42 protein-coding genes (2 of these 42 cut by a window edge) are annotated in these 57,671 nt (G+C 67.7%); 24 read left to right on the plus strand and 18 right to left on the minus strand.

Annotated features, from left to right (window positions below):
* The 9 genes from AC07U0_RS12445 to AC07U0_RS12485 form a co-directional block, all read right to left on the minus strand.
* Positions 1-793, minus strand: partial view of a tryptophan halogenase family protein gene (locus AC07U0_RS12445; RefSeq protein WP_494720331.1) — the 5' portion only. The gene continues 746 nt to the left of window position 1, outside the view; the window shows 793 of its 1,539 coding nt (coding positions 1-793); the start codon lies at positions 791-793; the stop codon falls past the left edge of the window.
* A 107-nt stretch (positions 794-900) separates the two neighbouring features.
* Positions 901-3,993, minus strand: coding sequence for a TonB-dependent receptor (locus tag AC07U0_RS12450; RefSeq protein WP_494720332.1), 3,093 nt, complete (start codon positions 3,991-3,993; stop codon positions 901-903).
* Between the two features lie 62 nt (positions 3,994-4,055).
* Positions 4,056-6,275 carry a beta-glucosidase family protein gene (locus AC07U0_RS12455; RefSeq protein ID WP_494720583.1) on the minus strand — a complete coding sequence of 740 codons (2,220 nt, stop codon included), beginning with the start codon at positions 6,273-6,275 and terminating at the stop codon, positions 4,056-4,058.
* A gap of 497 nt (positions 6,276-6,772) precedes the next feature.
* A complete protein-coding gene (locus tag AC07U0_RS12460; protein WP_494720333.1) occupies positions 6,773-8,002 on the minus strand; it encodes an MFS transporter in 1,230 nt (409 codons plus the stop codon).
* Between the two features lie 79 nt (positions 8,003-8,081).
* Positions 8,082-9,359, minus strand: a complete 1,278-nt coding sequence (locus AC07U0_RS12465) for a cation:proton antiporter (protein WP_494720334.1) — start codon at positions 9,357-9,359, stop codon at positions 8,082-8,084.
* A gap of 70 nt (positions 9,360-9,429) precedes the next feature.
* Complete coding sequence (locus AC07U0_RS12470) at positions 9,430-11,964, minus strand: glycoside hydrolase family 3 N-terminal domain-containing protein (RefSeq protein WP_494720335.1); 2,535 nt, start codon at positions 11,962-11,964, stop codon at positions 9,430-9,432.
* 126 nt (positions 11,965-12,090) lie between these two features.
* A complete protein-coding gene (locus AC07U0_RS12475) occupies positions 12,091-13,095 on the minus strand; it encodes a cupin-like domain-containing protein (RefSeq protein ID WP_494720336.1) in 1,005 nt (334 codons plus the stop codon).
* On the minus strand, positions 13,092-14,606 hold the full coding sequence (locus AC07U0_RS12480; protein WP_494720337.1) for a tryptophan halogenase family protein: 1,515 nt from the start codon (positions 14,604-14,606) through the stop codon (positions 13,092-13,094). The genes AC07U0_RS12475 and AC07U0_RS12480 overlap by 4 nt, the downstream gene beginning before the upstream one ends.
* Positions 14,607-14,736: 130 nt before the next feature.
* On the minus strand, positions 14,737-17,526 hold the full coding sequence (locus tag AC07U0_RS12485) for a TonB-dependent receptor (protein WP_494720338.1): 2,790 nt from the start codon (positions 17,524-17,526) through the stop codon (positions 14,737-14,739).
* 348 nt (positions 17,527-17,874) lie between these two features.
* On the opposite strand from AC07U0_RS12485, the gene AC07U0_RS12490 reads away from it, so the two are divergent.
* Both AC07U0_RS12490 and AC07U0_RS12495 read left to right on the plus strand, forming a co-directional pair.
* The gene (locus AC07U0_RS12490; protein ID WP_494720339.1) at positions 17,875-19,674 is read left to right on the plus strand and encodes an alpha-amylase family glycosyl hydrolase; all 1,800 of its coding nucleotides are present in this window, start codon (positions 17,875-17,877) and stop codon (positions 19,672-19,674) included.
* Positions 19,671-21,302 (plus strand): alpha-glucosidase, encoded by a 1,632-nt coding sequence (locus AC07U0_RS12495; protein WP_494720340.1) that lies wholly within the window; start codon positions 19,671-19,673, stop codon positions 21,300-21,302. The genes AC07U0_RS12490 and AC07U0_RS12495 overlap by 4 nt, the downstream gene beginning before the upstream one ends.
* A 5-nt stretch (positions 21,303-21,307) precedes the next feature.
* Here AC07U0_RS12495 and AC07U0_RS12500 read toward each other — a convergent pair whose 3' ends face one another.
* Positions 21,308-22,321: a LacI family DNA-binding transcriptional regulator gene (locus tag AC07U0_RS12500; RefSeq protein ID WP_494720341.1), complete on the minus strand. Its 1,014-nt coding sequence runs from the start codon at positions 22,319-22,321 to the stop codon at positions 21,308-21,310.
* A gap of 107 nt (positions 22,322-22,428) precedes the next feature.
* Here AC07U0_RS12500 and AC07U0_RS12505 point away from each other — a divergent pair, with 107 nt between their 5' ends.
* The 5 genes from AC07U0_RS12505 (at position 22,429) to AC07U0_RS12525 (ending at position 31,162) form a co-directional block, all read left to right on the plus strand.
* On the plus strand, positions 22,429-24,504 hold the full coding sequence (locus tag AC07U0_RS12505; RefSeq protein ID WP_494720342.1) for a glycoside hydrolase family 97 protein: 2,076 nt from the start codon (positions 22,429-22,431) through the stop codon (positions 24,502-24,504).
* Entirely contained in the window at positions 24,501-26,021 is a 1,521-nt protein-coding gene (locus tag AC07U0_RS12510) for an MFS transporter (RefSeq protein WP_494720343.1), read from the plus strand. The genes AC07U0_RS12505 and AC07U0_RS12510 overlap by 4 nt, the downstream gene beginning before the upstream one ends.
* Entirely contained in the window at positions 26,021-26,965 is a 945-nt protein-coding gene (locus AC07U0_RS12515; protein ID WP_494720344.1) for an alpha/beta hydrolase, read from the plus strand. The genes AC07U0_RS12510 and AC07U0_RS12515 overlap by 1 nt, the downstream gene beginning before the upstream one ends.
* A gap of 11 nt (positions 26,966-26,976) precedes the next feature.
* Positions 26,977-29,400, plus strand: a complete 2,424-nt coding sequence (locus AC07U0_RS12520) for a glucan 1,4-alpha-glucosidase (RefSeq protein WP_494720584.1) — start codon at positions 26,977-26,979, stop codon at positions 29,398-29,400.
* Positions 29,401-29,512: 112 nt separating this feature from the next.
* The gene (locus AC07U0_RS12525) at positions 29,513-31,162 is read left to right on the plus strand and encodes an MFS transporter (RefSeq protein WP_494720345.1); all 1,650 of its coding nucleotides are present in this window, start codon (positions 29,513-29,515) and stop codon (positions 31,160-31,162) included.
* On the opposite strand, the gene AC07U0_RS12530 is transcribed toward AC07U0_RS12525, so the two are convergent.
* From AC07U0_RS12530 to AC07U0_RS12540, 3 genes are all read right to left on the minus strand, one after another.
* Entirely contained in the window at positions 31,159-31,746 is a 588-nt protein-coding gene (locus AC07U0_RS12530; protein ID WP_494720346.1) for a class I SAM-dependent methyltransferase, read from the minus strand. The genes AC07U0_RS12525 and AC07U0_RS12530 overlap by 4 nt on opposite strands.
* 107 nt (positions 31,747-31,853) lie before the next feature.
* Positions 31,854-33,026 carry a glycosyltransferase family 4 protein gene (locus tag AC07U0_RS12535; protein WP_494720347.1) on the minus strand — a complete coding sequence of 391 codons (1,173 nt, stop codon included), beginning with the start codon at positions 33,024-33,026 and terminating at the stop codon, positions 31,854-31,856.
* 2 nt (positions 33,027-33,028) lie between these two features.
* The gene (locus AC07U0_RS12540) at positions 33,029-33,949 is read right to left on the minus strand and encodes a glucosamine inositolphosphorylceramide transferase family protein (protein ID WP_494720348.1); all 921 of its coding nucleotides are present in this window, start codon (positions 33,947-33,949) and stop codon (positions 33,029-33,031) included.
* A 307-nt stretch (positions 33,950-34,256) separates the two neighbouring features.
* On the opposite strand from AC07U0_RS12540, the gene AC07U0_RS12545 reads away from it, so the two are divergent.
* The 6 genes from AC07U0_RS12545 to AC07U0_RS12570 all read left to right on the plus strand — a co-directional run bounded on the left by AC07U0_RS12545 (position 34,257) and on the right by AC07U0_RS12570 (position 42,165).
* Entirely contained in the window at positions 34,257-34,781 is a 525-nt protein-coding gene (locus AC07U0_RS12545; protein ID WP_494720349.1) for an RNA polymerase sigma factor, read from the plus strand.
* Positions 34,782-34,890: 109 nt separating this feature from the next.
* Positions 34,891-35,907 carry a FecR family protein gene (locus AC07U0_RS12550; protein ID WP_494720350.1) on the plus strand — a complete coding sequence of 339 codons (1,017 nt, stop codon included), beginning with the start codon at positions 34,891-34,893 and terminating at the stop codon, positions 35,905-35,907.
* Positions 35,908-35,953: 46 nt separating this feature from the next.
* Positions 35,954-38,359 (plus strand): TonB-dependent receptor, encoded by a 2,406-nt coding sequence (locus AC07U0_RS12555; RefSeq protein ID WP_494720351.1) that lies wholly within the window; start codon positions 35,954-35,956, stop codon positions 38,357-38,359.
* A gap of 65 nt (positions 38,360-38,424) precedes the next feature.
* On the plus strand, positions 38,425-41,526 hold the full coding sequence (locus tag AC07U0_RS12560) for an intermembrane phospholipid transport protein YdbH family protein (protein ID WP_494720352.1): 3,102 nt from the start codon (positions 38,425-38,427) through the stop codon (positions 41,524-41,526).
* Between the two features lie 70 nt (positions 41,527-41,596).
* Positions 41,597-41,788 carry a YnbE family lipoprotein gene (locus AC07U0_RS12565; protein ID WP_492949282.1) on the plus strand — a complete coding sequence of 64 codons (192 nt, stop codon included), beginning with the start codon at positions 41,597-41,599 and terminating at the stop codon, positions 41,786-41,788.
* A 17-nt stretch (positions 41,789-41,805) separates the two neighbouring features.
* On the plus strand, positions 41,806-42,165 hold the full coding sequence (locus tag AC07U0_RS12570; protein ID WP_494720353.1) for a YdbL family probable chaperone protein: 360 nt from the start codon (positions 41,806-41,808) through the stop codon (positions 42,163-42,165).
* 21 nt (positions 42,166-42,186) lie between these two features.
* On the opposite strand, the gene AC07U0_RS12575 is transcribed toward AC07U0_RS12570, so the two are convergent.
* Positions 42,187-45,471 (minus strand): S41 family peptidase, encoded by a 3,285-nt coding sequence (locus AC07U0_RS12575; RefSeq protein WP_494720354.1) that lies wholly within the window; start codon positions 45,469-45,471, stop codon positions 42,187-42,189.
* A gap of 136 nt (positions 45,472-45,607) precedes the next feature.
* Here AC07U0_RS12575 and AC07U0_RS12580 point away from each other — a divergent pair, with 136 nt between their 5' ends.
* Genes AC07U0_RS12580 through AC07U0_RS12590 form a run of 3 tightly spaced genes read left to right on the plus strand, consistent with a single transcriptional unit; the run spans position 45,608 to position 46,566 of the window.
* Complete coding sequence (locus tag AC07U0_RS12580; protein WP_492033210.1) at positions 45,608-45,934, plus strand: ArsR/SmtB family transcription factor; 327 nt, start codon at positions 45,608-45,610, stop codon at positions 45,932-45,934.
* Complete coding sequence (locus AC07U0_RS12585; RefSeq protein ID WP_494720355.1) at positions 45,931-46,356, plus strand: SRPBCC family protein; 426 nt, start codon at positions 45,931-45,933, stop codon at positions 46,354-46,356. Before AC07U0_RS12580 ends, AC07U0_RS12585 begins: the two co-directional genes overlap by 4 nt.
* A gap of 3 nt (positions 46,357-46,359) precedes the next feature.
* Complete coding sequence (locus tag AC07U0_RS12590; RefSeq protein WP_494720356.1) at positions 46,360-46,566, plus strand: hypothetical protein; 207 nt, start codon at positions 46,360-46,362, stop codon at positions 46,564-46,566.
* Between the two features lie 292 nt (positions 46,567-46,858).
* On the opposite strand, the gene AC07U0_RS12595 is transcribed toward AC07U0_RS12590, so the two are convergent.
* Positions 46,859-47,806 carry a formylglycine-generating enzyme family protein gene (locus tag AC07U0_RS12595; protein WP_494720357.1) on the minus strand — a complete coding sequence of 316 codons (948 nt, stop codon included), beginning with the start codon at positions 47,804-47,806 and terminating at the stop codon, positions 46,859-46,861.
* A 165-nt stretch (positions 47,807-47,971) separates the two neighbouring features.
* On the minus strand, positions 47,972-48,607 hold the full coding sequence (locus AC07U0_RS12600) for a response regulator (RefSeq protein ID WP_492949275.1): 636 nt from the start codon (positions 48,605-48,607) through the stop codon (positions 47,972-47,974).
* A 236-nt stretch (positions 48,608-48,843) separates the two neighbouring features.
* On the opposite strand from AC07U0_RS12600, the gene AC07U0_RS12605 reads away from it, so the two are divergent.
* Both AC07U0_RS12605 and AC07U0_RS12610 read left to right on the plus strand, forming a co-directional pair.
* Positions 48,844-49,830 (plus strand): sensor histidine kinase, encoded by a 987-nt coding sequence (locus AC07U0_RS12605; protein ID WP_494720358.1) that lies wholly within the window; start codon positions 48,844-48,846, stop codon positions 49,828-49,830.
* Positions 49,831-49,940: 110 nt separating this feature from the next.
* The gene (locus tag AC07U0_RS12610) at positions 49,941-50,858 is read left to right on the plus strand and encodes an HAD family hydrolase (protein WP_494720359.1); all 918 of its coding nucleotides are present in this window, start codon (positions 49,941-49,943) and stop codon (positions 50,856-50,858) included.
* 20 nt (positions 50,859-50,878) lie between these two features.
* On the opposite strand, the gene AC07U0_RS12615 is transcribed toward AC07U0_RS12610, so the two are convergent.
* Positions 50,879-51,742 carry a bestrophin-like domain gene (locus AC07U0_RS12615; protein ID WP_494720360.1) on the minus strand — a complete coding sequence of 288 codons (864 nt, stop codon included), beginning with the start codon at positions 51,740-51,742 and terminating at the stop codon, positions 50,879-50,881.
* A gap of 197 nt (positions 51,743-51,939) precedes the next feature.
* On the opposite strand from AC07U0_RS12615, the gene AC07U0_RS12620 reads away from it, so the two are divergent.
* Entirely contained in the window at positions 51,940-52,167 is a 228-nt protein-coding gene (locus tag AC07U0_RS12620; RefSeq protein WP_494720361.1) for an SHOCT domain-containing protein, read from the plus strand.
* Positions 52,168-52,315: 148 nt separating this feature from the next.
* Here the strand turns inward: AC07U0_RS12620 and AC07U0_RS12625 are convergent, their stop codons facing one another.
* Positions 52,316-52,825, minus strand: coding sequence for a DUF202 domain-containing protein (locus AC07U0_RS12625; protein WP_494720362.1), 510 nt, complete (start codon positions 52,823-52,825; stop codon positions 52,316-52,318).
* 135 nt (positions 52,826-52,960) lie between these two features.
* Here AC07U0_RS12625 and AC07U0_RS12630 point away from each other — a divergent pair, with 135 nt between their 5' ends.
* The 5 genes from AC07U0_RS12630 to AC07U0_RS12650 all read left to right on the plus strand — a co-directional run.
* On the plus strand, positions 52,961-53,323 hold the full coding sequence (locus AC07U0_RS12630) for a DUF1622 domain-containing protein (RefSeq protein ID WP_494720363.1): 363 nt from the start codon (positions 52,961-52,963) through the stop codon (positions 53,321-53,323).
* A gap of 408 nt (positions 53,324-53,731) precedes the next feature.
* Entirely contained in the window at positions 53,732-54,205 is a 474-nt protein-coding gene (locus AC07U0_RS12635) for a Csu type fimbrial protein (protein ID WP_494720364.1), read from the plus strand.
* An 8-nt stretch (positions 54,206-54,213) separates the two neighbouring features.
* Positions 54,214-54,915: a fimbrial biogenesis chaperone gene (locus AC07U0_RS12640; protein WP_494720365.1), complete on the plus strand. Its 702-nt coding sequence runs from the start codon at positions 54,214-54,216 to the stop codon at positions 54,913-54,915.
* A complete protein-coding gene (locus AC07U0_RS12645) occupies positions 54,896-57,250 on the plus strand; it encodes a fimbria/pilus outer membrane usher protein (protein WP_494720366.1) in 2,355 nt (784 codons plus the stop codon). The genes AC07U0_RS12640 and AC07U0_RS12645 overlap by 20 nt, the downstream gene beginning before the upstream one ends.
* A protein-coding gene (locus tag AC07U0_RS12650) for a spore coat protein U domain-containing protein (protein WP_494720367.1) crosses the window boundary here: on the plus strand, positions 57,238-57,671 show its 5' portion. Its footprint extends 28 nt past the window's final position; 434 of the gene's 462 nt are visible here — the first part of the coding sequence; it begins with the start codon at positions 57,238-57,240; the stop codon falls past the right edge of the window. The genes AC07U0_RS12645 and AC07U0_RS12650 overlap by 13 nt, the downstream gene beginning before the upstream one ends.

The following is a 57,671-nucleotide window of genomic DNA, read 5'->3' on the forward strand; positions in this document are numbered from 1 at the left end:
TTCCCGGGGCGTTCTCGCTCTGCACCGCGAAGGCGGCGTCGCAGGCCAGCCACTGACCCCAGTCCTCATAGGCCGAGCCCATGGCCTCGCCGATCAGCAGGCCGCGGAAGCCCGAGCAGTCGACGAACAGATCGCCCTGGACCTCACGCCCGTCGCCCAGGGTGAGCGCCCGGACAAAGCCGTCCTCAGGCCGCAGCTGGACGTCGGTGATGCGGGCGTCGATGCGCTGGACGCCCGACGCCTCGGCGTAGCGCCGCAGATGCTGGGCGAACAGGGAGGCGTCCAGATGCAGAGCCCAGTCGAACACCGACAGAGAAGACGGCGGCGTCGGCGACGGCTCGATGAACTTGCCGCCGAACGCCAGGGACGCGCCGAGCGAATAGGCCGCCAACGGCGTCTGGTCGCCGGTCTGGCGCTGCTTTGCCCAATAATTATGGAAGCCCACCCCGCGCAGGTCCTGTCCGTACAGGCCGAAGGGGTGGATGAAGTCGGAACCCTGCCCGCTCCAGCCGGTGAAGCGGATGCCCAGTTTGCAGCTGGCCTGGGTCGCCGTCATCACGTCCGCGTCGGTCATGCCGAGCTGGGCATAGAAGCGGCGGATGGTCGGGATGGTCGCCTCGCCGACGCCGATCGTGCCGATCTCGGACGACTCCACCACGGTGATGCGCACGCCTGTGTGGCGCAGGTGCTGGATCAGGGCCGCAGCCGTCATCCAGCCCGCGGTTCCGCCGCCGACGATCACCACCTGACGGATGGCGTTCGGGGGAAGTCTGTCGCCGGACGCTGTGTCCATGGCCGTTTCCTCGCCTGTCTGACGCAAGCTGATCCTGGAGGATTACGCGAAAAAATCGGCCGACGACAACGCGAACGTCATCGTCGGCCAGGGTCCAGGGGTGGTGGTTAGAACTTGGCGCGCGCGCCGATCGACCAGCGAGGTTCGAACTCGTTACGGGAGTGGAACTGCTCCGCCCCCTTCTCGAACTCGAGATAGTATTCCTCGATCTCGCCGAAGACGTTGGATCCGTTGGCGTAGATCGTGACGTTGTCCGTCAGGTTGTAGGTGACGTTGACGTCCACATACTGGGCCGTGTCCTGGTAGATCGGGATCTGGCCGAAGGTGCTGGCCAGACGCGGCGTACGGTAGTTGTAGGCCACCCGCGCTTGCAGCTTGTCGCCCTGGTACCAGACCGCGGCGTTGAGCTGCTGCTCGGAGTTGTCCGGGAACGGCAGCTTTTCACCCGACAGGTTGGTGTTGGTCTGCTCGCTGTTGGAGAAGGTGTAGCTCCCGTCGAAACCGAAGTCGCGGAAGAAGCTGTTGTCGTCCAGGAAGTCGCTGAGCGCGAACTTGGCTCCCAGTTCGACACCCTGCAGCGAACCGCCGTCGCCCTGGACCGGCATGTTGACCGGCACGGTGCGGCGGACGATGCCGTCGCCGTCGGGGAAGGAGCCCGCGCCCGGCACGGTGGCCCGGGTCACGAAGCTTTCGATGTCCAGCTTGAACAGGGCGATGCTGAACAGGGTGGCCCGGCCCATATAGTACTCGAGGGTCAGGTCGTAGTTGTTCGAACGCCAGGGGTTCAGGGTCGGGCTGCCGGCGAAGGTCGCCCCGGTCACCCGGCGGATGCCCACCGGCGGCGCCGTCGGGTCGGACGGGGTCGGACCGGCCGAGTCCGCCGTCGAGATGGTGACCCCACCGCCGTAGTTGCCCAGATCCAGCGGGATCATCGTCTTGTTGTAGGCGGCGTGCAGCTTCAGCTTGTCGCTGAAATCATAGACCAGGTTCACCGACGGCAGGTAGTCGGTGTAGCTGCGGGTCGAGAGGGTGTCGCCCACATCCAGGTTGGTGTCGCCGTAGTTGCGGGTATCACCCGTCTGGTTCTGGCGGACGCGCAGCTGGGTGCGGATGGCGCGGACGCCGACGTCGCCGTGCAGGTTCCCGAAGCCGATGTTGGCGTTCACATAGCCGCTGTCTTCATAGAGGTCGACGTCATAGGTGTTGCCCGGGATGATGACCTCATAGGCGCTGCCGAACACCCGCTGCTGGAAGCCGACCACGTCGTCGAAGTCCCGCGGATCCACGACCCAGACGCCCGGCAGACCACTGGTGATCGAGCCATAGTTCTCCAGGAAGTAGGTGTTGTTGTTCGTATTGAGCTTGGTCGGCCGGTTGACCGTATAGCCCTGGAACACCGTCGTCGGGTTGGTGGCGCTGACCGGCTGGCTCGGGTCAAACGCCGAGTTGGGCACCTGTTCGCCGGCCGAGCACTGGTTCTGGTTCATGACGACGTCGATCGCCTTCCACTGAACCGAACAGCCGTTGACGTCCGAGAACAGGTGGAAGTTCTCGATCTGCACCTGGCGGTCCGAGTGGCGCAGGCCGGCGTCGATCTTGTTGATGAAGCCGAGCAGCGGTTCGGCCTCGAACTCATAGCTGCCGTCCATGCGGACGACGCTGAGTTCGGACTGGTTGCGCTGGTTGCCTTCCGACGAATAGGCCGCGACGGCGTAGCTGTCCCGGTTGGCCATGTACTGGGCCAGCGGAACGTTGCCCAGACCGCCGACGATCGGGTTGTTGAAGTTGCTCCAGACCGTCTGCCCGCCACCGATGTTCAGGTGAATCTGCGGATCGTTGCCGATGCCCAGCGGGTTCGGGTTGATGTAGCGGCCGCCCGCCGAACCGACGATGCCGTTGGAGTACTGCGAAGCCGGATAACCGGCCGCGATGGCCGCCGAGTAGAACGGCCCGCGGGTCCGGTCGGCCGCATCACGGAACAGGGTGAAGGACCGGTCCGGCGCATACTGCCAGTTCGACAGATCGCCCTGCACCTGGCCGTTCATGCTGAGCAGCGACGCCTCGGCGTGCAGGGCGCGCGCCTCGAAGCGGAACGGGCCGCCCTTGTCGTACTTCAGTTCCAGATTGTAGTTCTTGGACTCGTCGTTCTTGGTCCGGTTGACCGAGAAGGAGTTCATCCACCAGACGTCGAGGTCATACTCGGTCACGTCCAGCCACGGGTTGCCGTTCGAGCCGTTGACGCCGGTCGTCGTAAAGGCCGTCGGCGTCGTCCAGGTCAGGCCGTTCCAGCGGTTGGAGATGTTCAGACCGGCGGCGCGGTCATGCTCTTCCAGCTTGGTGTAGAAGAACTCGCCGGTCAGCTCGAAGCCGTCGTCGATCTGCCAGGTGAAGGCGGCGTTGACGCCGGTGCGCTTGCGCTCGACCTCACGGTGGAAGGTGTCGTAGCCGTGCGGCGAGATCCAGTTGTTGGCCGTGCCGCCCCAGTCGTTGTTGCCGAAGACGCCCTGGGAAATACCGGAGTAGTTGTTGCCCAGATTGGCCTCGGACTGGACCCCCGCGATCATCACGCCGAAGCGGTCGTTGCGCCAGTTCAGCAGGGCGTTGAACAGATAGTCGTCCTGACGCGTGTCCTCGCCCGTGGCGTATTCCGTCGCCAGGGCGGTGGTCAGGCCTTCCTTGAAGTTGAACGGCCGCTGGGTGCGCAGGTCGATCGTGCCCGAGATGCCCGACAGGGCATTGTGCACATCCATCGACTTGAACACGACGATGGAGTTCATCAGCTGGGCGGGCACGTCGTTCAGGTTCGGCTGGGCGCTGCCCAGGTTGCCGGGCGCCAGGAACTGCTCGCCGTTCATCAGGGTCACGACCTGGGGCAGGCCGCGGATGTTGACGGTGGCGCCTTCACCGGCGCTGCGCTGGATCTGGACGCCACCGATGCGTTGCAGGGCGTCGGCGACGGTGACGTCCGGCAGCTTGCCGATGTCTTCCGCCGAGATCGCATCGACCACGGCGGTGGTGTTGCGCTTGATGTTGATCGCCTGCTCCTGCGAGCCACGGATACCCGTGACGACGATTTCGTCGACGGTCGTGGTTTCGGGATCGCCCGCGTCCCGCGTGGGCGCCGTCTGGGCGAAGGCCGGCGAGGCCAAGGCCGTACTGGCCAGCAAGGCCGTCAGAATGGATCGTTTGTGCAGTCTCATGGTCGTCTCCTCCTCCGTGTGCGCCGCCTCTCTGTGCGGCTTGGTCCGTAGTGTTTCCGGTGTCAGGGCTTCAGTGTCTGTGAAGACAGCGTCGCCTCGCCTCCGAGTTCGTTATCCAGGGCGTCGTGTCCGATGTGGACGCGATAGGGTCCCGCCGCGATCCGCCAGCCCGGCGTCGAGGTGTCGTACTCGGCCAGGATGCGGGGTTCGGCGGTGATGGTGACGCGGTGGCTCTCGCCCGGCTTCAGGGTCACCCGCGACCAGCCGGCCAGACGGCGCGCATGTCCGGACGCATCCGCCGCCACATAGAGCTGGGGCACGTCCGTACCCTCGCGGTCGCCGGTATTGGTCACGTCGAAACTGACGGTCAGACCGGCTCCGCCCTCTATGCGAAGATCGCCGTACTGGAAGCGGGTGTAGCTGAGGCCATGGCCGAACGGGAACAGGGGCGCCCTGCCCTCACGCTCGTACCAGCGATAGCCGACGTCGGAGCCCTCGGGGTACTCAACCGGGAAGGGCGCGAAGACGACCGAGGAACCCGAACCGGCGTTCGAGGCCTCGTCGTGAGCCTTCATGGCCTCCAGACCCGGCACGGCCGGGCGCGGCGGCTGGTCGGCGCTTCGCGGGAAGGTGATGGGCAGGCGGCCGGACGGATTGACCTGACCGAACAGGATGCGGGCGATGGCCTCGCCGCCGCGCTGGCCCGGATACCAGGCCTGGACCACGGCTGGAACCGCATCGATCCAGGGCATCAGCACCGGACCGCCCGTTTCCAGCACCACGGTGGTGTGCGGGTTGGCGGCGGCGACGGCCGCGATCAGGGCGTCCTGATCGTCGGGGAGAGACAGGGTTTCGACATCCTGGGCCTCGGTCGTCCACTGGGTGGCGAAGACCACGACCGCGTCAGCCCCACGCGCGGCCCGGGCGGCGGCGGCATGATCGGTTCCGGAGACGAAGACGACCTCGGCGTCCGGCGCCGTGGCCTTGATGGCGTTCAGCGGCGAGGAGGCGTGCCAGGTGACCCGGGCGAACGAGGACGCCGCCCCCGAGGTCAGGGGGATCTCGACCGGCGCGCCGCCGACCGAGCGCACCTGGGACGAGCCGCCGCCCGACAGGACGCCGACATCGGCATGGCCGCCGATCAACACGATCTTCTTCGCCGTCGCCATCAGAGGCAGGGCGCCGGCGTCATTCTTGAGCAGGACGATCCCGGCCTCGGCCGCGCGCTGGGCGACGTCAGCATGGGCGGCGTAATCGGGCGTCTGGGCCGTCGTCGACACCGGATGATCCATGGCGCCGGTCTCGATCATCCCGACCAGGATGCGCGTGACCATGTCGTCGAGGCGCGCCTCGGACACCCGCCCGGCGGCGACCGCCTCGGTCAGGGGCGCGCCGAAATAGATCTGGCGGTCCAGCTCCTGGCCGGATTCCTGATCCAGACCGTTGATCGCGGCCTTCTCGGTCGAATGGACCGCGCCCCAGTCGGACATGACCCAACCCGGATAGCCCCAGTCGCGCTTGAGCACCTGATTGAGCAGGAAGTCGTTCTCGCAGGCGTAGTCGCCGTTGATACGGTTGTAGGCGCACATCACCGAGCCCGGATGGCCGCGCTCGATGGCGATCTGGAAGGCCAGCAGGTCGCTTTCACGCAGGGATGCCTCGTCGAGACGGGCGTCCATGATCATCCGGCCGGTTTCCTGGCTGTTGAAGGCGTAGTGTTTGATCGTCGAGACGATGTTGTTCGACTGGACGCCCTGGATGTGCGCCCCCGCCAGCGTCCCGGCCAGCAGCGGATCCTCGCCCAGATATTCAAAATTGCGGCCGTTCCACGGGTCGCGGGTCAGGTTGACCCCGCCGGCCAGCAGGACGTTGAAGGTCTTGGACCGGGCTTCCGAGCCGATCATGACGCCGCCGGCGTGGGCGATCTCCGGGTCGAAGGTGGCGGCGGTGGCCAGGCTGGACGGCAGGGCCGTGGCCACGTCGCCCTTGCGCTGCTCGACCTGGTTGGCGACGCCCAGACTGGCGTCGCTTTCACGCAGGGCGGGAATGCCCAGACGCGCAATGCCGGGCACATAGCCGGCGGAAGGGATCATTTCAGCGACGGGAGCGCCCGGCGTGCGGTCGGCCCAGGGCGGGAAATAGCCGTGCACCAGCGACAGCTTCTCCTCGCGGGTCATCTGCGCGACCAGACCTGCGGCGCGTGCTTGCGCGGGCGTCTGGGCGGCCGCCGTCGACGCGGCTTTGGCAGGCACAGGAGCGCCCTCGGCCGCCCACGCAGGCATGCCGAATGTCTGGGCGGCGACCAGCGCGATAACGCTGATCGACACACTGTGACGCAAACGACGCTGACCGATACTCTGCATTCGCCCTCCAGATTCATTGGAGACTGGATGGCAGGAAGTTCAGATCAGACACAGTTGATCGAAGACCGCACAGCAGCCCGTGAGCCGTTGCTCACCTCATCCGAACCGATTTGACCCCTTCGGGGCCGATCTGGCGGCTGACGATCCTCGAAACCCGACTTTCCTGCAGCCCCGAAACCTTTCGGCGACCTGCACGTCCGGAAAGACGTCTTTCGATTCCGTGTGTCTGCTGCTCCTCTGTTTCCGTCCCTGGAGGGTCTTCGCCCCCTCATGCTCAAGGTAGAACACGGGTTGAGAGCGTTCACAACCCCAAAGAAGCCACAAATGGTTACAGCCTCGCCAACCGGCGGTACTCCGTTGATTTCAGGCGCGAAACAATCGACGAACCGTCGAGTTCCCGGTCCGCCGAAACCCTTTCAGCTCTCATCGCGAACCTGAAGACAGAGGATCAGGGCGAGGCCCGTGAGTCCCGCCAGCACCAGAAGCAGCAGGGTGAAATCCCCCTCCCCGGCCATCAGATAGGCCATCGACGGCGCGATCAGGGCCGGGATGGTGTTGGTCAGATTGAGCACCCCCATATCCCGCCCGCGGTGCTCGGGCGTGATCAGGAGTTGCATGGCGTAGGCGCTCTGCAGCGCCAGAAACAGGCCGCACCCCGAGGCGAACAATACATAGCCGAGCGCCGCCGGCGCCCATTGCGGCAACAGAGCCAGGGTCAGGAGTCCGACGGTGACCATGGCGGCGGTGACCACGAGGAAGGGCTTCCTCGACCGCACCGCATCGGACAGTCGTCCCGTCGCGATCGACAGGGGCGCCAGCACCAGGGTCACCGACCCCGCCAGCCAGGCGACCTGGCTGGTGATGTCGCCGCCGGCGAACGACAGGCCCGCCCGGTCGACCGTCTCGAAATAGAAAAGCAGGTAGGCGAAAAAGATACTGCCAGCGATCTGGACCAGCAGCCGGGCGATCCAGATGCGGATCAGGTTGCGCTTGCGGCGGCTCCCCGCCCGGATCATCGGCGCCGAGGCCGGGACGATGGGGCCTCGCTTACGGCTGAGCAGCAGGAGCGGCAGGATGCAGGCCGAGACCAGCACCCCGGCGATGGTCAACTGCATCCGCTCCGAGAACCAGGGCGAGGCGGTGACCACCATCCCGGCCAGGGCGCCGAAGGTATAGACCGCCCCCATCAGCCCGCCGACCAGGCCCTTCTGGGCGTCGGGAATCTCGTCCGCCGGCACGGCGCTGAGCGGGGCCAGCATCAGGTTGAGCGCGGCCTGGAACAGCATCACCCCGATCACCAGGGCCACGGGCGTCGTCGCGGCGTAGAGCACGGCATAGGAGACCAGCGTCAGGATCAGCCCCATGGCGACCCAGGGCCGGCGTCCCCGCTCGCGCATCACCGTATGGTCGCTGACCATGCCGATCAGGACATTCATGGCGCTGGCCACGACGGCGCCCAGCAGTGTCGTCAAACTGAGCAGCGCGACCTTGTCGTCCGGAGCGATGGCCTCGATCTTGACCGGCAGGATCAGGGTCAGCAGCGGCACATACGCGATGACGCCCCCGCCCCAGGCCAGGGCGTAGAGCAGCAGGAAGCCGAGACCGCGCGGCGGGACAGCGCCCTCTGCCGGAGCAGGATCGGGCATCAGGCTATGGCTCCGGCGATCCGCTGCATTCGCCAATGTGTCAGGCAGTCGCGCGTCTTTCGCAAGCGGTTCGACGCCCTCAGGCCTCAACCTGTCTGGGTGCGACGTGGCCGGTCTTCGGCAGCAGCCATTTGAGCAGAGGCCCGGTCATGACGGTCGTCACCACGGCCATGATGACCAGCATGGTGAAGACCTTCTGCGGCAGGAAGCCCATGTCGTAGCCGATGTTGAGCACGATCAGCTCCATCAGGGCCCGGGTGTTCATCAGCGTGCCCAGCACCATCGAGCGCGGATGGTCGAAGCCCGCGATCCGGGCGCCGAAATAGACCGGGATGATCTTGCCGAGGATCGCCGCCGCCAGGATCACGCCCAGCCAGCCCAGATCACCGAGCCCGAGGCCCAGCAGATTGGTCCGCAGGCCCGTGAAGGTGAAGAAGATCGGCAGGAAGAAGACCAGCACGAACTGGCCCACCTGCTGACGCCAGGCGACGACGAAATCCTCATGCTTGTGGAACAGCAGCCCGGCGGCGAAGCCTCCGAAAATCGCGAATATGTTCAGCTTGTAGGTCGTGATCCCCAGCGCGAAGGTCAGGGCGATGACGATGGCCATCAGGGTCGGCGGCACCTGGCCGTCCACGATGGGGAACCGCTTAAGCAGCCAGTCGACGGCGGGGCGCAGCAGGAACCACAGCACAAGTCCCAGCACGACCAGCCCGCCCAGCTGGATCCCCACATGGGAGGCCGAAAGCTGGGACGCCGCATAGGCGGAAATCACCGCCAGCAGGATCCAGCCGACCACGTCATTGACCGCCGCCGAGGAGATGGCGACGACGCCCATCTCGTCGCGGGTCAGGCCGAACTCCCGCAGGATCCGGCCCAGGATCGGCACCGCCGTGATGGCCAGCGCCACGCCGCAGAACAGGCTGTAGACTAGGGCGTCGATTCCCGGCGCCAGCACCGGCTGGGACAGCTGGCCGATGGCGAAGCCGAGGCCGAAGGGCACGGTGATCGACAGGAAGGACACCCAGACCATGGCGCGCCGGTTCTTCGGCGTTTTCAGGTGGCCGAACTCGAACTCCGAACCGATCTGGAACATCAGCAGGATCAGGCCGATCTGGCTCAGGATCACGATCGGTTGGGCCGCCTTGGCCCCGAACAGGCTGACCGAAAGCTCGGGGAAGAAATGCCCGAACAGCGATGGGCCCAGCAGCAGGCCGGCGACGATCTCGCCGATCACCCCCGGCTGGCCCATCTTGCGGAAGGCCAGATTCAACAGCCGGGCCGCGCCGATCATGATGATCAGCTGAACCAGAATCGAGAACAGCAGCAGCTCTGTCGCGTGGACGGATGCGGTCATGGTTTTCTCCCCCCAACGGCGGCCCGTCTGATGCGGGATTCGCCGGTATTCAGCCTACAGTCGCAACGCCCTATTGTCTCGTGGGACAGACGGTGTCGTTGGCGTTCGGCGCCAGTTCGATTTCCGACACCGAGACGGTGAAAGCTGCATCGGTGTCCAGTCGGAACGGCACGTCGACATGGGCGATGTCGGCGCCCGCATCGCGCAGGCACGACAGCCGCACCTTCAGCGTGCGCCACTCGCGAACCGGAGCCGAACGGAACAGTTCGGTGACATCCACCCTCCCCTGCCCGACCGACAAACCGACCGAACCCTGCGGCGCCGCATCGATGCGGTAGCGGAAGCTCAGCGCCAGCTCGCCATTGGCCTGACGGGTCAGGTCGACAGGCGTGCCCTCGATGAAGGCCTGGGCCGGGCCATTGCCGGAGAAGGCGAACTGCTGGCCGCTTTCCTGGGCCAGATCGTCGATGGGCCGCACCGAAACGCCGCCGCGCGGGCTGGAGGCGTCCTTGACCGTGCCGGGCTTGTTCTGCCCGCCCGCGTCGCGGAGCATCAGGCCCCAGGGCGCGACATAGCGGCCATCGACGAAATAGTGGTCCACGTTCGAGGTCACGGCCTCGACGCCGCTGTCCTCGGACAAGGTCCCGACCGCGGCGCCGTGCGCATAGGTCAGGCCGTAGCCATAGGCGAACTGCGGATCATAGCCGGGCTGGCCGTGGTTCAGGGGTTCGCCCTTCGCATTCTTGGGCCAGCTGAACGACAGGGTCCCGTGGAAGTCGTGGCGCGGCTTGCCCGCCGCATCGCCGATCAGGACATCGGCGACGCCGCCGCCCTCGGTGCCCGGCAGCCAGGCGGCGACGAAGGCGTCCGAGGCGTTGATCTCCGGATTGGTCCACATGGGTCGACCGGACAGGAAGACGGAGACGGTCGGAATGCCCGCCGCTTTCAGCTTCCTCAGCGTCTCCAGCGGACCCGTCGGGATGAAGTCGAGGGTGTCGACGTCGCCCTGGAATTCCGCATAGGGGGTCTCGCCGAAGACGACGATGGCCACGTCGGGCTTGTCGGTGAAGGCGCCGTCAGCCGACAGGGTCGCGGTCCCGCCCGAGGCCTTCACGGCTTCGTCGATGCCGCCCCAGATCGACTGGCCCTGCGGGAAGTCGGCGTTGGTGTTGCCCGTGCCCTGCCAGGCCAGGGTCCAGCCGCCCGCCGCCTGACCGATGTCGTCGGCGGCGCTTCCCGCCACCAGCACCCGCGCCCCCGCCCGGATGGGCAGGACCGAGCCTTCGTTCTTGAGCAGGACCAGCGACTCGCGCACCGCCTCGCGGGCCAGGGCCCGGTGCGCGGGCGAGGCCAGCTGCGACAGATCACCCTCGACCGGACGATCCGGACGGAAGACCCCCGCCTTGACCTTGGCGCGCAGGATGCGGCGTACAGCCTCGTCCAGACGCGCCGCCGGGATCACGCCCGTCCGCGCGGCTTCCAGCGTGCTGGCATAGAGCGGCTTCCAGGTGTCGGGCGCCATCAGCATGTCGATGCCGGCGTTGATGGCCAGGGGGCAGCTGTCGTTGGTGCAGCCCGGCAGCTGGCCGTGGGCGTTCCAGTCGGACACCACGAAACCGTTGAAGCCCAGCGGACCGCGCAGGACGTCGGTCAGCAGGCTGTGGTTGCCCGAATGCTTGACCCCGTTCCAGCCCGAGAAGCTGGCCATGACCGACAGGACGCCCGCGTCGATCGCCGCCGGATAGCCGCCCAGATGGACGTCGATCAGCTCCTGCTCGGAGCCCCGGAAATCGCCCTGGTCCTCGCCTTCGAAGGTGCCGCCGTCAGCGAGGAAATGCTTGGCCGAGCCGGCGATATGGCCGGGCGCCAGCGGATGGTCGGCGGACAGTTCGCCCTGCAGGCCCAGGGTCATGGGCCCGGCGTAGGACCGCTGGACCTCCGGATCCTCGGAATAGCCTTCATAGGAGCGGCCCCAGCGGTCGTCGCGGGGCACGGCCAGGGTCGGGCCGAAGGTCCAGTCGGCGCCGGTCACCGCCACCTCCATCGCCGTCGCCTCGCCGATGCGGCGGATAAGGTCGGGATCACGCGCGGCGCCCAGGCCGATGTTGTGCGGGAAGATGGTCGCGCCTGGCACGTTGTTGTGCCCGTGGACGGCGTCGATGCCATAGATCAGCGGCACCTTGGCGCCCGGCCGGGCGGCCGCGGCGGCGCGGAAGGCGCGCGACAGGTCGACCCATTTCTGCGCCGGCGCCTTGTCGTCGCCCCAGGGACCGGAGCTGCCGCCCGCAAGGATCGAGCCCAGCGGATACGTCGCCAGATCTTCGGGCGTGATGGTGCTGATGTCGGCCTGGATAGTCTGGCCGACCTTCTCCTCCAGCGTCATCCGGCTCATCAGCTCAGTGACGAAGGCCTCGGTCTCGGCGTCGCTCATCGCTGCCGGAGAGGCCGCGTGAGGCCACAGGGCCGGGTGGGCCGTCGAGTCGGGCCGGGCACTGGAGATCTGCGCCGGGGTCGGTCCGGTCTGCGCGAAGGCGGCGCTCAGCGGCGCGAGGCCCAGGAACGGAATCGCGGCCGCGAGGGCCAGTCTGGAGACGGCGGACTTCATGGATTTTTCCTCGACCAACGCCCCCTGCCCCGGTCGCTCATTGAGCGGCGACCGTCCCGGCGAGAGAGCCTTGAGCGCACTGATGGCCCATTCAGAGACCCTTGTCATCAAAAATTGAGAACGCTCTCAACGTTGCAGGCTGCGACCGATCAGCGCCCTGATCCGGCCCAGCAGATCGCCGGTCATCGGGGCCAGAACCCCCCTCGCCGCCACCGGAATATGGGCCACAGGGTCGTCGCCGGTCTGGAAGACATAGTGGTCGAAGAAGGCCCGCCACCGCATCCGCTCGTCCGCCGGCAGGTCGCGGATCGTGGTCAGACCGTGGAACAGGGTCAGCAGGGGCGTGGTCATATAGGCCGGGCCGGCCCGCCACCACAGATTGACCATGGCCCCGAAATCCTCCGGCGTTTCAACATGGTGCCACCAGAGGCTGGGCAGGTAGAGAGCGTCGCCGGGCTCCAGCTCCGCGACCTCGGCATGCGCCAACGCGTCACGGAATTTCGGGTGCGCCTCGAAGTCGGGATCGACGACATCCACCAGACTGATCGGCTGGCCGGCCAAAGTGAAGTCCAGCGGCCCGACGTAGAGGTTGCCGATCTGCTCGGGCGGAAACAGGGTGAAGCGCCGCTTGCCTCGCACCACACAGGCCAGATTCTGGGGCAGGTCCCAGTGGGCCGCGGTGCGCGACCGGTTGCCGATCCACAGCGAGGTCAGCCGCTCCATGGCGGGATCCAGCAGCGGCATGGGATTGGCCTCAGGCAAACCCGGCAGCACGTCCGGGGCAGGCACGCCCCCGGCATAGACATGCGGCATACGCGGGTCGCCGCGCCCGGCCAATAGCCGCCGCACCAGCTCGGCCAGCGGAGCCATCATCTGTTCGTGGTTGAAGCCTTTCAGATCCGGCGAATAGCCGAACCGCCCGCCCATCTCCGGCGCTCCGACGAAGGTCCTGACCGGCCTGCCGTTGTCGAAGCCTCCGATGTAGGCCGCCAGGGCCTCGTCCGAGGTCGCCGCCTTGACGATCGGCCAGTCGGCGACCAACCCCTTCAGCACAGCCGGACGGCCCGCCGGGACGATCTCGGCCTCGAACCGGGCGCGGTCGATGTCGTGGAAGACCGGGACCGTCTTCATTCAGTGCCCGCCCACATGCCCTTGGCTTTCAGGAAATCATCGTGCATCGGCATGCGCGCCACGACCTCCCGCCAGCGTTCGGCGATCTGACCGAAGCCGGCCTGGACCTGATCGAGGTTCTGGAAGCCGTAGAGCGGATTGAAGCCCGTCGGCTTTATGCCTTGGCCGTACATCACCGCCATCCACGAGCCTTGGCTGAAATACTCGTCTGCGCCCGACTGATAGAGCAGCCCCCGGTCGCGGAAGGCCTCGACCCGCTGGCTCAACGTATCCGGCACCGGCATGGCCGCGACGTGCCGCCAGAACGGCGTGTCGTCCCTCTGGGTCGCATGATAGTGCAGGATGACGAAGTCGCGGATCAGCTCGACCTCGGCGCCGATGCGGCGGTTGTAGGTGTCGATGTTCACCGGGCTGAAGCGGCTGTCCGGGAAGTGCTGCAGCAGCCGGTAGATGCCCGACTGGACCATATGGATGCTGGTCGATTCCAGCGGTTCGATGAAGCCGCTCGACAGGCCCAGGGCCACCACATTCTTCTCCCAGAACCGCTTGCGACGCCCCGTGGTGAACCGCAGCGGACGCGGCTCGGCCTGGGCCGGACCATCAAGGTTGTCGAGCAGCACCTGCCGCGCCTCGTCATCGCCCATGAAGTCGTTGCAGTAGACGTGGCCGTTGCCGGTCCGGTGCTGCAGGGCGATGCGCCACTGCCAGCCGGCGTCGCGGGCGGTGGAGCGGGTGAAGGGGGTGGTCGGCGCCACCCTGTCGCACGGCACGGCCCAGGCCCGGTTCATCGGCAGCCAGTGGGACCAGTCCTCGAACCCGGCCTTGAGCGCGCCTTCGATCAGCAGCCCGCGGAAGCCGGTGCAATCGATGAACAGGTCGGCGGTCAGTTCGCGCCCGTCCTTCAGCCTCACCCGCTCAACGAAGCCGTCCTCGGGCCGCAGGGTCACATCGACGATCTCGCCCTCGATCCGGGTCACGCCCCGGCCTTCGCAGACCTTGCGCAGGTAGCGGGCGTAGAGGCCGGCGTCGAAGTGGTAGGCGGTGTAAAGAGCGTTCAGCGGCGAGCGCGGATCCGGGTCGCGGAAGGCCGCCTTGCCCGCCTTGATGGCCTGGCTGCACAGCGAATACGCCTCGACGTCGTCGGCGATCCGGCCTTGCGCCCTCAGCGCCAGAAACGATTGCTGGAACTCGCCCAGCGTCGGCCCCGGGCCGAAGGTGCCGAAGGGATGGAGGTAGGTGTTGCCCTTCGTGCCCCAGTCCACGAACTCGATGCCCAGCTTCAGCGTCGCCTGGGTCTCGCGCATGAACTCGGCCTCGTCGAGGTCGATCAGGGCGTTGAAGTCGCGGATGGGCGGCACGGTCGCCTCCCCCACCCCGACGATGCCGATGTCGTCGCTTTCGACCAGCGACACCTGACAGTTGGGGCCGAGCGAGCGATTGAGGGCCGCTGCGGCCATCCAGCCGGCGGTGCCGCCGCCGACGATCAGAACGGAGTTGATGGGTTCGGCCATGGCCTTGGGATTCCCGTATCTGCGCCGACCCTAGAGGACGCGCGCGGCAAACAAAACGCCGCCCGTCAGGGGGACGGGCGGCGCAAGTTTCAGTGTCGGGTCAGGGAGGAAACGCCCGACGCTGTTTGGTTCAGTACTTGTAGCTCACACCGAACAGGAAGGTGCGGCCGTAGCGCTGGAAGTCGATGGTCTGGCGTTCGTCGCCGTTCTGGAAGGTCTTGAACGGCTCGTCGGTCAGGTTGTTGACCTGGGCCAGGATGCCGAGGTTTTCGAGCGGACCGGACTGGAAGGTGTAGCCGATCTGGGCGTCGACGACGTTTTCGGCGGCGACCGAACGCAGGGTGCGGCCGTTGCCGAAGCCGGCGACCTCGCCCAGGTAGTCCGAACGGTAGCGATCCGAAATCCGGGCCTGGAAGCCGTCACGCTCGTAGTAGACGGTCAGGTTGGCGACCTTCTCCGACAGGCCGGGCACCGCGGTCGGGGCCTGGGTCGGATCCGGCTGGATCTCGCTGGTGGTCTCCGAATAGCTGAACTGGGCGCCGAAGCCTTCCAGCATCGGGTGGATCATCTCGGCCGGGACCGACAGGGCGAACTCGAAGCCCTGGATATAGCCGCCCTGACCATTGGCCGGGGCCGAAACGACGCCCTGGTTGATCACCGGGGTGACGCCGCCGGTCGGATAGCCGGTGAAATCGAAGATCTGGTTCTTCGTGTAAACGAAGGTCTCCAGGTTCTTGTAGAAGCCGGCCAGCGAGACATAGCCGCGACGGTTGGCGAAGTATTTCTCGATCGACAGATCGACGACGTCGGCGATGTAGGGCTTCAGCTCCGGGTTACCGCCGCCGCCGCCCCAGGGCGAGTTGACGTCGGGACGGGCCGCGGCGGTGTTCTTGGAGACGTCGAAGCTGTAGTTCCGCGAGGCGCGCATGTCGTCCATCCGCGGCCGCGCCAGCGTGCGGGCGACAGCGAAGCGGACGAACATGTTCTCACCCGTTTCCAGGATGAAGTTCGAGCTGGGCAGGATTTCCAGGTATTCCGCGCCGCCGGTGACGGGCGTCGACAGGGTTGAGGCGCCGGTGCCGCTGGCCGAGAAGCCGCTGGAGCTCTGGTCGGTATAGACCGCCTGAACGCCGACGTTGCCGGTGAGCGGCAGGCCGAACAGGTTATGGTCGATATTGGCCTTGATGTAGGTCGTCGAGACCTTCTCGGACACTTGCCAGTTGCCCGACAGGACGTCGGCGTTCGGGTTGCGGACCAGGTTGTAGAAGCCGCTGTTGACCAGGCCGATCGAGTCGTAGCTCAGGACCGCCGGGATGCCGAGGTAGCCGAGCTCGGTCGGGGCCAGCAGGAACTGGCTCGGGACCACGGCCGAAGCGCCGCCGGGAACGCCCAGGAAGTACTGGTCGTTGACGAAGTCCTTGTTGCGTTCGGTGTAGTTGAAACCGAAGTCGATCGAGCTGAACGGGCTCTGGTGCAGTTCACGACGCGCGGTCAGGCGAACGGCCTTGATCTCGTCGGTGATGGTCGGGGTGTTGAGATAACCGTCCTGGCCGCCCGGGATGATGTCACCGCCCCAGCCTTGCGGGCTGGTCAGACGGATCAGGTTCGGATCGGCGTAGTTGATGTTGCTGGTCAGATGGGTGACGCCGTCGTCATCCAGGGTGAAGCCCAGGCTGTCCAGCTGGCCGGCGATGTTGCGACCCGTGCCCGAATAGGATTCCAGGATCTGGTCGGTGCGGTCGACCTTCGAATAGTTCAGGTCCAGGGCGAAGCCCCAGTCGTCGGTGGCCTGGAACTTGGTGTTCCAGCCGATCGAGGTGATCTCGCTGTTGCGGCCGTTGAAGTCGTTACGGACGACGCCCTTGACGTTGTCGTAGACGCCGGCGGTGACCAGACCGTCCTGCACCGTATAGCCGGCGCGGAGCGCTGGGCCCGGACGGCAGATGGCGCTCTGGACGTTGACCGTACAGTCGCCGGCCGAACCACCCCACTGCAGCGGGAACTCGATGCCGCGCAGGACCTGCGAGTTTTCGAACTTCGAATAGAAGGCGTCGATGGTCGAGGAGAAGCGATCGTTCGGCCTCCACTCCACAGTGCCCATATAGCCGTCGCGCTTCAGCTCACTGGACATGACGTACGGCTTGATGCCGCCTTCGACCAGGGTGGTGGCGTTCAGGTTGGCGTAGCCCCAGCTGTTGAAGCGCTCGGACTGATAGGGGCTTTCCATATGGGCGTAGCCGAGGGCCACGCCCAGGGTGCCGTCCAGGAACTGGTCGATGTAGGAGATCGAATAGCGGTTGCCGTGGTCGGTCGTGCCCGAGTTCAGCGCGCCGATGTCGTTCAGCTCATAGCGGGCGTTCACCGCGATCGTGCGGTGGCCATAGGCCAGGGGGCGGATCGACTGCATGTCGACCGTGCCGGCCAGGCCCTGGCCGATCAGGCCGGCGTCCGGGGTCTTGTAGACCGTCACGCCGCTGAGCAGTTCCGACGGATACTGGTCGAACTCGACGCCGCGGTTGTCGCCGGTGGTGACCTGTTCGCGGCCGTTCAGCAGCGCGGTGGTGAAGTCCGGGCCGAGGCCGCGGATCGACAGGGCCTGCGAGCGGCCGTCCAGACGCTGGGTGCTGAGGCCGGGCAGACGGCCCAGCGATTCGGCGATGGAGACGTCCGGCAGTTTGCCGATGTCCTCGGCCGAGATGACCTCGACGATGGAGGTGTTACGGGCCTTGGCGGCGACCGAGTTGGCGATCGAGGCGCGAATCCCGGTGACGACGATTTCGTCGACCTGGGTCGCACCATCGTCCGTCTGGGCAGGCGCGGTCTGCGCGCTGGCCGCGCCGGCGAAGGCCATCATGGCCACAGCGCCGATCGCTCCGCCGGTCATCAGACGTGCGCGAATGTTGAAACGATTGATCATCATCTACCTCCCTGGTGGCCGCCCGCGTTTCTGACGCTGCGATCTGGCCTGTCGCAAAAATATGCAAAAGAAAGTCGACCTTGCAAGTCCGTAATGATTGAGCGCGCAAAAACCGTCGGTATGGCACAACCAAAACACAGCTAGAATCGCGATGTTGCAGCGCAGCATGCGCTTTTGCCGCAGGACAAGGCGGCAAAATCAGGCGATTGACAGGCTGAGGCGGTTTTGCAAAATCTTGCAAACAAGCCAGACGAACGATGCATTCGGCTGCAAACTGGACAGGAACGTATGGGACAGCGAAACACCCAAAGCCGGATGATCCGTGCGTCTGTGGCCGTTGCGACCGGTGTCATGGGCATGATCGTGTGCGGTGCGGCGATGGCCCAGGCGGCCGCCGCCTCCCCCGCCTCTGGCCCCTCCCCCGCGGTTCAGACCGCGCCCGCCGACTTCCGCGCGCGCCTGCCCCAGGATGAGGTCATCTATTTCCTGCTGCCCGACCGCTTCGAGAACGGGAATCGCGCCAACGACACGGGCGGCATCCCGGGCGGAAAGCTGCAGAACGGCTTCGATCCGACCGATGAGGGCTTCTATCACGGCGGCGACCTCGCCGGTCTGACCCGTCGCCTCGACTATATCCAGGGCCTGGGCGCCACCGCCGTCTGGGTCGCGCCCGTCTTCAAGAACAAGCCGGTCCAGGGCGAACCGGGCCATGAGTTCTCGGGCGCTCACGGCTACTGGATCACCGACTTCACCTCTGTCGATCCGCATTTCGGGACTAACGAAGACTTCGCCGCCCTCGTTCAGGCCGCCCATGCGCGCGGGATGAAGGTCTATATGGACATCATCGCCAACCACACGGCCGATGTGATCCGCTACCGCGAATGCCCGAAGAACGACTGCGCCTACCGCAGCCGGGCCGACTATCCCTATTCGCGTCATGGCGGCGTCGAGGGAGCCCCGATCAACGACGGCTTCGACGGCTCGAACTTCGAGCGGCTGACCAGCCCGAACTACGCCTATACGCCGTACCTTCCCGCGGGCGAGGAGACGGTGAAGGTTCCGGCCTGGCTGAACGACCCGATCTACTATCACAACCGGGGCGACACGACCTTCACGGGCGAAAGCTCGACCGAGGGCGACTTCGCCGGCCTCGACGACCTGTTCACCGAGAACCCGCGCGTGGTTCAGGGAATGATCGAGATCTACGGCGACTGGATCGACCGCTACGGCGTCGACGGCTTCCGTATCGACACCGCCCGCCACGTGAACCCCGAGTTCTGGCAGGCCTTCGTCCCGGCCATGCTCGAGCGCGCGAAGGCGAAGGGCATTCCGAACTTCCACATCTTCGGCGAGGTCTATGACCACGACCCGGCGATGCTGGCCCGCTTCACCCAGGTCGACCGCTATCCGGCGGTGCTGGACTTCGCCTTCCAGACCACGGCGACCGACGTCGCCAACGGGGTCAAGGGCACGGACGCCCTCGCCCGCCTGTTCATGGCCGACGCCCTCTATGCCGGCGGCGAGCAGGGCGCGATGCAGCTGCCGACCTTCCTCGGCAACCACGACATGGGCCGCATCGGCGGCTTCATCGCCAAGGCCCATCCGGAAGCCTCCGACGAGGAGCTACTGGCGCGCGACACGCTCGCTCACGCCCTGATGATGTTCAGCCGCGGCGCGCCGGTCATCTACTATGGCGACGAACAGGGCTTCGGCGGACAGGGCGGCTACGGCGCCGCGCGCGCCGACATGTTCGAGAGCCAGGTCGCCGACTACGCCCGCCACAAGCGCATCGGCGGAGACCACGCGCCCTTCGACACCACCGCCCCCCTCTATCAGCGTATCGCGGAAATGGCCCGTATCCGCGCCGCCGATCCCGCCCTGCGTCGCGGCCGCCAGATCGTGCGCTTCGCCGGCGACAAGCCCGGCCTGTTCGCCGTCTCGCGCGTCATCGACGGCCAGCCGGGCGAGACCCTGATCCTTTACAACACCTCGACCGAGCCCCTGACCGCCAATGTGGAAGTCGCGGCCGCGTCACAAAAGTGGAACAGCCTGCGCGGGACCTGCCCCGCCACGGCATCGGCGCCCGGAACGATCCGGGTTAGCGTCCCTCCCCTCGACTACATGATCTGCGTATCGGAAGGCCAAGAGTGAACGTCCAGACCCTGAGCCATCCTCTGACGTCTACCGACGCCGCCGCCGAATGGTGGCGCGGTGCGGTCCTGTATCAGGTCTATCCGCGCAGCTTCGCCGACACGAACGGCGACGGCGTCGGCGACCTGCCCGGCATCACCGCCCATCTGGATCACATCGCCTCGCTGGGCGTCGACGGCGTCTGGCTGTCGCCCTTCTTCACCTCGCCGATGAAGGACTTCGGCTACGACGTCTCGGACTACACCGACGTCGATCCGATCTTCGGCACCTTGGCCGACTTCGACGCCCTGGTCGCCCGCGCCCACGAGCTGGGCCTGAAGGTCGTCATCGACCAGGTCTATTCCCACACCTCGGACGAGCACCCCTGGTTCACGGAAAGCCGTCAGAACCGCACCAACCCCAAGGCCGACTGGTACGTCTGGGCCGACGCCAAGCCCGAAGGCTCGCCGCCGTCGAACTGGCAGTCGGTGTTCGGCGGCCCCGCCTGGACCTGGGACGCGCGCCGCCGCCAGTACTACATGCACAACTTCCTCAAGGAGCAGCCGCAGCTGAACGTGGCCAATCCGGAGGTGCAGAACGCCCTGATCGACGCCATGCGGTTCTGGCTGGACCGCGGCGTGGACGGCTTCCGCCTGGACGCCATCAATTTCGCCATCCACGACCCGAAGCTGACCGACAACCCGGCCTTCACCTCGAACGGCAAGCGGACCCGGCCCTTCGACTTCCAGGACAAGATCCACAACCAGTCCCAGCCGGAGATCCCGGTCTTCCTCAGCCGTCTGCGCGCCCTGGCCGAGACCTATCCCGGCGACCGCTTCCTGGTCGCCGAGGTCGGCGGCGACCGCGCCAATGAGGAGATGAAGCAGTACACGCAAGGGACCGACCGGCTGCACTCGGCATACGGCTTCCTCTATCTGTACTCCGACCATCTCAGCGCCGAACTGGTCGAGCAGGGGCCGGCGATGTGGCCCGGTGTCGACGGCGAGGGCTGGCCGTCCTGGACCTTCTCCAACCACGACGCGCCGCGCGCCATCTCCCGCTGGGCCGAGGGCCGCGACGAGAAACAGTTCGCCGAGATGGCCATGCTGCTGCTCATGTCCCTGCGCGGCAATGTCTTCGTCTATCAGGGCGAGGAGCTGGGCCTGCCCCAGGCGCACGTGCCGTTCGAACGCCTCGTCGATCCCGAAGCCATCGCCAACTGGCCCGAGACCCTGGGCCGCGACGGCGCCCGCACTCCGATCCCGTGGAAGGCCGACGCCGTTCAGGCCGGCTTCTCGACCGTCGAGCCCTGGCTGCCGATCGACCCGCGCCACTATCCGCTGGCGGTCGATGTCCAGGACGCCGACCCCACCTCGATCCTGAACCTGTCGCGCGAGCTGATCGGCCTGCGCCACCGCTATCCGGCCCTGCGCACCGGCGGCATGCACATGTATCCGGTCGCCGGACCCGTGCTGTCGTTCGAGCGCGGCGAAGGCGACGAGGCGCTGCTCTGCGTCTTCAACCTCGGCCATTCGCCCGAGGTATGGACGCTGCCCGCGGGCTGGCAGGTGGTCGAGGCGGTCAACACGCCCGACCCGGCCGCCGGAACCCTGCCCTCGCTGGCCGGTCTGCTGCTGGCGCGGGCCTGATGCGATCAGCCGCCGCAGGTCTCGCGCACGATCAGATCGGTCGGAATGCGTTCGGACCGGCCGGCGCGATCGCCCGTGGAATCGAGCAGTTTGGAGACCATCAGCCGGCCCGCCTTCATGGTGTCCTGGGCGATGGTCGACAGGGCCGGACGGCTGTAGCGGCTGAAGGGCACATTATCGAAGCCGATGACGGAGACGTCGCCGGGCACCGTCTTGCCGTGGTGCAGCAGCGAGCGCACGGCGCCGAGCGCGATCAGATCGGACGCCGCGACGATGCCGTCGAACTCCAGTCCGCGCGCCAGAAGGGAATCAACCGAGGCCTCGGCGGATTCGACCTCAAAATGGGCGGGCACGACCAGATCCGGATCGACGACCAGACCGGCGCTCTCCATGGCCTCGGCATAGCCGCGCTGGCGCTGCATGGCCTCGGGCGGATCGAGGTCGCCGAGGAAGACGATGCGCTTGCGGCCCAGACGCGCCAGGTGGGCCGTCGCCCGGCGTCCGCCGCTGATGTTGTCGGAGCCGACCGAGCAATAGTTCTGGTCCGGCAGTTCGGCGCCCCAGACCACGAACCGGCTCTCGGTCTCGGCCATGCGGTTGAAGGCGGCGTGCAGCGTGCTCTGGCCGAGGAAGATAACACCGTCGGCGCGGCTGGTGGTCATGGCCACCGACAGGTCGTCCAGATTGGCCGGCGAGACATGGCTCATGACCAGATCGCAGCCGCGCTCGCGCGCCGCCTCGCCGACCCCGGCCAGCAGTTCCAGGAAGAAGGGATCGCTGAGCCGCCCTTCACGGCCCTGCGGTCGCGGGGTCACCAGAGCGATCGTGCCCTGGGCCCCGATCGGGCCGGCTGGCATATAGCGGCGGAACGGATAGTCGTGCTCGCGCGCCAGCTTCCAGATGGCCTGTTTGGTGCGGTCGTTGACGGCGGGACTGTCGTTCAGCGCGCGCGACGCCGTCGCGATCGACACCCCGGCCATACGGGCCAGATCTTCCAGTCGGGTGGTCTTGCGGCTCAAGGTCGCGGGCTCCAGGCAGGCCGTCTGCAAAATTTTCTGCAAAACTTGCTTATTCATGCGGCGCCACAACGCCGTCTGGCAAGTCCTCGTAACAAGGAAGCTTCGTCATGATGCAACGCCGTTCGTTCCTCGCCCTTTCGGCAGCCGCCGCAGGCGTCACGGCCCTGACGTCGCGCCCTGCCCGCGCCCAGACCTCGGCCAATGTCGCGCGCGCCTCCTCGCCCGGCGGCATGCTGACGGTCGAGGTCACCACCGATAACGACGGCCGCCCGATGTATTCGGTGATCCGTCAGGGCCGCCCGGTCGTGACCGCCTCGAAGCTCGGCTTCCTGCTGACCGACGCCCCCGCCATCGAGCGCGGCCTGAAGCTAACGGCGTCCGAGCCGGTGACCATGGACGACACCTGGGAGCAGCCCTGGGGCGAGCGCCGCTTCATCCGCAATCACTACAATGAGTTCCGCACCACCTTCACCGAGACGGGCGCCCTCGCCCGCCGCGTGGACGTGGTCTTCCGCCTGTACGATGACGGCCTCGGCTTCCGCTATGAGGTGCCCGAACAGTCCGGCCTGAAGACCGTCCGCATCGGCTCGGAGCTGACCGAGTTCAACCTGGCAGAAAACGGCACGGCTTGGTGGATCCCGGCCTGGGAGTGGAACCGCGAGGAATACCTCTACGACCGCACCGCCATCGACGAAGTCGGCTCCTGCCAGACACCGATCACGGTCAAGGGCCAGTCCGGCCTGCATGTCTCGATCCACGAGGCCGCCTGCGTCGACTATGCCGGAATGAACCTGCGCCGCTCGGAAGCGACGAAGTTCCGCGCCCAGCTGACCCCCGGCCTGACCAACGCCGCCGTGGTGCGCGACGCGCCGTTCAACACGCCCTGGCGCACGCTGCAAATCTCCGACACGGCCGCGGGACTGGTCGAATCCAGCCTGATCCTGAACCTCAACGAGCCGAACAAGCTGGGCGACGTCAGCTGGTTCAAGCCGATGAAGTACGTCGGCGTCTGGTGGGAAATGCACCTTGAGCTCAAGACCTGGAACGCCGGACCCAAGCACGGCGCCACCACCGAGAACACCATCAAACACATCGATTTCGCCGCCAAACACGGCTTCGGCGGCGTGCTGGTCGAGGGCTGGAACAAGGGCTGGGACGGCCAGTGGTTCGCCAACGGCGCCGACTTCAGCTTCACCGAATCCTACCCCGACTTCGACATCGAGGCGGTCACCGCCCACGGCCGCGCCAAGGGCGTCCAGTTGATCGGTCACCACGAGACCGGCGGCAACGCCTTCCATTATGAACAGCAACTCGAGCCGGCCATGGCCCTCTACGAGCGGTTGGGCGTCCATTCGGTCAAGACCGGCTATGTCGCCGACGCCCAGGGCGCCCGCGTGGCCGCGCCCGACGGCTCCATGGTCATGGCCTGGCACGAGAGCCAGGCCATGGCCCAGCACCATCTGCGCGTCGTCGAGACCGGCGCCCGGCACAAGGTCGCGGTCAACGCCCACGAGCCGTTCAAGGACACCGGCCTGCGCCGCACCTACCCGAACATGATCAGCCGCGAAGGCGCTCGGGGCATGGAATATGCGGCCTGGGGCAACCCGGGCAATCCGCCCGAGCACGAGCCCAACCTGGTCTTCACCCGCCTGCTGGCCGGGCCGATGGACTATACGCCGGGCATCTTCGGCATGGAGACGCGCAGCCCCGGCGGCGTCCAGACGACCTGGGCCAAGCAGCTGGCCCTCTATGTTGTGATCTACAGCCCGATCCAGATGGCCGCCGACCTGCTGGTCAACTACGAGGCCAACCCCGGCCCGTTCCAGTTCATCAAGGACGTGCCCTGCGACTGGCATGAGACCCGGGTGCTGAACGGCGAGGTCGGCGACTTCGTCACCATCGCCCGCAAGGACCGCAACTCCGACGTCTGGGCCCTGGGCGCCATCACCGACGAAAACCCGCGCGTCCTGACCGCCGCCCTCGACTTCCTCGACGACGGCCGCCTCTACCGCGCCGAAATCTATCGCGACGGCCCCAATGCGGACTACAAGGGCAAGCGCGAGGACATCATCATCGAACAGCGCGAAGTGACGTCGGCCGACACCCTGACCCTGGCCCTCGCGCCCGGCGGCGGTCAGGCGATCCGCTTCGTTCCGCTGGGTCGCGCAGGACGCCGCGCATGAGCACCAACACCACAGGCGGCCTGCTCTCGATGCGCCCGCGGCTGACGCCGCTGGCCATCGTCAACATGTGCGTCGGCTTCTTCGGCATCCAGATCGGTTTCGGTCTGCAGAACGTCAACACCAGCCGGATCTTCCAGACCCTGGGCGCCGAGGTCGACAGCCTGGCCATCCTGTGGATCGCCGCACCGATGACCGGCCTCCTGATCCAGCCCCTGATCGGTCACCTCAGCGACCGGACCTGGAACCGCTTCGGACGGCGTCGTCCCTATTTCCTCGCCGGGGCCCTGCTGACGACCCTGGCGCTCGTCGCCATGCCCAACTCGCCCAGCCTGTGGTTCGCCGCCGTGATGCTCTGGGTCATGGACGCCTCGATCAACATCACCATGGAGCCCTTCCGGGCCTTCGTCGGTGACAATCTGAACGAGGACCAGCGCACCGCCGGCTATGCGATGCAGAGCGTCTTCATCGGCGCCGGCGCCGTCTTCGCCTCGGTCCTGCCCTGGGTCCTGTCGCACGTCTTCCACGTGGCCTCGGTCGCGCCCGAGGGTGTGGTGCCTGACAGTGTCCGCATCGCCTTCTATGTCGGCGCCGCCTCGCTTCTGGCCGCCGTCCTCTGGACCGTGATCAGCACCCGCGAATACAGCCCCGAACAGATCGCCGCCTTCGAGGCGCCCGTGTCGGCCGAGGCCGCTGCCGCCGAGCCCGCCGCCCCCTCGGTCCGTTTCTATCTGGTCGGCGGCCTGATCTGGCTGCTGGTCGGGATCGCCGGCTTCGCGGGTGTCGCCGTCGCGGGTGTCGAGAAGGAGCTCTACGTCCTGTTCGGCGGCCTCGCCGTCTTCGGCGTCCTGCAGCTCGCCGTCGGCCTGATGCACCGGGCGAAGGCGTCGAACGGCCTGTCGGAAATCCTCGACGACATCTTCCGCATGCCCGCCACCATGCGTGACCTGGCCGTGGTTCAGTTCTTCAGCTGGTTCGCCCTGTTCGCCATGTGGATCTACACCACCCCGGCCGTGACCGCCGTCCACTTCGGCGCGACCTCCCCCACCGCCCCCGCCTATGGCGAGGGCGCGGACTGGGTCGGCGTCCTGATGGGCGTCTACAACGGCGTCGCGGCGCTCGCGGCCTTCCTGATCCCGGTGCTGGCCAAACGCATCGGCCGGCGCGGCGCCCACGCCCTGAACCTCGCGCTCGGAGGCTTCGGTCTGATCGGCATCTTCCTGATCCGCGACCCGAGCCTGCTCTGGCTGCCCATGATCGGCGTCGGCTTCGCCTGGGCCTCGATCGTCTCAATGCCCTACGCCATCCTCTCGGGCGCCGTGCCGGGGCGGAAGATGGGCGTCTATATGGGCATCTTCAACATCTTCATCGTCGTGCCCCAGCTGGTCGCCGCGACCCTTCTGGGCCTGATCCTGAGGAACGTCTTCGGCGGTCAGGCCATCTGGGCCCTGGTCATCGGCGGCGTCTCCTTCTTCATCGCCGCGGCCGCCGCCCTGCGGGTCAAGGAGACGAGAGCCTGATGGACCGCCGCGCCCTTCTCACCCTGATGGCCGCCCTGCCCTTCGCGGGTCGGGCCGCCGCCGACGTCCCGACGATCGGCCGTCTGGTCGAGCATCCGGACACGACCTCGGCCCACGCCGCGACGCGCAACGTCACTGTCTGGCTCCCGCCCGGCTACGACGAGACCGACGCCCGCTACCCCGTCCTCTACATGCACGACGGCCAGAACCTGTTCGATGCGTCGAAGGCCTATTCCGGCGAATGGGGCGTGGACGAGCATCTGGGCCGCTTGATCGCCGCCGGCCAGGTCCGCGCGCCGATCGTGGTCGGGGTCTGGAACACGCCGCTGCGCCTGCGCGAATACGTCCCCGCCGATCTGATCGCGGCCCTGCCCGACGACATGCGCGGCGACATCCAGAACATCTACGGCGGCCCCTCCCTGTCGGACGGCTACCTCGCCTTCCTGACCGATGAGCTGAAGCCCTTCATCGACAGGATCTACCGCACCCTGACCGGCCCGACCGACACGACCATGTCCGGCTCCAGCATGGGCGGGCTGATCTCGCTCTACAGCGTGATGAAGCGCCCCGACGTCTTCGGCGCCTGCGCCTGCCTCTCGACCCACTGGCCTCTGAAGGTGGTCGGGCTTGAGGAAGGCGCGCCGCTGGCGACCTGGCGCGAACGGCTGGTCGCGGCCTGGACCGGGGTCATCTCCGCCGGCCTGCCCGCCCCGGCCATGGGCCGCCGCTTCTACTTCGACCACGGCGACGAGACGCTGGACGCCTTCTACGCCGCCTTCCAGGTCAAGGTCGACGAGACCTTCCGTGCCCGCGGCTACGGTCCGAACCAGTTCGAGACCCTCGTCTTCCCCGGCGCCCAGCACAATGAGACGTCCTGGAACGCCCGCCTCGACGTCCCCCTGAAATTCCTTCTGTCGCCGGCCCCCGCGGCGACCGCTTCGTGAGTAGCCCGACCATGACCCTGATCCAGAAACTCGCCGCTTCCGCCGGCATCGCCGCCCTGCTCGCCACCGGCGCCTGCGCCTCCGTGCCCGCTGCCTCGCCCGAGCCCGTCGTCGCCCCCCTCGCCCACCCCGAAGGCGTCGCGCCCGGCGCCCCCGGCGCGGCGACCACCTGGTCCAGCGCCGCCAAGACCGGCGTCGGCGCGTCCTACGAGGCCTATGTCGACGGCCAGTACAAGGACGGCGGCCCGACCGGCGCCGTGTCGCGCGTCTGGTTCTCCATCGCCGACGGCGTCCTGACCGAGACCATGTACGGCCTGATCCATGAGGCCCAGATCAAGTCGCTACGGTTCGCCCTCGCCTCCGACGCCGGCCTTTCGCTGGAAGGGACCGACACCACCGAACACACCGAATACCTCGACGTCGACGCCCAAGGCCGCCCCCTGTCGCCCGCCTATCGCGTGGTCACCACCGACAAGGCCGGCAAATACGAGATCGAGAAGCGCGTCTTCACCGACCCGGACCGCAACGCCCTGGTCCTGCGCGTGACGATCAAGGCGATTGGCGGCGCCGTCACCCCCTACGCCATCCTCGAGCCCCATATGGCCAACACGGGCGGCGGCGACTTCGCGGAAGCCTCGGCCAACGGCCTCTACGCCCATGAAGGCGACGTCCATCTGGCCCTGCGTTCCAGCGCCCCGTTCGAGACGGCCAGCGCGGGCTTCCTCGGCGCCTCTGATGGCCTGACGGACCTCAAGGCCAACGGCCGCCTGACCCGGACCTATGCCTCCACCGGCGACACGGCCGGCGCCGTCGTCCTGACCGGCGCCCTGCCGACCATCGCGGCGGGCCAGAGCCTGACCCGCGACTTCGTCATCGGCTTCGGCGCTTCGAAGGCCCAGGCCGAAGCCGCCGCCGACGGCAGCTTCTCCACCGGCCTCGACGAGGTCCTCGCCCGCTTCAACGGCACGGGCGACCGGGTCGGCTGGGAGGACTGGATCGGCTCCCTGACCGACCTGCCGCGCATCGCTCAACAGTCCGAGGACGGCGGCAAGCTGGCCTATGCCTCGGCCCTGATGCTGAAGGTGCAGGAGGACCGCACCCACGCCGGCGCCCTGATCGCGTCGCTGTCCAACCCCTGGGGCGACACGGTCGACGCGACCAACAGCTCGACCGGCTACAAGGCCGTCTGGCCCCGCGACTTCTATCAGGTGGCCATGGCGCTCCTCGCGCTTGGCGACACCCAGACCCCCGTCGCCGCCTTCCGCTACCTGCCCCAGGTCCAGGTCAAGGCCGACACCCCCGGCAATACGGGCGCCATCGGCTGGTTCCTGCAGAAGACCCACGTCGACGGCGAGGTCGAATGGGTCGGCGTCCAGCTGGATCAGACCGCGATGCCGATCATGCTGGGCTGGCGTCTGTGGAAGGCCGGTCTCGTCTCCGACGCAGAGCTCCGGACCATGTACGGCCGCATGATCAAGCCCGCCGCCGACTTCCTCGTCACCGGTGGCAAGATCGGCATCCTGTGGAACGATCGGACGGTGACCCCGCCCTACACCCAGCAGGAACGCTGGGAGGAGCAGGACGGCTTCTCGCCCTCGACCACCGCCGCCGTCATCGCCGGCCTGACCGTCGCCGCCGACATCGCCAAGGCCTCGAACGACACGGCCTCGGCGACCCGCTACCTCGCCGCCGCCGACGACTATTCGAAGAAGGCCGATACGCGGATGTTCACGACGAACGGCGCCTTCGGGGACGGCAACTACTTCCTGCGCCTGTCCAAGACCGAGGACCCGAACAGCCACGCCAAGATGGGCGACAACAACGGCCAGCCCGGTCAGTCCCAGGATCACGTCGTCGACGGCGGCTTCCTCGAACTGGTCCGCTACGGCGTCCGCTCGGCCAATGACCCGCACATCCTGGCCACCCTGCCCGAATACGACGACCAGACCCGCCCCGACCTGACCCGCGTCCGCTACGACTTCGGTCCCGCGGGCGACACCACGCCGGGCTGGCGTCGTTACGGGATCGATGGCTATGGCGAGACTACTGACCGGGGCCTGAACTACGGCGAAGGCTGGATCGGCGATCAACAGGATCCCGCCCAACGTGGACGGGTCTGGCCCATCTTCACCGGCGAACGCGGCCACTATGAACTGGCCCGCGCGCTTCAGTCGGGTGGGAACACGGACCTGACCGCCATCCGCCAGACCTATGTCCGGGGCATGGAGCGGTTCGCCAACGACGGCCTGCTGCTGTCCGAACAGGTCTGGGACGGCGTCGGCGTGAAACCCGCCGGCTATGAGACCGGCGTCGGCACCGACTCTGCGACCCCGCTCGCCTGGTCGCACGCCGAATACATCAAGCTGCTGCGCTCTCTGGCCGACAAGGCCGTCTGGGACCGCTACGCCCCCGTCGCCGACCGCTACAGCAAGTAAGCCTGAAGGCGGCCCGTCAGTCTCGACTCTTCAGAATCGGACTGACGGACCGCCGTTCGCGTGCCATCCTGCCCTCAACAAGGCCGCACAGACGGCATGAGGGGCAGGACATATGACGCAGACCACCGAACACACCGTCGACCGCAACGACAAGCTGGTCATTCTGGCCTCTTCCGTCGGGACCGTGATCGAGTGGTACGACTTCTACCTCTACGGCTCCCTGGCCACGATCATCACGGCCCAGTTCTTCTCGGGCGTGAACGAGACGACCGGCTATATCTTCGCCCTGCTGGCCTTCGCGGCCGGGTTCGCGGTCAGGCCGTTCGGGGCCATCGTCTTCGGGCGGCTGGGCGATCTGTGGGGGCGCAAGAACACCTTCCTTGTCACCATGCTGCTGATGGGGCTGTCGACCTTCGTGGTCGGGCTCCTGCCGTCCTACGCGGCCATCGGCATCGCGGCGCCCCTGATCCTCGTGGCCATGCGGCTGGTGCAGGGTCTGGCCCTCGGCGGTGAGTACGGTGGCGCCGCCACCTATGTCGCCGAACATGCGCCGAACGGGAAGCGCGGCTTCTATACCTCCTTCATCCAGATCACGGCGACGGCCGGTTTGATGATCAGCCTCGTCGTCATCCTCGGCGTGCGGCTGTCGATCGGCGAGGAGGCCTTCGCCTCATGGGGCTGGCGCATCCCCTTCCTCGTCTCGATCCTGATGCTGGGCGTGTCCCTGTGGATCAGGCTGAAGCTGTCCGAGAGCCCCGCGTTCAAGAAGATGAAGGCCGAGGGCAAGGGCTCGATCACCCCGCTGAAGGACTCCTTCGGCAAATGGCCCAATCTCAAGCTGGTGATCCTGGCCCTGTTCGGCCTCGCCGCCGGTCAGGCCGTAGTCTGGTACACGGGCCAGTTCTACGCCCTGCTGTTCCTCGAGAAGACGCTCAAGGTCGACGGGGCCCTGACCAACACCCTCGTCGCCATCGCCCTCTTGCTGGCGACGCCCTTCTTCGTCTTCTGGGGCTGGGTGTCGGACAAGATCGGCCGCAAGCCGGTCATTCTGGCCGGCTGCCTGATCGCCGCCCTGACCTATTTCCCGCTGTTCCACGCCCTGACGGCGGCGGCCAACCCGCGTCTGGCGGCGGCGGCGGCCTCGTCACCGGTGACGGTCTATGCCGACCCGGCTGACTGCTCGTTCCAGTTCGATCCCATCGGCAAGACGACCTTCTCGAAGTCCTGCGATCTGGCGAAGTCATATCTGGCCAAGGCCGGCGTCGCCTATGCCAATGAAGCCGCGCCCGCGGGCACGGTGGCCCAGGTCCGCATCGGCTCGACCGTGGTGGACAGCTTCCGCGGCGACCAGTTGCCCGCTGCCGACTTCAAGGCGGCGAAGAAGACCTGGGAGACCGGCCTCGGCGACCATCTGAAGGCCGCCGGCTATCCCGCAAAGGCTGACAGCGCCCTGGTCAACAAGCCGCTGACCGTCGCCATCCTGTTCGCCCTCGTCTTCTATGTGACCATGGTCTACGGGCCGATCGCGGCGGCGCTGGTGGAGATGTTCCCGACCAACATCCGCTACACCTCCATGTCCCTGCCCTATCACATCGGCAACGGCTGGTTCGGCGGCTTCCTGCCGACCACGGCCTTCGCCATGGTCGCGGCCTCAGGCAATATCTACCACGGCCTCTGGTACCCGATCGTCATCGCCCTGCTCACGGCGGTGGTCGGCGTCCTGTTCGTCAAGGAAGGCAAGGACGTCGATATCCACGACTAGGTGCGTATCAGCGCGTCATAGACGTGGGTGACCTCGTCGAAACGCACCCGGCTCTCCTGCCCGCCGTAAGGGGTGGGCGCGAACTCGGGTGAGGTCAGGCCCGCCGCGACCGGGTCGTCGATCTTGTCGGTGTTCCAGCCCAGAAGCAGCCGCCCGCCGGGGCGCAGGATGGCCGCCATGGCGACCAGGGCCTGACGCTGCTGCTCCGGCGTATCGACGCCATAGCCCAGCACGCCGTTGCAGCTGATGGCGTCGAAGGTCATGTCCGGGAAGATCTTGTCGATGATGCAGACGTCGCCGGTCCGGTGACGGCCCAGCACGCCCCAGCGCGCGGCCTCGGGATCGATGTCCGTCGTCCAGACCTCGCCGCCGCCCGCTTCCAGCACCGCATAGTCGTCGGCCGTATAGGCGCGGCAGCCGACCCAGAGGATACGGCCACCTTCAGCCGCCATGGCCGGCAGATAGGCCTCAGCCAGCAGTTTGCGGTCCGGCAACTGCAGAATGCGCTGCGCCCCCGCTGTCTTGCGCCGGGTGACACCGGCCTCGCCGAAGAACAGGCGGGTGAAGAAGGTTCCAGCGCCCAAGGCGGCCTCCGTGCGTCGGGCGCACATGAGACGCCTCGATCAAGGGGTGAAAGTCTGGCCGCCCGAGGTCAAGCCTCAGATAAAGCCAGACCCGGCGGCCAATGGCCTCAGCTGACGGGCTGAACCGTCCACGGACGCCCGCGCAGGGCGCCGGACACGCGGCGGCCGATCGACGCCGGCGCCCAGACCGGGCGACGCGACAGGGCCTGCTCCACCAGCAGTCGCTCGCGCAGATCGTCCAGCTGGGCCGAGCGGACGGCCGGGGCATGGACCGAAGCGACGAACTCCTGGCCAGCGCGAGCCATGGCGACACGCTCGTCATCATTGGCGACCAGGGCGGCCAGGGCGCGGGTCAGGTCGGGCGCCTGCGGCGGATCCACATAGATGGCGTGGTCGCCGCTGGCCTCGCGCAGACCGCCACGCCCCGAGGAGATCAGGGCGGCGCCGGCGGCATGGGCTTCCAGCGCCGACAGACCCAGAGCCTCGGCGACAAACGAAGGCGTCACGGCGATGGCGGCGCGGCGGGTCACGGCCTGGACCTGCGGCAGGGAGGCCGACTTGTGGATCTCGACGCGGTCGCCGAAGCGGGCCAGGGCCTCGATGCGCGGCGTCGCCCACTCGGCGTGCCTGTCCCAGTCGCCCAGCATCAGGGCGCCGCGCCAGTCGGCGTTCTTGTCGAGCACGGCGGCCAGGGCGTCGCAGAACGGCTCCAGCCCCTTCTCTTCCATGGCGCGGCCCGAGAACAGGATCAGCTTCTCGCGGTTGTCGGGGCAGGCCTTCCAGGCGTCCATCTCGATCGGGTTGCAGACCGAGGCGACACGGTTCGCCAAAGCCGGGTAGTCGCCGATGAATTCACGACCCGCGGCCTCGGACACGAAGATCAGCCGGTTGAAGGCCTTCAGCCGCGCGCCATAGCGCATCCGGTCGAGCGCGTTCTTCGGCTGCTTGATCCGGGTGTGGCGGTACAGGACGTTGATCTTGTTCGGGAAGCGACGCGCCAGAGCGGCCGAGGATTCCAGCTGCTGGTGGTATTCGATGTAGTCGGGGTCAAAGCCGGCCAGCAGTTCGGCGACGGCGTCGGCGCGCTTCTTCTTGCTCAGGCCCGCGGGCACGGTCAGCAGGTCCGGCAGGGCGGGGACCTCGGCGCCGGCGTCGCAGATGACCCGGACAGAGCCTTTCAGGCGGCTGCTCTCCAGCAGGGTCCGGGCGACCGTCTCCATGGAGTTGGCCTTGTCCCGGCCCATGACACTGCCTCGCGGCATGACAACGGCGATACGCATACTCAACCCCTCACTCGGGCTTCAGGGAGGTTAACGGCCGCCAAGCGGCTGATGTTCCCGGCTTTTTGGGTGCGTCCGGCGCGACGGCGGCCGCGCGGCTTGTTCAGTCCCAGCAGGCGACGCAGCTTGAACTGGGCCTTGATCCAGCCCTCCGAAGAGGACTGGAGGATGCGTTTCACATCGACAAAGGTGACGTCGCCCAGGCCCGAAAGGGTGTGGAGACCGTCCTCGTGGTCGGCCAGAAGACCGGTCGGCTCGAACCGCTTGACCGGCCGCGCCTCGAAGGCCTCGGGCGTCAGGACATCGATGCGCAGCAGGTTGATCGCGGCGCCATAGGTGGTCGAACAGTCCTGGACCGGCAGGTGCAGGGCGCCGTCGTGCAAGAAGGCCGTGCCGCCCGGCCGCGACGCCTCAAAGCCCGTCCGCACCGGATTGGCCGCATGCGGCGTCCACGGCCCCATCAGGCTGTCAGCCCAGGCGACGTGCAGCTCGCGCATGGCCCGGTCCGCGGGACCCGGCAGGGCATGGAAGGCCCACCAGCGGTCGCCGTGCTTCACGACGGTCGCGTCGATGGCCGGGGTGTCCATGATCTGCCGGACCGGCTCCCACTGATCGGGGAAGCGCACACAGCGATACAGGGTCAGGCCGCCGGCCTTATAGCCCTCGGGCAGCATATAGAGCTCGCCGCCGTCCTCGATCAGCGAGGGATAGGACAGGTGCACCGGCTCGATCAGGGCCACGCCCTGCCCGATCAGGGCGTCGTCCGCCCCGTACTGGTAGAAATGGATCTCGCCGCGACGGACGCGATAGTCGAAGGCCTCGACGAAGACGGTCAGGACGCCGTCACGCTCGATCCCGAACGGATCGGCGACGTACTGGAACGGGCCCGAATCCGGCAGCCAGACGATTTCTGAAGCGCTCACGCCACCGGTCGCCGTCACGCTGGACAGCGAACGCCTGACAAATCCGGAACGCCAGATATCGTACATCACGGCCCCAACCCGACCGCTCTGTGTCGGTCTCAGGGGTAGGACGGCGCCGTTCGGAGGCGACCTCAAAAAACACAGTGAAAAGATTGTTAATTCGGGCAGGCGTGCCCCGCGCGTTGTTCGCGGACGACGCCCGATGCGCCTTGCCTCAAAAAACTCCGCGCGGCATGAAGCCTGCACAGACCGATCTCGACGGCGTCGTCGCGCCGAAACGGGGCGAATTGGGAAGGAAATCAGCTTTTTGACCGCGCCCGCCGCGCAACCTCTGATCGCAGCCTATTTTGAGCAGCGCGAAGCCCTGGGGCGGTTCCTTCAGGCGCGCCTCGGTGCGTCCGGCGACGTGGAAGACCTGCTGCAGGACCTGTATCTGAAGGTCGCGGGACTGGATCCGGCCACCGATGTGCGCGACGCCCGCGCCTTCCTCTACCGCCTGACCTCCAACATGATGATGGACCGCTGGCGCTCGGGCCAGAGGTCGGTCGCGCGCGACGCGGCCTGGCGGCTGGCTACTCACTCGGTAGGCCCGTCCGAGGACATGGACGACGCCCCGTCCGCCGAGGCCGTCGTCGCGGGCCGTCAGCGGCTGGCCAGCCTGACCGCCGCCGTCGCCCGCCTGCCCGAGAAGACCCGCACGGTCTTCAACCTGCACAAGTTCGAGGGGCTCAGCTACGCCGAGGTGGCCACCCATCTCGGCATTTCGCGCAGCTCGGTCGAGAAGCACATGATGGACGCCTTGCGCACGCTTTCGGCCAAGGTGAAGTCGTGAATTTTACGGCCAAGGTAAAACATTCAAATTATAACGAAGGTGATAGGCTGTCGGCGACGTCTAACAATCAGACGGCATTTCCCACGACGCGAATTCAACCTCCCCGCTCATGACAACGACGCAACCGCAAATCGAAGAGAAGGCGCTGGAGTGGTTCGTCCGCTTGAGCGACGTCGATGCGCCCGCGTCCGCCTGGATGGATTTCCAGGACTGGCTGGAGGCGAATGACGCCCATCGTCTGGCCTATGACGACGTCGAACGGACCTGGGTGGAGCTGGACATCATGCCGGTCGGCGCCGCCGTCGCTGCCCCCGCAGGGGTCACCGTCCTGCCCGTCGCCGCCAATGACGAGGATCTGACACCCGCCGCCCGCCGCGCCGCGCGCCGCCGCCCGGCCTGGCTGCTGCCCTCCTTCGCCGCCGCGGCCGCCGTGGCGGTCGTCGTCGGCGTCTGGCCCCAGGTCTCGGACTTCGCGCCGACCGAAAGCTATCACACCGACGCCGCCGCCCGGATCGTGGTCCTGTCCGACGGCACGCGGATCGACATAAACCGGCATTCGGACCTCAGCGTGCGCATGGGCCGCAAGGCCCGGACCGTCACCCTGACCGAGGGCGAGGCCGCCTTCGACGTCGCGCACAATGCGAACCGCCCGTTCACGATCGCGGCCGGTGACCACAGCGTTCGCGTGCTCGGCACGGCCTTCAACGTCCTCAGCCACGGTGACCATTTCGCTGTCAGCGTCGAGCGCGGCGTCGTCGCCGTCACCCCTGCCTCCGGCGAGGCCGCGGCGAAGCCGGCCGCCGTCCGACTGGTTGCCGGACAGAAAATCGCCCAATCGGGAACCCGGACGCCGACACTCTCACAGGTTGCGGCGAACCAGACCTCGATGTGGCGTCAGGGCATGCTGGTCTATCGTGACGCGCAACTGGCCGATGTCGCCGATGACCTGTCGCGTTATTTCGACAAGCCGGTTACAGTGGACGCGTCCGCGGGGGCTCTGCACTTTACTGGTGCTTTGCAGGTGGGCGATGAGGCCACGATGTTGAAGCAACTCCAGGATTTCGTTCCCGTGCGTGTGATCCGGTCCTCGACCGACGTCCGCCTGTCCGGACGTGACGCCCGCTGAAAACCGGCGTCGCCTCGGGGTAGGTTTTCACCGGGCCTTCGGGTCGATGCTGGCCATCGGCTTTCTGACCACGCTTCTGGCGACCCCTGCCGAGGCGCAGCAGACGCGCGCCGGTACGTTCAACATCGCCCCCCAACGCGTCCGCGACGCCCTGCTGGACCTCGCCCTGCAAAGCCGACGCTCGCTGGGCGGTGAGATCGGCGCCTGCCGCGGGACCAGCCCCGCCGTCCACGGCGTCATGTCCATCGACACCGCCCTGGGCCGCGTGCTGGCGGGCAGCGGCTGCACCTGGACGATCGGATCGAACGGCGCCGTCATCATCCGCCGCGCCGCGCTCCCGGCGCCGCCTGCCCCGGCGCCCCGGGCTGCGCCCGCTCCCGTCGTCTACCCTGCCGAAGCCTCCGAACTCAGCGACATCGTCGTCACCGCCGAGCGCCGCCCGGACACCGCCCAGCAGGCGCCGACGGCCCTGACCGCCCTGTCCGGCGACCGCATCGGCCTGGCCGACGTCACCGACCTGACCGACGTCAGCTCCCTGGTCGCGGGGATGACGGTGACCAATCTGGGCTCGGGCCGGAACAAGATCCTGCTGCGCGGAATGTCGGACGGCGCCTTCACCGGCCTGACCCAGTCGACGGTGGCCATCTACCTCGACCTCGCCCCCATCACCTACAGCGCGCCCGACCCTGATCTGAAGCTCATCGACATCGACCGCGTCGAGGTGCTGCGGGGCCCCCAGGGCACCCTCTACGGCACCGGCCCGATAGGCGGCGTGGTGCGCATCGTCACCAATCGTCCGGACCCGGACGATCTGAAACTTGAACTGTCGGCGACCAACTCCTGGACCCATTCCGGCGGCCAGAACACCGACTATTCCGCGGCCGGCAACCTTCCGCTCATCGCCGGTCGGCTGGCGATCCGGGGCTCGATCTACGAAGAGTCCTTCGGCGGCTATATCAACGACGTGAACCTGAACCTGCACCGGGTGAACGACGGCACCCGCCACGGCGGACGCGTCGCGGTCAGCGCCTGGCTCACGCCGGACTGGAGCCTGACCGCCGGCTATGTGCGCCAGTCGATCGCGACCGAGGACACCCACTATGTCTACCGGGTCCTGGGTGGGCTGACGCGCGCCAATCTGGTGCGCGAACCGCACGAGAACCAGTTCGAGGAGACCTATGTCACCCTGAACGGCCAGGGCGACTGGGGGCGGCTGGACGCCTCCGTGGCCCTGATCGACCACGACTTCACCAGCCGCTACGACGCCTCCAGCGCCCTGATCACCTTCGGCTCCTTCGGGCGCATCGGGGCCCTGGACGAGGTCAAGAACATCCGGCTTCTGGTCGGCCAGGCCACCTGGCACTCGCCCGAAATCGGTCCGTTCCGATGGCTGGCCGGCGGCTTCTTCTCGACCAGCCGGACGCCGTCCGTGACGACCCTGTCGGCATTGCGCCCCCTCCCCCTGGAACTGATCTACACCGAGAACCGGCTCGACAAGCTGGAAGAGCTGGCCGCCTATGGGGAGTTGTCGCTGGACCTCAGGCCGGATCTGACCGCGACCGTCGGCGCGCGCTATTATCGCGTCGATTACAGCGCGGTTTCCGACGTCGACCACTACGGCTTCCATCGTCCGTTCGCCGGCGATGGCGGCGACGCGGGTCTCTCGCCGAAATTCGGCCTGGACTACCGGTTCAGCCCCGATCTGAACCTTTACGCCCTGATCAGCCAGGGCCACAGGACGGGCGGGTTCAACACCGCCGGTCCGATCTGGCAGCAGTTCACCGGCCGGGTGGGCCAACCCGCGCGCGAATACGCGCCCGACACCCTGTGGAACTACGAGGTCGGGGCCAAGGCCCGGCTGTGGGACGGCAAGGTCCAGGCCCGGATCGCGGCCTTCATCTCGCGCTGGAAGGACATTCAGAGCGACCAGTTCCTGCCCAGCGGCCTGGCCTATGCGGTCAATGTCGGCGACGGGGCGAACAAGGGGCTGGAGATCGAGACCAACTGGCGCCCGAGCGACCGCCTGGTTCTGCGCTTCAACACCTTGTTGGCCGATCCGGAGATCACCCGCCCCAGCCCGGCCTTCAACTCCCGGGGCGATGCGGGCCTGCCGGGCGTGCCGGCGGTCTCCGCCAATCTGAACGCCAGCTACCGTCGCCCGTTGTGGCGGGGACTGCAGTTCACCTCCGACGCCGTGGTCACCTATGTGGGCGCCTCGCGCCTGACGTTCGACGCCTCCCGCCGCTACCGGATGGGGGACTATGTCACCGGTCGGCTGTCGGCCGGGATCGAGGGCGACCACTGGTCAGCGACCGCCTTCGTCGACAACCCCGCCGACACCGAGGCCAATACCTTCTCCTTCGGCGACCCCTTCCGCCTGCCCGAGGCCCTGGCCACCACCCCCCTGCGCCCGCGCACCATCGGCCTGACCCTGCGTTGGTCGCCGTGGTGATCTGACGAACTCGTCTGCAAATTGCGCATGGCGATCCGGGGCTTGATTTGCTCTAAGTCGCTACGATGCGTTCCCCCACCGCCTCTGAAACGCCGCCGGAGACCGCGCCCCCGAACCGCCGGAGCGGGGCCGGCAAACGACGCCGGGCGGGCCGCATCGCCCTCATGTCCGGCGGCGCGGCCGTCGTTGTGGTCATCGTCCTGGCGGGCGGCCTCTATCTGAACCGGCGGGCGGCGGCCCAGCAGATCCTGACCGGCTGGCTGGAGCAACAGGGCGTCCACGCCCAGGTTCAGGTTCAACGCATCGAGCTGGACGGCTTCACCGGCCGAATCCTCATCGGCGATCCCGCCCACCCCGACTTCGTCGTCGACCGGGCCGAGGTCGACTACGCCATCGGCGCCCCCTGGTCGCGCGCCGGTTTCGGGGTCACGCCGGGCCGCATCCGCCTTGTGCGCCCCGTCCTCTCGGCCCGCTGGCATGACGGCAGCTTCTCGATGGGGGCGCTGGACCCCTTGGTGAAGAAATTCACCGGCCAGCCGCCGAAGCCCGACAGCCATGGCCCACTGATCCTGGTCGAGAGCGGCCAGTTGCGCCTCCAGAGCGACTACGGCGCCGTCACCGTCCTCGCCGACGCCCGCGTCAACGACGGCAAGCTGATGCGGCTGGTCGCCCGCATGCCCGCCGCCGCGCTGAAGAGCGGCGAGACCTCGGTTAGGGGGCTTCAGGCCGACGTCGACCTGACCACCACGGGCGACCGGGTGGCGGTGACGGTCCATTCCGCCGCCGAGGCCGTATCCGGCCCGGCCGGCCGGGGCCGCGACCTGCGCCTGTCATTGACCGGCGCCCTGCCCTACCCCGACCTCAAGACCCGACGTGGCGACGGACAGGCCCGGATTCAGGCGACCCTCACCGCCGGCTCGGCCGCGACGGGCCAGAACAGCCTGACCGACGCCGCGCTCAAGCTGACCTTCGACGGCCAGACCCAAGGCTGGATCGAGGCCTTCCACATCACCGGCGCCACCGATCTGGCCCTCACGGCGCGCGAGGCCTCCACCGAAACCCTGAAACTCAACGGCCTGCGCGCCACGGCGAACGGCGCCGCCGCCGAGGTCGCACGCGGGACCACAGGCTTCCGCACCGCCCTCTCCGGCCCGGTCGCGGCGACCGCCGACCGCTTCCGCTTCGGCGAGCTCGACCTCAAGACCGTGCGCACCACGACCGCCCTTCAGCTCGTCGCCGACGATGCGCTCCGCATAAACGCCGCCATCGCCGCCACCGCCGCCCACGGCGCCTGGCCCCTTTTCGGCCCGGTGGCGTCCGACGACATCCCCGAGCTGGCGGAAATGAAGCGGGCGCTCGGCGACTTCGCCGTCTCCGCCCCCGCCGTTCGCCTGACGGTCGGTCCCACGAGGACCGAGGCGCGGCTGACCCGGCCTGTCCGCCTGACCCCGGCCAACGGCGGCGTCCTGACCCTGACGGCGACCTCGACGCCCGTCTTCGCCGCCGCGCCCGGCCAACTGGGCGGCGGCGCCCTGTCGGTCACGGCGACGCGCGGCAAGGGCCTGCCCGAGGCGACAGTCGCCGTCCCGCGCTGGAGCCTGACGCCCACCGGCTTCTTCGCCGATCTCGACGCCCGCGCCGCCCTCGACTTCGGCCTCGCCCAGGGCCTGACCGTGCGGACGGCGGGCCGTCTGACCTCGGCCAATGCGCGCCTGACCTATGCGCCCCGCGGCTGCAGCGCCTTCACCGCCCGCCTGCTGGAGCTGGGCGAGAACGATGTGTCCGACGTCGCCGGCCAGCTCTGCCCGCCCGCCGGACCGCTGGTCACCGTCGACGACGGCGGCTGGCATGTGCGCGGCCGCTTCGCCGGCGTTTCCGCCGCCGCCCCCTTCCTTGAGGCCCGCATCGCCGACGCCGAGGGCGGCCTGAGCGTCGACGGCTCCAAGGGCGGCGACCTGACCCTGTCGGCCCGCATCGAACAGGCCACGGTCCGCGACGCCGCCGCCACGCGCCGCTTCAACCCGCTCAAACTCACCGGAACCGCCGGTCTGGCCAAGGAAATCTGGACCGGGACCTTCGACGTCGCCTCTGGCCCGAACCCGCTTGGCCGGATCGAACTGCACAACAACGGGATCACCGAAAGCGGTGGCCTGACCCTCGACACGGGTATGCTGACCTTTGCGCAGGGCGGCTTGCAGCCGCTGGACCTCAGCCCCCTCGTCGCCGGCTTCGTCGAGCCGCCCGTGACCGGTCAGGCGCGCTTCACAGGCCGCTTCGACTGGACGCCCGAGACCCAGACCAGCTCGGGCCTCATCACCATCCCCGGCCTCGATTTCACCAGCCCCGTCGGCGAGGCGAAAGGACTGAAGGGCGAGGTCGTCCTGACCAGCCTCGTCCCCCTGACCACCGCCCCGAACCAGACCCTGACCCTGGACAGCCTGGCCTCCGTCACGCCCCTGACCGATCTGAAGCTGGAGTTCGGCCTCGACCTGACGCGCTTCACCCTCGGCGGGGCGGATTTGAAGGTCGGCGGCGGCGTCGTTCGGATCGAACCCCTGTCGGTGCCCTTCGACCGCACCAAGACCATCACCGGCGCCCTGGTCCTCGACAAGGTCCAGATCGGCAACATCTTCTCGGGCGCAGGTCTGGACGACAAGGTCAAGCTGGACGCCATCGTCTCGGGCCGCCTGCCCTTCACCTCCGGCCCCGAGGGTGTGCGCGTCCAGGGCGGCGTGCTGAACGCCGTCCAGCCCGGCCGCCTGTCGCTGCAGCGCGAAGCCCTGACCGGCATGGAGGCCTCCAACGCCGACGCCGAGGTCCCGCCGAACATGATGACCGACCTGGCCTATCAGGCGCTGGAGAACCTGGCGTTCGACGACATGACCGTGGTCGTCAACAGCCTTGATGCCGGCAAGCTGAACCTGCGCTTCGCCATCCACGGCCGCCACGATCCGCCGCAGAAGCAGGAAATCCGCCTGACCTGGCTGCAGGTCCTGCAACGGCGGTTCATGGACAAGCCCCTGCCCCTGCCCTCCGGCACCGGAGTCAATCTGAACCTCGACACGACCCTGAACGCCAACCAGCTCATCGGCGACCTGCTGGAGCTGAACCGCGTCCGTCAGGGTCAGGTCGCCGCCGAGACGCCGCCGCCCGCCCCTGTTCCCTGAAAATGTTCAGGGGCCATTCACCCCGCACCGCGTTAAGGTGGGGGACGTCATCGATTCCGGAGTAGCGACCATGATCACAAAGCGGACCCTCGCCGCACTCGCCCTCGGCGGCCTCGCCGCAGCCGGCGCCTCGGCCTGCACCCCGACCGTGCGTCTGGAAGTGGCCCCGATCACCATCAACGCCACGCTCAGCGCCGACGTCCGCATCCGTCTCGACAAGGAGCTGCAGACGCTCCTTCAAGAGAACCCCAACCTGTTCTGATGGGAAAGATTCAGCAGATGACCTTCCGCAAACTCATGATCGCCGGCGCCGCCGTGGCGCTCCTGGCCGTCGGCGCGACCGCCGCGGTCGCCCAGACCTCGGCCCAGAAGGCCCTGATCGACTCTGCCAAGTCGCAAGGGACCGTGGGCGAACAGGCCGACGGCTATGTCGGCATCCGCACCACTGCCGACGCCGACCTGCGCGCCGCCGTCGACGCCACCAACAATGGCCGCCGCGCCGTCTATGCCCGCAGCGCCACCGAGGCCGGCACCACGACCGAAATCGCCGCCGCCCGGATGTTCGAGACCCAGCTTCTGGGCCGCATCAGCTCCGGCCAGTGGTACAGGAACGCCGCCGGCCAGTGGGTCCAGCGCTAATCATGCCGTAGCCGGCGGGGATCACCCCGCCGGTTTCAGCAACTGGGCGATAGCCGCGTCCAGCTGGGCGTCCCGGCCCGACAGGGTCTCGCCCAGCGGCCGTTCGACGGCCTGATCCACCGCCCGCGGGTGCATCTCCATATCGTCGCCGGCCGAGCCCTGGATCCGCGATCCCGGCAGGCGCACGGTCGAGCCGTCGATCAGCCGCTCGCTGCCCGTGAAGATGATCCAGCCGGCCGTCGGCTGGCCCACCACCTTGCCCAGCCCCAAGGTGCGATAGCCCTCGGTGAAGTCCTCGGCGTCCGACAGCGAGGATTCGTTGGTCACCAGCACCGTCGGCTTGTCCAGCGCTCTCTGCCCCAGCGCCTGCCGGCTGGGCACTGTGAACAGGTCGCGCGGCGTCATGTGCAGGAAGTTCCGGCGCGAGAAGACGTCCAGCGCATAGCCGTTCACGAACCCGCCGTTGTTGTTGCGGATGTCGATGACGATGCCTTCCTTGCCCTGGTTCTGGCTGTCGAGGTCCAGATAGAGCTGGTTCAGACTGTCCGCCGACATATCGATCATATGGACATAGCCCAGCCGCCCGCCCGAGGCGCGCTCGACATAGGCCCGGCGGCCGGCCACCCACTGGCGATAGGCCAGACCGGACGCCGTCCCCGCCCCCACCGGACGCACGATCGCTTCATGCCGCCCCGAGGCGTTGGTGAAGCCCAGCACCACCCGGTCGCCGACCTGGTTCTGCATCAGGGCGTCCAGATTGGTGTCAGTCGCGATGGCCTGACCGTTCACGCTGACGATACGGTCGCCGACCTTGATCGAGCCGGCGATGAAGGCCGGGCCCAGATTGACCACCTCGCGCACGATCAGGCCGCGTCCGGCCTCATAGGCCTCGCGGTCGAAACGCAGGCCCAGGTCGCCGATCCGGTCCGTCGGAACCGAGCCGCGCGGCGCCCCCATGCCCGAGTGAGACGCGTTCAGCTCCCCGATCATCAGATTGAGCGTCCGGCGCAGTTCGTCCGAGGTCCGGGCGCCCGCGACATAGGGCTGGAACCGCGCGCGCAGGGCGGTCCAGTTCTGGCCGTTGAAGTTGGGGTCGAAGAAATTGCGGTTCAGCGTGCTCCAGGTCTGGTCGAACACCACCTGCTTCTCGCGCGCGAAATCGACGTCCATCTGGGCCTGGATGCCGATGGTCTTGGGCCGGGGCATCTCCAGCGTCGTGGTCACCACCGAACCGCCGTCGAGGTAGAACAGGGTCTTGCCGTCGCCGGTCAGGAAGAAGTCCGGCTTGGGCTTGGGGGTGGAGCTGATCTGCTGGGCCACCGGCGGCTCGGTCGCCAGCTCGTCCAGCGACCAGGAATAGAGGCTCTCCTGCCCCCGCTCGCTGGCGCGGAAGACCAGGGTCTTGCCGTCGTTGCTGATCACCGGCCCATCGGCGTTGAGCCCCAGCGGCAGAAGCGTGGCCCGCTCGCGGATGCCCTCGAAGACGATGGAGACATTGACCCGCGGGGCGCGCGGCGGGGCGGCCGAAGGCGCCGGCGGCGCCGCGCGCTGGCTGCGAGCCGGGGCGGCGCTTGAGGCTGGCGGGGTCGCGGGAGGCGTGGTCGCCGGCGTGGTGGAAGGCGCATCCGGCGTCTCGGTCTTCGGCGCTTCCGGGTTGAACAGGTCGCGGAACGCGTCCTCGCGGTACTTGGGCACATGCGGCAGCAGGTCGATGCGGACGATCCGCGAGTCCTCGGTGCGCTGGGACGTGTCGAACAGGATGAACTTGCCGTCCGGCGACCAGGTGATCTTGCCCATCTGGCCATTGCCCAGGAAGCTGACCGGCCGCGCCTCGCCGCCCGCCGCCTGCACGACATGGACATTGGTGAAGGATCGGCGGTCGACCACCGGGAAGGCGATCCATTTGCTGTCGGGCGACCAGACCGGCGTCGGCCCGCGTTCGTCGGTCGCCAGGGCGCCGGTGAACAGCACGCGATCCGCCGCCGGCGAACTGGCCGTCGGCAGGGTCATGATGTGCAGTTCCTTGACGTCGGTCACATAGGTGATCGACTTGCCATCCGGGGCGTAGGCAATGGCCGAGGCCATGCCCGAGGTCGTCAGAAGGGTCTCGGTCGAGGTCTCGAAATCGTACTGGGCGATGACGTGGTCCAGACCGCGCTCGGTGACATAGAGCAGCTTTCTGGAATCCGGCGACCAGACCATCTCCCGCTCGGCGGCCAGGCTGGTGGTCACGCGCTGGGCCGGGCCGCCGTCCTTGGCCGAGACGGCGAACAGCTCGCCATGGGCCAGGACCGCGACCTTGCGGCCGTCCGGCGACAGGGCCATGCGCTCGAAATTGGTCAGGGTCACGTGGCGCTGGCTCTCGGCCGCCGAGGCGCCGCGCAGGGTGATCGGCACCTGGGCCGCCTGCCCCGTCGCCGGGTCCGCCTTCCAGACGCCGAAGTCACGCTCGAACACCACCGCCGAGCCGTTGGCCGCCATGTTCGGATAGAGGAACCGGCCGCTGGTGAACCGGGTCACCTGCGCGGCCTCCCCGCCCGCGACGGGCATGCGCCACAGGTTCTCGGCGCCCGAGGTGTCGCTCATGAAGTAGAGGGTGCGGCCGTCCGGGCTCCACATCGGCCAGGCGTGCTTGGCTTCGTCGGCCAGCAGCTTGCGATAGGCGCCGCTCTCGGCGACGGGCTTCACCCAGATCTCGGTTTCGTCGATGTGGGAATGGCCGTTTCGCCACCACTGGCCGTTGCTCAGACCCCGCGCCATCAGGGCGATGGATGACCCGTCCGGCGAAGGCGCGGCCTGGAACTCGGACAGATACTGCTCGCGGCTGACCTCCAGCGGCGTGCCGCCGGTCGCGGCGACGCGGAAGATGTCCGGCTGGCGGGCCACTTCGTTGATGCCCGAGGCGAAGTAGAGCCATTTGCCGTCCGCCGACCAGGCGTCCAGCTCCTCGTTGGACTCGGCGTAGGTGATCCGCGTGGTCGCGCCGCTGGCGAGATCGAGGATGTAGATGTTGGCGTTGCCGCCGCGCGTCGAGGTGAAGGCCAGCTTCGTCCCGTCGGGCGAATACAGCGGCCTGCCTTCCGTCGCTGCATCGGTCACCAGCAGATGGGCCACCCCGCCCGAGGCCGAAACCTCCCAGATGTCGCCGCCCGAGACGAAGGCGATCTGGCTGCCGTCCGCCGACAGGCTGGGCTCGGCCAGCGACGGCTTGGCCTCGACAGTCGCGGTCTGCGCAAACGCCTGGCCCTGAACGAAAAGCTGCGTCAGGGCGACCGCGATCAGGGCCGCCGCCTGGTTGGTTTTCATGTGGTTTTCGCCCCGGGGGAAGTCGTCTGGATCAGGCGCCCATCGCGCGGCGAATGGCCGCGCTTGTCAAGTGACTTGACGGAAACATAACCCGTCAGTTATGGAATAACCCATAACCACGAAGTTATCTATTTTCATGACGCCCGCTGATCCCGATCTTCTGTTCCGAACCCTTGGCGACCCGACCCGCCGGGCCCTGTTCGAGCGCCTGTGCCGCGAGGGGGAACAGACCGTCGGCGCCCTGACCGCCCGGGCTGGAGTGTCCCAGCCGGCGGTGTCCAAGCATCTGGGCGTCCTGCGCCAGGCCGGGCTGGTCAGCGACCGGCACGAGGGCCGCCAGACGTACTGCAGCGCCCGCCCCGGCGCCCTGTCGGCCCTGACCGACTGGACCCGCGACATGACCGACTTCTGGGAGGCCCGTCTCGACGGCCTCGGAGACCTGCTGAACAGGATGGACCAATGACCGCCGCTGAAACGCAATCCGTAATCGTCGAGCGGGAGTACCCGCACGCCCCCGAGAAGCTCTGGCGCGCCCTGACCCAGCCGCACCTGATCGAGGAATGGCTGATGAAGAACGACTTCGTCCCCGAGGTCGGTCACGGCTTCAAGCTGCGCGGCGACTGGGGCGGGGTGCTGGACTGCGAGGTCCTGACCCTCGAGCCCAACCGGACCCTGGCCTACAGCTGGGACTTCGACAGCGAGGACCCGGCCTTCGCCCTGAAGAGCGTCGTCACCTTCACCCTCACCCCCACCGACGGCGGGGTTCATCTGCGCATGGAACAGGCCGGCTTCCGTCCCGAGCAGAAGCAGGCCTCGGGCGGCGCGAAGTTCGGCTGGGCCAAATTCCTCGACAACCTCGATCAGCTGCTGGCGCGGGAGGGCTGAGCCATGAACGCCCTGATCCGTCAGATCCACCGCTGGCTCTCGATCGCCTTCACCCTGGCGGTGATCGTCAACATCGTCGCCTTGATCCAGAAGTCGCAAGCCGTCTGGATCGGCCTTCTGGCGCTGTTTCCACTGATCCTGCTGCTGATCTCGGGCCTGTATCTGTTCGCCCTGCCCTGGGTGGCGCGGTTCAGGCGGTCGCCGGGCTGAACCCGGCGCCGCCTTTGCTCGCAACCGGCTGAAATCAGGCGGCGTTCCGTCCGCGCCCGCCGGTCGGCTCAGCATGGGCCCACGCCGTGGTAGCGTGCCGTCCGGTCTTTGACAGTTCCAGCAAACGCGTCCTGAGGACGCCGCGCCGATTGCACTCCTGCCGCTCCGGAGTGCAATCGCTTATCGCGATACGCATCCTTGAAAATCAGAAGCTTGGCTGATCAACCTCAGGTTTGACTTTCAGAATTGCACTTTTTGCACCACCTTTTTTCGAGTGCACGCCGCCCCCGCCTCAGCCATGGCGAACGATGCAGCGGAAGCCGACGTGCGAGGTCGAGGTGTCCACCGGCTGGGCATGGCGCGCCGCCGGCCGATAGCGCCGGCAGTAGGACGGGGCGCACAGGTGCGAGCCCCCCTTCAGCACCTTGCGCGGGATGCGGATGTTGGGCTGGCCCGGATCGAAACTGGCCTCCAGCTCACCGCCCCGCGGGTTCCTGGGCGCGCAGCAGGCCCGGGTGACCACCGCGTCTGTCGACCACCAGTCCTGGGTCCACTCCCAGGTGTTGCCGATCATGTCGTACAGGCCAAAGCCGTTCGGCTCGAACGCCCCCACGGGGCTGGTGTAGCGCTGCCCCTCGGGCTTGCGGTTGTTCCAGGGGAAGTCGCCCTGCCAGGTGTTGGCCATGACCTTGCCGCCGGGCTCGAACTCGTCGCCCCAGGCATAGGCGGTGTCGGCCCCGCCCCGGGCGGCGTACTCCCACTCGGCCTCGGTCGGGATCTCCGCTCCGGCCCAGCGGGCATAGGCCGTCACATCGGCCCAGGCGACATGGACCACCGGATGGTCCCAGAGGCCGTCCAGGGTGCTCCCGGGGCCCCGCGGGTTCCGCCAGTTCGCCCCGTTCAGATAGATCCACCAGGCGCGGATGTCGTTCAGCGGCACGGGCCCCGGCGGCGGGGTGAAGACCAGGGACGCCGGCTGCAGCATCTCCGGCGGCGCGCCCGGATAGTCCTTCGGGTCCGGCGGGATCTCGGCGAAGGTGGTCCAGCCCGTGTCCTCGATGAACTCGGCGAAGTCGCGGTTGGTCACCGGATGGATGTCGATGGCGAAGGAGTCGACCATCACCGCATGGACCGGCGCCTCTTCGGCGTAGTGGTCGTCGGACCCCATCATGAACAGGCCGGCCGGCAGCTCGATACGGGCCGGACGACGCGGATCGGGCCTGCGCGCCCGGGCCGTCATTTCAGTCGCTCCGCGACACGGGTCTCGGCGATGTGTGACATGGATTGATCCCCCTCGGACTGGCCCAAGAGGTGCCCCGACGGAGCCGTCGGGACGATCAGGTCAAACCCCGAAGTCCGCCCGAAACAGCGCCCTACGGGCGCCGTGTGGCGGCCGAAACACGGGTCAGGGGGTGATCAGATGCTGCTTGATCGCGAACCGGACGAACTCGCCCGCCGTCCGCACCCCGGCCTTGCGCATGGCCGAGGCCCGGTGGGTCTCGACGGTCTTGACGCTGATGCTCAGGTCGCGCGCGATGGCCTTGTTCGACTGGCCCTCGGCGATCAGCTGCGCCACCTCGAGCTCGCGCACGGTGAAGGTCTTCAGCCGCGACCGCTTGCGGTCCTGGACCAGGCCGTCGAGCAGCAGTTCCGAGACCCAGGGCGAAAAGTACGGTCGCCGGGCTCCGATCGCAGAGATGGCCGCGCTCAGGTGCTGCTGGGTGTCGGTCTTGAGGATATAGCCCTTCGCGCCGGCTGCCAGCCCCTCGTTCACCGTCTCGTCGTCGTCGCGCATCGTGAACAGCAGGACCGAGATCTCCGGCGCCTCCTGCTTGAGGCGGCGAGTCAGGGTCACCCCGTTCATATGCGGCAACGACACGTCCAGCACCGCAATGTCCGGACGCAGGTTCAGCGCCATCTCAAAGGCTGTATCGCCGTCGGCGGCCTCCCCGACAACTTCCCATGCCGGATTGGAAGAAATGATCTCACTCACCCCGCGGCGAACAACCTCATGGTCGTCCGCCAATAGTATCCTCAACACAGCGCCCTCCCCGACAGCCCAGTTCAGGTGAAACCATTAGGGGCTGAATAAATGCAGTATATCAGAAAAAACCCTTAGGAGTTGTGTTATGGTGCTTGCGTAGGGCTTTTCAGGAGGCGGCTTTGTCAGGGGCCGATACCCGAACCCGCGCGACCGTACAGGCGTCGTATGACGTTGAGGATTCGCGCCCACCGCCGGTCACGGACCATCACCATGGTCCGGGCCTGTCACCGGGCATGGCCTATATTCTCGACCTCGAGACCGGCCGGCCGAAGTACATCGACGCCTTCCTGGAACGGCTGCTGGTCCCCAGCGGCGGGGCCTTCCGGTTCGGCGGGTTGCGGCGGCGGCTGATCCCGTCGGACGTCACCATCCTCAATGCCCATCTGAAGAAGCTGCACGAGTTGCCGCCGGGCGAGATGGCCGACATGGTCATCTCGATCGCCCAGGACGATGACCGGCTGTGCTGGCTGCATTTCCGCTCCCGCCTGCTCGCCCGACCGGGCGAAGCGCGCGCCCGACAGATCATCGGCGCGGCCGTCGAGGTTACGGCGGACTACGCGCCTGCCCTGATCAAGGACCTGGAACGGCGGATCATCCACGCCGAAGAGGCCGAGCGCCGCCGCATCGGGCGCGAGCTCCACGATTCGACCATCCAGCATCTGGTCGCACTCGACATGTTGCTGGGGTCCCTGGAAGGCAAACCCCAGGGCCCCAACGAAGCCATCGTCAGGGAAATGCGCGAGACCTTGAGCGCGGTTCAGAACGAGATGCGCACCTTCGCCTTCCTGCTCCACCCGCCCAGCATCGAGGAACAGGGGCTGGAACAGACCCTGCGGCGCTTCGCCCAGGGCTTCGCGCGGCGCACCGGCCTGGCCATCGAGATGGACATTCGCCTGAACGGCGCCTTCCTGCCGTTCGACACCGAAGTCGCCCTGTTCCGCATCGCCCAGGAGGCGCTGATGAACGTGCACCGGCACGCCCAGGCGACGGCGGTCAACGTCGAGCTGGTCGCCGAACCGGCCGAGGTCAGCCTTGTGATCACCGATGACGGACGGGGCATGAACAGCGCCCAGCTGGCCCTGGCGATGAAGGGCGGCGGCGTTGGGATCGCCAGCATGCGATCGCGCATCACCTCACTCGGCGGCGCGATGCGCATGGACTCCAACGGGCGGGGCGTCAGCGTCCTCGTCACGGCGCCCCGCCGGTCGCGCCGGGCCTGACGACCGGACATTCCGGGCACGGGGCATATGGGAACGGAGCGCTAGGGTCTGACCCGATGCCCCGCGTGTCGGTCCTGTGGTGTGGTCGCTCAAATTGTCTGGAAGCCGCCATGCCCGCAGTTCTCCCGTCCTGGAGAGATGACGCCGCCCGAAGCGCCATTCTGAACTTCGTCGCTCTGACGACCGATCCCTCCAGCGCCCACTTCGTCGCCCAGGAAGACCGGATCGCCGTCTTTGGCCATGACGGCGCCCTCTGGTGCGAAACACCAACCACGGTTCAGACCCTGTTCGCCCGCGAGAGTCTGGAGAAGCTCGCCGAGAGCGCGCCTTCCCTGCGCGACCGCGAGCCGTTTCGCACCCTGCTGGAGCGGGATCCGACCGCCGCCCACCGCCTCGGCAAGCGCGCCATCTTCGAGGCCATGGCCCTGATCGACGCCGGCCTGACCCTGCCGGAGTTCGAGGCCCGGGTCAGGGCGTGGCTGGAGATCACACCGAACCCCGCCCTGGTCCGCCTGTGCGCCAATCTGGTCTATCAGCCGCAGCTAGAGCTCCTCCAGTATCTGCGGGCGAGCGGGTTCCGGCCGTGGATCGTCTCGGCCGGCGGCGTGGACTTCATCCGCGCCTTTTCCCAGCGCCTCTACGGCATCCCGCCCGAGCAGGTCATCGGCAGTTCCAACCGGATCGAGCAGAGGTTTGACGCCTTCGGCGGCTCGGTGCTGTGCAAGCTGCCGATGGTGCGGCTGTTCAACGATGCAGAGGCCAAGGTCGAAACCATCGCCGACCACATCGGCCGGCGGCCGATCCTGGCCTTCGGCAGTTCGGACAGCGACCTGCCGATGCTGCGCTACGCCATGGGCGGGTCGACGCCGGGGCTGGCGCTCATGCTCCACCACGACGATGCATTCCGCGAGGCGGCCTATGACCGGGAGAACCAGCTCAGCCCGCTGATCGAGGGGCTGGATCACGCCCGGGAGCTGGGCCTGACGGTCGTGTCGATGGCGCGGGACTGGAAGAAGGTCTTCGCCTGATCGCGCCTGCAGCCCCCGCCTCAGAAGGCGCCGGTCTCGGCCGGCTCCGTCGGCGCGGCCCCCTCGATGGTGCGGTTGAACACCTCCGGCGGCTGGCTCGCGAGGGAGTCCTTGAGCAGCAGCATCGGCCGCTGCGATTCCCGCACCCCCCCCGAGGTCGGGCGATCGACATCGATGATCAGCAGCAGCGACAGGGTGAAGAGCAGGCACAGCATGGTGGCCAGGGCGATGCCGTGGCGGCCGTACAGGACGAAGCCCAGCACCCCGGCGCTGACGATCTGGTAGATCAACAACAGCAGGAAGACCTCGGACGGCACATGCAGCCCCCGGGCGACCTTGCGGGCCGTGTCCATGTCGATGACCGCATTCACGGATTCGATGAAGGCCCCCGAGAACTCGGCATCGCGAATGCCGGGCATGACCGCGACCGTCTCCGCCCAGAGGTCCGTCAGCAGCCTGTTGTTCTGGTGGACCAGGACGTCCCGCTCGGGCCCGGGGCCTTGCGCCTCGGCCAGGGCGATCCGGTTGTTCGTGTAGACGACCAGAACATTGCTGACCCGCTCGCGGTGCGGCGACGGCAGGAGCTGGGCGCGCAGATAGGCGGTGCCGATGTCGTTGGCCTCTTCCAGCACCAGGGCCCGGCGGCCCTCGTAGCGCTCGATCGCCAGCGAGAAGGTGAAGCCCAGCAGCAGGGCCAGAAGGCCGAGCACGCCCGAGACGATATAGCCCTCCTGCCCGGACGCCTCCTTGTCGCCCGAGACGGCGACCATGCGCCGGCGAATGAGCCAGCCGACGACCGCCGCCAGGCCCATGGAGAGCACCAAGCCGATGCCGACGAGCCATAGGGGGGTCGCGTCAAACGCGCCGGTCAAGGTGTTGGTCATGTCAGCCCTCCGTCGGCAACAGGGTGGCGGTTGGAGGCCAAAGGCGCCTATCGGTCGGATTCCCTAGAGAGGCTCATGGCGTCACCCCCGGTCACGCTGGACGGCCAGCCCCGCCCCCCGACAAGCGTTGCGGGTTAGACCCGAGTGCCGTTTCGGGCGGATGATCGCAGTCTGTGGCTCCGTTTGGAGAGATCACCATGTCCCGACTGACCTTCCCCCTGATCACGGCGCCGGTCGTCATCGCCCTGTCTGTGGGGGCCCTTTCGCTTAGCCTGGCGGCTTGTGGCGGTGGCGGCGCCACCACCGCCATCGAGACCCAGACCACCGGCCAGCAGCTGATCGATCTCAAGGCCGCCCTCGACGCCGGCGTCATCACCCAGCGTGAGTACGATACCAAGCGCCGCGAAATCCTGCGCCATAACTAGACGTGGACGCCAACTCTGATCGGATGCGGCGTCGCGTGAACCTTCCACGCCTCGGCCTCTGCGCCGTTTCGGCCCTGTCGGTGTCCTTCTGCGGCGCCCCGGCCTTCGCCCATCGCGAGCCGGGGAGCAGCGAAAGCCGCAAGCCCGGTCAGTGCCCGCCGATCAAGGGGCGGGCCGCCATGAAGATCCCCGCCAGCACCCCCACCGCCAGCAGCAGGAAGGCGATGATGAAGGTCGGCGTCGCCGAATAGTGAATGTCGCTGTGCAGCAGCTTCTCGCCGTAGAGCCGCTCGCGCCGACCATTGAGCTCCCGCCCGAAATGCATGTGGGAGACGATGCCCATGACGAGCAGCAGGACGCCGAGCGACACCAGGGCCAGGCCCAGGTTGCGGGGCGCCGAGCTGATGCTCGGAACAACGCCGGTCTTCTGCAACTGCCGGAACGCCTCGAAGATGGTGAAGCCGAAGCTGATCAGCGACAGGGACGTCCGCACGATCGACATCAGGGTCCGGTCCGCGCTCATCCGCGTCCGCTCGAACGACAGGCTGGTGCGGTTGGAAGACAGCTCCACCGAGGGCGAGCCCGCGATGAATTGGCTGTCGTCTACGGGTTTGTCGGACATGGAGGCCTCGCGGGTTGAGCGGTTGACGTCCGCCATCCAATCCTCCGCCCCCGACCTTGGCGATCAGGTCTTTTGCCCAGTTCGCTTGCTTCCACGGAAAGGCCTTGCCGGGTTTGACCCGATGCCCGTCGCATCGAAACACTGATGTCTTTCGCCCGCAGGAGGTAACGAATGGAATCCGTGTTCAAGGAGGTCGCGAGCTACGTCTCGCTGCTTTGCGAGTTTCTGGCGGTCCTCTGCGTGGCAGTGGGCGCGGTCAAGGCAGGGCTGATGTGTCTGCGCCCCCTGCTCAGCGACAGTCCCGGCGGGGCCTACAAGCCGGCCTGGATCGCCCTGGCCGCCTGGCTCATGCTGGCGCTGGAGTTCGCTCTGGCCGCCGACATCGCTGATACGGCCATCGCGCCCAACTGGACCGAGATCGGCCAGCTCGCCGCCATCGCCGCCATCCGCACCGTGCTCAACTTCTTCCTGGCGCGCGACATCGAAACCCTGGCCGAGCCCGCGAGATCCGAGACCGTCGCACCCGCCGCATAAGACGGATGCCCGCCGCCGCATGAAGCCGGCCCGCACCGAAAGGCGCGGGCCGTTTGCTTTCGGGCCGTTACCCACCGGCCAAAAGAAAACGACCCCGCGTCGGAGAACGCGGGGCCGAGTGCGCCCGGGAGTTGGGGCGTTCCGGGACCCGACGTCATCCGGCGGTTGGGGGGCTACCGGGCTGTCGGGCACGATCAAAAGACACCCGATTCACCTCGAAACATATCCGGTCGAACCCTGATATTCCGCACCGCGAACCCCGAGAATCCTTGGAGCGCCGCCTTGACCCGGGCCGTCGATCGCCACGGGCAAACCGTGTCCAAGGCGTTCAAACCGCTCCGGGTTTGTGCCGATAGGCTCCGTATTGATCGTGGATAACATCTGGGCCTCCAACCTCGGGAGGCTTTGATGCGATTGATCTGGCTGCCTGTTCTTCTCGCAGGCACCCTCACGCCCGCCGTGGCCTTGGCCCAGACCAAGACGGCCCAGTTCGCGGTCCGCGCCCAGGTGGTGGCGGACTGTCAGGTCACCGCCCAGGACCTCAATTTCGGCGTCTACAGCTCAGCGGCCGCCTCCACGGCGACAACCGTTGTGACGGTGCGCTGCACGCCCGGATCGGCCGCGACGGTCAGCCTCGACGGCGGCGGCTCGGGCAATCCCCAGGCCCGGCGCATGAGCGGCCCGGCCAATCTCAACTATCAGGTCTTCCGCGATGCGGCCCTGCAGGACCCGATCAACACCGCCGGCGCTGCCTGGCAGCTGTCGGGGCAGGAAAACACCGGCCAGACGGTGACCTACACCGTCTACGGCCAGACCCCGGCGGGACAGGTCGTCCCGGCGGGCAACTATGTCGACATGGTCCGGGTGACCGTCCAGTTCTAGGAGCTTCCATGACACGCGCCTCGATCATCGGAACGCTCGCAGCGCTTCTGGCGTCCTCATCCGCCCTGGCGGACTCCATCGAGATCGGCCCAACGCGCCTGCAGATGGTGGGCCCCGAGCGGACCACGACCCTGACCATCCGCAACTCCAATGATGCGCCCGCCAGCATCCAGATCCGGGCCATGGACTGGAGCCAGGCGGACGGGACGGATCAGTACGCCCCCTCCGCCGTCATGCTGGCCAGCCCGCCACAGGCCTCCCTGGCGCCGGGCGAGAGCCAGGTGATCCGGCTGGTGATCGAGAACCTGCCGGCCGCCGACCGCGAACGCGCCTTCCGGCTGGTGATCGACCAGATCCCGAGCGACCAGTCGCCGAGCGGCGCGGGCGTGCGCACCGCGGTCCGCGCCCTCGTCCCCGTCTTCGTCACCACCGCCATCACCGACCGGCCGAGGCTTCAGTGGACCGCAGTCCGCAGCGGAAGCACGGTGACCCTGACCGCCGTCAACGACGGCGCCGCGCACGAACGTCTGATCGGCGCCACCCTGAGCGCGGGAGGCCAGCCGGTCGGCGATCCCCTCGAGGGCTATGTCTTGGCCGGGGCGCAGCGGGTCTGGACCATCGAGGGCGTTCCCGACGGGACGCAATCGCTGACGATCGCCGGCGAAGGCGAGTTCGGCGAGGTCCGCGCCGATGTTCCGCTCGCGCCATGAGACGGCCCTGCTTTCGCTCCTGCTGACCACCATGTCCGCGGCGCCCACCGCGCGGGCCCAGCAGCCCGAGCCCGCGCCGCCTGTCCAGCAGGACGCGCCGGCGACCTATCTGCTCGACGTCAGCGTCAACCACTGGCCCCTGGGTCTGGTGGCGCGCTTCGTCCTTGACGACGGCCGTCTGCGCATTCCTGCGGAGCAGTTCGACGGCCTGGGTTTCGTGCTCGATCCGGCCCTGACCACACCCATCGGCGCCGGGCGCTGGATCTGGCTGGACGGGATCCAGGGGCTCAGCTGGACCATCGACCAGTCCGCCCAGACCATCGACCTCATCGCCGAGCCGCGCCTGCTGAAGACCACCGAGCTGCGGGTCGCGCCCGGCATCGCCCCGGTCGAGGCCCACGCCGACTGGGGGGCGATGCTGGCCTGGGACGCCTTCGGCCAGTGGTCCCCGCGTGAAGACGACCCGCTGTTCGGGCGCAATTTCTCGGTCAATCTGGACGCCCGTCTGTTCTCCCCCCGGTTCACGGCCTTCGTCGGCGGCGTCGTCTATGGCGCCCCCGACGAAGAGACCCGGTTCGTTCGGCTGGAGACCCACCTCGACTTCGACGATCCCGCCCACAGCCGGCGGCTGCGTCTGGGCGACTCCTTCACCGCAGGACCGCAGTGGACGCGCACCCTGCGCTTCGGGGGTCTGCAATGGGGCAGCGACTTCAGCCTGCGGCCCGACATCATCACCTCCCCCGTGCCGACCCTGACGCAGGAGGTGTCCGTCCCCTCGACCGTCGATGTCTTCGTCAACGGGGTGCGACGCTATTCGAACGCCGTGGTCCCCGGCCCGGTGCGGCTCAGCGACCTGCCGATCATCACCGGCGCCAATACGATCCGGGCCGTCATCACCGACCGGTCAGGGCGCCGCACCGAGGTCAACCTGCCCTTCTATGCAGGCGCCGACCTGCTGGCGAAGGGCGGTGGCGCCTTCTCCATCGAAGCCGGCTTCCCGCGCCGGAACTACAATCTGTTCAGCAACGACTACGGCCCCGCCTTCGCCTCGGGCAGCGGCGCCTATGGTCTCAGCGACGCGATCACCCTGAGAGGCTACGCCGTGGCGGCGGAGAACTATTGGGCCGGCAGTGTGGGCGCGGCTGTAGCGCTCGGCCGGTTCATCACGGTCGAGGGCGCCCTGATGGGAGGCCGGGCCGGCACAGAGGAAGGCTGGGCCTACTATGTCGCCGCCTCGCGCCAGACCGCCCGCTTCAATGTCGCGGCCACCTATGTCTACAACTACGGCTTCACCGATCTGGCCGCCTGGTTCGGCTATGCGCGCATTCAGGAACGCGCGACGGCGTCGGCAGGCTACAATCTGGGCCCCTGGGGGCAGGTCAATCTGGTCTATGCGCGCGAGCGGACCGGCGACCACGCCCTGACCAGCGTCGTCTCGGGAACCTGGGGCGCGGATCTGGGGCGGCGGCGAACGGTCCGCCTCTCGACCTCGGCCTATACGGACACCGAAACGGGAGCGTGGGGCGCGATGCTGTCGCTGAGCATGCCGCTGGGCCAGCACGCCCAGGGCTTCGCTGAGCAAAGCTGGCGCGACGGCGCGCCCGAGAGCGAGGTCCAGCTCCAGGGTCAGGGGTTCGACAACCGCCTCGCATGGCAGATGGCGGCCGTCTCGGGTCAGGACGAGGCCACAATGGCGGACGCCAACGCCAGCTGGCGCGGCGCCCGGGCCGAGCTGTTCGTACGGGCGACGCGACTGGACGACTCGACCGGCTTTCAGGGCGGCCTCGCCCAGTCGCTGGTGCTGATGGGCGGTCAGGCCTTCCTCGCCGGGCGGATCAGCGACGGCTTCGCGGTGGTCGACACCGCGGGGACGCCGGGCGTGCGCGTGGCGCTGGAGAACAGGCCCGTCGGGCGCACGGGGCGGTCGGGACGGCTGCTTGTCCCCGACCTGCAGTCCTGGCTGCCCAACGCCATATCGCTGGACGCGACGGACCTGCCCATCGACGCCGCGCTCGCCGACAGCACCCAGCGGGTCGCGCCCCGAAGCGGCGCCGGATTGGTGGCCACCTTCGAGGTGACCCGCGCGCGGTCGGCCATCGTCTTGCTGGTCGGCCCCGACGGCGCCCCTCCCCCGGCGGGCGCGACCGTCCGGTTGGCGGGACAGGATTTCGAGGCCCCGATGGGCTTCGGCGGGGAAATCTATGTGCGTGGCCTGACCGTCGGCGAGAACCGGCTCGAGGTCCGATGGCGCGACGGCGGCTGCGACGCCCGTTTCACCGTTCCGGAGACGCAGGGCTCGCAACCCCGGATGGGACCCTATCCATGCGTCTCCTGACTGCCCTTCTGGCCGCCGGGGTCTTCCTTGCGCCCCAGCCCGCTTCGGCCCAGACCACGATCTGCCAGATCAATGTCACTGGTCTGGTCTTCGCCCCCTACCGCAGCCTGGACCGCAGCCCGGTCACCAGTATCGGGCGGGTCCAGGTGATCTGTCCGGGCGGCGGCGCGAGCGGCGTTCCCCGGGTCACCCTGAGCGCCGGCGGATCCGGAAACGTCATCGACCGCACCATGACCTCGGGCTCGGCCGAGTTGCACTACAACCTCTATGTCGACTCCGCCCGCCGCCGCGTGCTGGGCGACGGGACCGCCGGCACGACGCCCTTGCCCCCGCCGCGCACCCGCGCCTTCGGCATCGGGACCTGGGCCATCTTCGGAGCGATCGCGCCGGGTCAGCGGGTTCCGGCGGGCGATTACTCCGA

It is taken from the genome of Brevundimonas sp. GW821-FHT02A10 (assembly GCF_059422025.1).

Coding starts and splice junctions, on each gene's coding strand:
- AC07U0_RS12550 (WP_494720350.1), top strand. CDS start 34,891: ATGACAACGACGCAACCGCAAATCGAAGAGAAGGCGCTGGAGTGGTTC.
- AC07U0_RS12485 (WP_494720338.1), bottom strand. CDS start 17,526: ATGATGATCAATCGTTTCAACATTCGCGCACGTCTGATGACCGGCGGA.
- AC07U0_RS12450 (WP_494720332.1), bottom strand. CDS start 3,993: ATGAGACTGCACAAACGATCCATTCTGACGGCCTTGCTGGCCAGTACG.
- AC07U0_RS12630 (WP_494720363.1), top strand. CDS start 52,961: ATGGAATCCGTGTTCAAGGAGGTCGCGAGCTACGTCTCGCTGCTTTGC.
- AC07U0_RS12490 (WP_494720339.1), top strand. CDS start 17,875: ATGGGCATGATCGTGTGCGGTGCGGCGATGGCCCAGGCGGCCGCCGCC.
- AC07U0_RS12535 (WP_494720347.1), bottom strand. CDS start 33,026: ATGCGTATCGCCGTTGTCATGCCGCGAGGCAGTGTCATGGGCCGGGAC.
- AC07U0_RS12570 (WP_494720353.1), top strand. CDS start 41,806: ATGACCTTCCGCAAACTCATGATCGCCGGCGCCGCCGTGGCGCTCCTG.
- AC07U0_RS12585 (WP_494720355.1), top strand. CDS start 45,931: ATGACCGCCGCTGAAACGCAATCCGTAATCGTCGAGCGGGAGTACCCG.
- AC07U0_RS12645 (WP_494720366.1), top strand. CDS start 54,896: ATGTTCCGCTCGCGCCATGAGACGGCCCTGCTTTCGCTCCTGCTGACC.
- AC07U0_RS12595 (WP_494720357.1), bottom strand. CDS start 47,806: ATGACGGCCCGGGCGCGCAGGCCCGATCCGCGTCGTCCGGCCCGTATC.
- AC07U0_RS12565 (WP_492949282.1), top strand. CDS start 41,597: ATGATCACAAAGCGGACCCTCGCCGCACTCGCCCTCGGCGGCCTCGCC.
- AC07U0_RS12560 (WP_494720352.1), top strand. CDS start 38,425: ATGCGTTCCCCCACCGCCTCTGAAACGCCGCCGGAGACCGCGCCCCCG.
- AC07U0_RS12460 (WP_494720333.1), bottom strand. CDS start 8,002: ATGCCCGATCCTGCTCCGGCAGAGGGCGCTGTCCCGCCGCGCGGTCTC.
- AC07U0_RS12505 (WP_494720342.1), top strand. CDS start 22,429: ATGATGCAACGCCGTTCGTTCCTCGCCCTTTCGGCAGCCGCCGCAGGC.
- AC07U0_RS12625 (WP_494720362.1), bottom strand. CDS start 52,825: ATGGCGGACGTCAACCGCTCAACCCGCGAGGCCTCCATGTCCGACAAA.
- AC07U0_RS12615 (WP_494720360.1), bottom strand. CDS start 51,742: ATGACCAACACCTTGACCGGCGCGTTTGACGCGACCCCCCTATGGCTC.
- AC07U0_RS12580 (WP_492033210.1), top strand. CDS start 45,608: ATGACGCCCGCTGATCCCGATCTTCTGTTCCGAACCCTTGGCGACCCG.
- AC07U0_RS12470 (WP_494720335.1), bottom strand. CDS start 11,964: ATGAAGTCCGCCGTCTCCAGACTGGCCCTCGCGGCCGCGATTCCGTTC.
- AC07U0_RS12515 (WP_494720344.1), top strand. CDS start 26,021: ATGGACCGCCGCGCCCTTCTCACCCTGATGGCCGCCCTGCCCTTCGCG.
- AC07U0_RS12555 (WP_494720351.1), top strand. CDS start 35,954: ATGCTGGCCATCGGCTTTCTGACCACGCTTCTGGCGACCCCTGCCGAG.
- AC07U0_RS12605 (WP_494720358.1), top strand. CDS start 48,844: ATGGCCTATATTCTCGACCTCGAGACCGGCCGGCCGAAGTACATCGAC.
- AC07U0_RS12635 (WP_494720364.1), top strand. CDS start 53,732: ATGCGATTGATCTGGCTGCCTGTTCTTCTCGCAGGCACCCTCACGCCC.
- AC07U0_RS12590 (WP_494720356.1), top strand. CDS start 46,360: ATGAACGCCCTGATCCGTCAGATCCACCGCTGGCTCTCGATCGCCTTC.
- AC07U0_RS12480 (WP_494720337.1), bottom strand. CDS start 14,606: ATGGCCGAACCCATCAACTCCGTTCTGATCGTCGGCGGCGGCACCGCC.
- AC07U0_RS12525 (WP_494720345.1), top strand. CDS start 29,513: ATGACGCAGACCACCGAACACACCGTCGACCGCAACGACAAGCTGGTC.
- AC07U0_RS12465 (WP_494720334.1), bottom strand. CDS start 9,359: ATGACCGCATCCGTCCACGCGACAGAGCTGCTGCTGTTCTCGATTCTG.
- AC07U0_RS12620 (WP_494720361.1), top strand. CDS start 51,940: ATGTCCCGACTGACCTTCCCCCTGATCACGGCGCCGGTCGTCATCGCC.
- AC07U0_RS12510 (WP_494720343.1), top strand. CDS start 24,501: ATGAGCACCAACACCACAGGCGGCCTGCTCTCGATGCGCCCGCGGCTG.
- AC07U0_RS12475 (WP_494720336.1), bottom strand. CDS start 13,095: ATGAAGACGGTCCCGGTCTTCCACGACATCGACCGCGCCCGGTTCGAG.
- AC07U0_RS12455 (WP_494720583.1), bottom strand. CDS start 6,275: ATGCCTGCGTGGGCGGCCGAGGGCGCTCCTGTGCCTGCCAAAGCCGCG.
- AC07U0_RS12575 (WP_494720354.1), bottom strand. CDS start 45,471: ATGAAAACCAACCAGGCGGCGGCCCTGATCGCGGTCGCCCTGACGCAG.
- AC07U0_RS12520 (WP_494720584.1), top strand. CDS start 26,977: ATGACCCTGATCCAGAAACTCGCCGCTTCCGCCGGCATCGCCGCCCTG.
- AC07U0_RS12610 (WP_494720359.1), top strand. CDS start 49,941: ATGCCCGCAGTTCTCCCGTCCTGGAGAGATGACGCCGCCCGAAGCGCC.
- AC07U0_RS12640 (WP_494720365.1), top strand. CDS start 54,214: ATGACACGCGCCTCGATCATCGGAACGCTCGCAGCGCTTCTGGCGTCC.